The sequence below is a fragment of the Streptomyces sp. NPDC001920 genome (assembly GCF_053594495.1).
Window position 1 is genome coordinate 304,859 of the sequence record NZ_JBSFEP010000008.1, and the last position, 47,961, is coordinate 352,819.

General features: G+C 70.8%; 32 protein-coding genes, 1 rRNA gene and 1 pseudogene (1 of these 34 running past the window's edge). 15 read left to right on the forward strand and 19 right to left on the reverse strand.

Annotated elements, in window-relative coordinates; all coding sequences use genetic code 11:
* Positions 1 to 457 carry the end of a UDP-glucose 4-epimerase GalE gene (gene galE, locus ACWCPI_RS16440; RefSeq protein WP_451038751.1) on the forward strand. Its footprint begins 524 nt before the window's first position, so 457 of the gene's 981 nt are visible here — the last part of the coding sequence; the start codon falls outside the window, past its left edge; its stop codon occupies positions 455 to 457.
* 4 nt (positions 458 to 461) lie between these two features.
* Here galE and ACWCPI_RS16445 read toward each other — a convergent pair whose 3' ends face one another.
* From ACWCPI_RS16445 to ACWCPI_RS16465, 5 genes are all read right to left on the reverse strand, one after another.
* The gene (locus ACWCPI_RS16445) at positions 462 to 4,385 is read right to left on the reverse strand and encodes a CHAT domain-containing protein (protein WP_451038752.1); all 3,924 of its coding nucleotides are present in this window, start codon (positions 4,383 to 4,385) and stop codon (positions 462 to 464) included.
* Positions 4,382 to 5,383 carry a hypothetical protein gene (locus ACWCPI_RS16450; protein ID WP_451038753.1) on the reverse strand — a complete coding sequence of 334 codons (1,002 nt, stop codon included), beginning with the start codon at positions 5,381 to 5,383 and terminating at the stop codon, positions 4,382 to 4,384. Before ACWCPI_RS16450 ends, ACWCPI_RS16445 begins: the two co-directional genes overlap by 4 nt.
* The gene (locus ACWCPI_RS16455) at positions 5,380 to 6,303 is read right to left on the reverse strand and encodes an AAA family ATPase (RefSeq protein WP_451038754.1); all 924 of its coding nucleotides are present in this window, start codon (positions 6,301 to 6,303) and stop codon (positions 5,380 to 5,382) included. The genes ACWCPI_RS16450 and ACWCPI_RS16455 overlap by 4 nt, the downstream gene beginning before the upstream one ends.
* The gene (locus ACWCPI_RS16460) at positions 6,300 to 7,574 is read right to left on the reverse strand and encodes a toll/interleukin-1 receptor domain-containing protein (protein WP_451038755.1); all 1,275 of its coding nucleotides are present in this window, start codon (positions 7,572 to 7,574) and stop codon (positions 6,300 to 6,302) included. Before ACWCPI_RS16460 ends, ACWCPI_RS16455 begins: the two co-directional genes overlap by 4 nt.
* Positions 7,575 to 7,671: 97 nt before the next feature.
* Positions 7,672 to 8,934 carry a hypothetical protein gene (locus ACWCPI_RS16465; RefSeq protein ID WP_451038756.1) on the reverse strand — a complete coding sequence of 421 codons (1,263 nt, stop codon included), beginning with the start codon at positions 8,932 to 8,934 and terminating at the stop codon, positions 7,672 to 7,674.
* A 132-nt stretch (positions 8,935 to 9,066) separates the two neighbouring features.
* On the opposite strand from ACWCPI_RS16465, the pseudogene ACWCPI_RS16470 reads away from it, so the two are divergent.
* Positions 9,067 to 10,004, forward strand: a pseudogene (locus ACWCPI_RS16470) (ADP-ribosylglycohydrolase family protein).
* Between the two features lie 57 nt (positions 10,005 to 10,061).
* On the opposite strand, the gene ACWCPI_RS16475 reads toward ACWCPI_RS16470, so the two are convergent.
* Complete coding sequence (locus ACWCPI_RS16475) at positions 10,062 to 10,700, reverse strand: TetR/AcrR family transcriptional regulator (RefSeq protein WP_451038757.1); 639 nt, start codon at positions 10,698 to 10,700, stop codon at positions 10,062 to 10,064.
* 403 nt (positions 10,701 to 11,103) lie between these two features.
* Here ACWCPI_RS16475 and ACWCPI_RS16480 point away from each other — a divergent pair, with 403 nt between their 5' ends.
* The 4 genes from ACWCPI_RS16480 (at position 11,104) to ACWCPI_RS16495 (ending at position 16,934) form a co-directional block, all read left to right on the forward strand.
* Positions 11,104 to 12,042, forward strand: coding sequence for an ABC transporter permease (locus tag ACWCPI_RS16480; protein ID WP_451038758.1), 939 nt, complete (start codon positions 11,104 to 11,106; stop codon positions 12,040 to 12,042).
* Positions 12,035 to 12,931, forward strand: a complete 897-nt coding sequence (locus tag ACWCPI_RS16485) for an ABC transporter ATP-binding protein (RefSeq protein WP_451038759.1) — start codon at positions 12,035 to 12,037, stop codon at positions 12,929 to 12,931. The genes ACWCPI_RS16480 and ACWCPI_RS16485 overlap by 8 nt, the downstream gene beginning before the upstream one ends.
* A gap of 125 nt (positions 12,932 to 13,056) precedes the next feature.
* On the forward strand, positions 13,057 to 15,276 hold the full coding sequence (locus ACWCPI_RS16490; RefSeq protein ID WP_451038797.1) for a CDP-glycerol glycerophosphotransferase family protein: 2,220 nt from the start codon (positions 13,057 to 13,059) through the stop codon (positions 15,274 to 15,276).
* Entirely contained in the window at positions 15,273 to 16,934 is a 1,662-nt protein-coding gene (locus tag ACWCPI_RS16495) for a glycosyltransferase family 2 protein (RefSeq protein ID WP_451038760.1), read from the forward strand. The genes ACWCPI_RS16490 and ACWCPI_RS16495 overlap by 4 nt, the downstream gene beginning before the upstream one ends.
* A gap of 49 nt (positions 16,935 to 16,983) precedes the next feature.
* Here the strand turns inward: ACWCPI_RS16495 and ACWCPI_RS16500 are convergent, their stop codons facing one another.
* Both ACWCPI_RS16500 and ACWCPI_RS16505 read right to left on the reverse strand, forming a co-directional pair.
* On the reverse strand, positions 16,984 to 18,456 hold the full coding sequence (locus ACWCPI_RS16500) for a hypothetical protein (protein WP_451038798.1): 1,473 nt from the start codon (positions 18,454 to 18,456) through the stop codon (positions 16,984 to 16,986).
* Positions 18,457 to 18,600: 144 nt separating this feature from the next.
* A complete protein-coding gene (locus tag ACWCPI_RS16505) occupies positions 18,601 to 23,538 on the reverse strand; it encodes an NAD-glutamate dehydrogenase (protein ID WP_451038761.1) in 4,938 nt (1,645 codons plus the stop codon).
* A 769-nt stretch (positions 23,539 to 24,307) separates the two neighbouring features.
* Between ACWCPI_RS16505 and ACWCPI_RS16510 the strand changes: the two genes are divergently transcribed.
* On the forward strand, positions 24,308 to 24,874 hold the full coding sequence (locus ACWCPI_RS16510; RefSeq protein WP_388812897.1) for a DJ-1/PfpI family protein: 567 nt from the start codon (positions 24,308 to 24,310) through the stop codon (positions 24,872 to 24,874).
* Between the two features lie 145 nt (positions 24,875 to 25,019).
* On the opposite strand, the gene ACWCPI_RS16515 is transcribed toward ACWCPI_RS16510, so the two are convergent.
* Positions 25,020 to 25,685, reverse strand: a complete 666-nt coding sequence (locus ACWCPI_RS16515) for an HAD family hydrolase (RefSeq protein ID WP_451038762.1) — start codon at positions 25,683 to 25,685, stop codon at positions 25,020 to 25,022.
* 295 nt (positions 25,686 to 25,980) lie between these two features.
* Positions 25,981 to 26,496, reverse strand: a complete 516-nt coding sequence (locus ACWCPI_RS16520) for a DUF6912 family protein (protein WP_451038763.1) — start codon at positions 26,494 to 26,496, stop codon at positions 25,981 to 25,983.
* Positions 26,497 to 26,824: 328 nt separating this feature from the next.
* Here ACWCPI_RS16520 and ACWCPI_RS16525 point away from each other — a divergent pair, with 328 nt between their 5' ends.
* Entirely contained in the window at positions 26,825 to 27,445 is a 621-nt protein-coding gene (locus tag ACWCPI_RS16525; RefSeq protein ID WP_451038764.1) for an Rv3235 family protein, read from the forward strand.
* Positions 27,446 to 27,730: 285 nt separating this feature from the next.
* Here the strand turns inward: ACWCPI_RS16525 and secA are convergent, their stop codons facing one another.
* The gene (secA, locus tag ACWCPI_RS16530) at positions 27,731 to 30,550 is read right to left on the reverse strand and encodes a preprotein translocase subunit SecA (RefSeq protein ID WP_451038765.1); all 2,820 of its coding nucleotides are present in this window, start codon (positions 30,548 to 30,550) and stop codon (positions 27,731 to 27,733) included.
* 288 nt (positions 30,551 to 30,838) lie between these two features.
* Between secA and ACWCPI_RS16535 the strand changes: the two genes are divergently transcribed.
* Positions 30,839 to 31,438: a GNAT family N-acetyltransferase gene (locus ACWCPI_RS16535; protein ID WP_451038766.1), complete on the forward strand. Its 600-nt coding sequence runs from the start codon at positions 30,839 to 30,841 to the stop codon at positions 31,436 to 31,438.
* A gap of 114 nt (positions 31,439 to 31,552) precedes the next feature.
* Positions 31,553 to 32,755, forward strand: a complete 1,203-nt coding sequence (locus ACWCPI_RS16540; protein WP_451038767.1) for a winged helix-turn-helix domain-containing protein — start codon at positions 31,553 to 31,555, stop codon at positions 32,753 to 32,755.
* Positions 32,756 to 32,786: 31 nt separating this feature from the next.
* On the opposite strand, the gene ACWCPI_RS16545 is transcribed toward ACWCPI_RS16540, so the two are convergent.
* The 7 genes from ACWCPI_RS16545 to mtnA all read right to left on the reverse strand — a co-directional run bounded on the left by ACWCPI_RS16545 (position 32,787) and on the right by mtnA (position 41,987).
* Positions 32,787 to 33,533 (reverse strand): response regulator, encoded by a 747-nt coding sequence (locus ACWCPI_RS16545; protein ID WP_451038768.1) that lies wholly within the window; start codon positions 33,531 to 33,533, stop codon positions 32,787 to 32,789.
* A 201-nt stretch (positions 33,534 to 33,734) separates the two neighbouring features.
* Positions 33,735 to 34,427, reverse strand: coding sequence for a ribosome hibernation-promoting factor, HPF/YfiA family (gene hpf, locus ACWCPI_RS16550; RefSeq protein ID WP_388812923.1), 693 nt, complete (start codon positions 34,425 to 34,427; stop codon positions 33,735 to 33,737).
* A 314-nt stretch (positions 34,428 to 34,741) separates the two neighbouring features.
* Positions 34,742 to 35,872: a ComF family protein gene (locus ACWCPI_RS16555; RefSeq protein WP_451038769.1), complete on the reverse strand. Its 1,131-nt coding sequence runs from the start codon at positions 35,870 to 35,872 to the stop codon at positions 34,742 to 34,744.
* Positions 35,873 to 36,081: 209 nt separating this feature from the next.
* The gene (locus tag ACWCPI_RS16560; RefSeq protein ID WP_451038770.1) at positions 36,082 to 37,917 is read right to left on the reverse strand and encodes an LpqB family beta-propeller domain-containing protein; all 1,836 of its coding nucleotides are present in this window, start codon (positions 37,915 to 37,917) and stop codon (positions 36,082 to 36,084) included.
* Positions 37,907 to 39,988 carry an MtrAB system histidine kinase MtrB gene (gene mtrB, locus ACWCPI_RS16565; RefSeq protein WP_451038771.1) on the reverse strand — a complete coding sequence of 694 codons (2,082 nt, stop codon included), beginning with the start codon at positions 39,986 to 39,988 and terminating at the stop codon, positions 37,907 to 37,909. The genes ACWCPI_RS16560 and mtrB overlap by 11 nt, the downstream gene beginning before the upstream one ends.
* Before the next feature lies 1 nt (position 39,989).
* On the reverse strand, positions 39,990 to 40,679 hold the full coding sequence (gene mtrA / locus ACWCPI_RS16570) for a two-component system response regulator MtrA (protein ID WP_187283109.1): 690 nt from the start codon (positions 40,677 to 40,679) through the stop codon (positions 39,990 to 39,992).
* Positions 40,680 to 40,835: 156 nt separating this feature from the next.
* A complete protein-coding gene (gene mtnA / locus ACWCPI_RS16575) occupies positions 40,836 to 41,987 on the reverse strand; it encodes an S-methyl-5-thioribose-1-phosphate isomerase (RefSeq protein WP_451038772.1) in 1,152 nt (383 codons plus the stop codon).
* A 140-nt stretch (positions 41,988 to 42,127) separates the two neighbouring features.
* Here mtnA and ACWCPI_RS16580 point away from each other — a divergent pair, with 140 nt between their 5' ends.
* From ACWCPI_RS16580 to ACWCPI_RS16600, 5 genes are read left to right on the forward strand one after another with little or no spacing between them, the layout of a single operon-like run.
* Entirely contained in the window at positions 42,128 to 43,456 is a 1,329-nt protein-coding gene (locus ACWCPI_RS16580) for a DUF7847 domain-containing protein (RefSeq protein WP_451038773.1), read from the forward strand.
* A 4-nt stretch (positions 43,457 to 43,460) separates the two neighbouring features.
* Positions 43,461 to 44,270, forward strand: coding sequence for a DUF4129 domain-containing protein (locus ACWCPI_RS16585; RefSeq protein ID WP_451038774.1), 810 nt, complete (start codon positions 43,461 to 43,463; stop codon positions 44,268 to 44,270).
* Entirely contained in the window at positions 44,267 to 45,469 is a 1,203-nt protein-coding gene (locus ACWCPI_RS16590; protein ID WP_451038775.1) for a DUF4350 domain-containing protein, read from the forward strand. Before ACWCPI_RS16585 ends, ACWCPI_RS16590 begins: the two co-directional genes overlap by 4 nt.
* The gene (locus ACWCPI_RS16595) at positions 45,469 to 46,458 is read left to right on the forward strand and encodes an AAA family ATPase (protein ID WP_451038776.1); all 990 of its coding nucleotides are present in this window, start codon (positions 45,469 to 45,471) and stop codon (positions 46,456 to 46,458) included. The genes ACWCPI_RS16590 and ACWCPI_RS16595 overlap by 1 nt, the downstream gene beginning before the upstream one ends.
* Positions 46,458 to 47,768 (forward strand): DUF58 domain-containing protein, encoded by a 1,311-nt coding sequence (locus ACWCPI_RS16600; protein WP_451038777.1) that lies wholly within the window; start codon positions 46,458 to 46,460, stop codon positions 47,766 to 47,768. Before ACWCPI_RS16595 ends, ACWCPI_RS16600 begins: the two co-directional genes overlap by 1 nt.
* Before the next feature lie 105 nt (positions 47,769 to 47,873).
* On the opposite strand, the gene rrf is transcribed toward ACWCPI_RS16600, so the two are convergent.
* Positions 47,874 to 47,961: ribosomal RNA gene (rrf, locus tag ACWCPI_RS16605) — 5S ribosomal RNA — on the reverse strand; the annotation flags it as partial.

Sequence of the window (47,961 nt, forward strand, 5' to 3'; positions counted from 1 at the left end):
CACTGCGGAGCTCGCGGACGTCGGCGTCTTCAACCTCATCCCGATGGTCTTCGAGAGGCTGACGGAGAACGCGCCCCCGCGCATCTTCGGCGACGACTACCCGACCCCCGACGGCACGTGCATCCGCGACTACATCCACGTGGTCGACCTGGCCGAGGCCCATGTGGCCGCGGCTCGCGCACTGCAGACCTCCCCCGGCCACGCTCTCACCCTCAACATCGGCCGCGGCGAGGGCGTTTCGGTCCGCGAGATGATCGACCTCATCAACGCCGTCACCGGCTACGACCGCCCCCCGACCATCACCCCGCGCCGCCCCGGCGACCCGGCCCGCGTCGTGGCCTCCGCCGACCGCATCGCCACGGAACTGGGCTGGAAGGCCAAGCACGACATGCAGGACATGATCACGTCGGCGTGGGAGGGGTGGGTGCGGTTGCATCCGGGGGCGGCGCGGACGTAGGCGGTCACGGTCCGATGTGGATCATGGCGGCACGGCTGAACAGAAAGTAGCCGGAGCCGGTCTCGGAGATCCGTCGCAGCGCCTGGTGCAGGGCTCGGGCCGCGCCCTCCGGATGCAGGGTCCCCGTGGAGTCGACGAGGACGTCGTACACGAGATCCGCGATGCGCACGGCTGCGTCGTCGTCGACGCAGCCCAGCACGGCGATCACGTGCTGATATCCCGCGGCGTGGAGGGACAGGCCGAGCGAGGGGGCCCACTCGGCCCGGCCGGTGCCGGGCCCGGCCGTGTCCCAGGCCGACAGATAGGCCAGACCCCGGGCGACGGGATGCGCCACGTCGGGCGTCGCGTCGCGCCGCAGGCGACGGGACATCTTGTCCGCCGCGTTGCCGGGACCCGCGTAGTGGAGATGTGCCTGATCGACGCGTTCGGCCCCGGACAGGACGGAGATGGCTCTCTTCGCACCGCGGCCGATTCGGTGAGGCAGGACCCGCTGGGCCCGTTCTTCCTCCGCGTGCACCCGGGACGGTGAGGGAGACGCAATCAGGGCGAGCAGCCCGGGGGTGGCCCGCACGTCCGAACTGCGGTGCCGGGGGGAACGGGCCTGAGTGAGCGCCAGGGCCCCGGGCGTGTACGAGTGGACCGCGTAATCCATGGCGGATCCGTGCGGCCCCTCCGCCGCGTGCAGCGGCAGCAGCGCGAACGGGCCGCTGGGGCACCACCAGATCCGGGGCAGCACAGCCTCCGGGAGGAACGGCCCAGCGCCGGGCGCCGGCCTGGACGTCAGTCCGAGCGCGGACAGCACCGGGCCCACGACCATGTTCCACAGCTCGTGCAGCAGGGCCGAGGTCTCGGTGAACCGGTGCCGCGCCGACCAGTGGTCGTCGAGCGCCGAACGACGGTAGCGCCGCGCCAGATCGGTGACCGCGTCCAGGTCCGGCAACGGCACGGTCGAGATGCCCTGCTGGGTGACGAGGAGCGCGTCGCAGCGGCGGGCCGTCGCGTTCAGCACGACGAGAGGGCCTTCGGCCGCCGCAGCTGCCATTTCGTCGGCGCGGATGGAGTCCATCGTCGGCTCGAAGCCTGGAGAGACGCGGAGATCGCCGACCATCCGGTTCACCTCGGCCGCCACGACGTCCCGACGGACCAGCACGGGTGACTCCGCCGCTCCGGTCTCCAGACCGAGCAGCGCGAACCACACCTGGAAGTCGTCCGTGAGGGCCGGCAACGTCACGGCCAGCTGAGCCGCCTCGGCCTGGAACGAGCCGAGCCCGGCGGACAGCAGGGCGCTGCGCCGTTCGAGAATGTCCAGTGCCTGCCATGGCTCGCCCAGTTCCATCGCGCAGGCAGCGGCGTCCCGGCTCAGCTCCTCCCATTCCCCGACCAGATCACCGAGTTCGCCACCGGCCAGCAGCAGGAGCGGCGCCAGATCTCGTGAGGCCGCCCTGGCGCTCCGCACGACCTCGTCGAGCAGGTCGAACCTTGTCGCCACCCGTCCGGCGAGCAGCGCGCTCCGTAGCCGCCCCATGGGCGGGACCCCGATGTCGCGGACGAGCTCCTCCTGAGCGGCGAGGACATCTCGCACCACCGGCGCCGACACGGACGCGCCCGCCACGGCGAGACGCTCGATCACCCGCGCTCTTATCAGCACGGCCTCTTCAGGCGGGAGCATCGTCTGCGACGACTCCTCGGGCACCGCGTCCAACACCTCGAGCGCCGAACGGAGATCCTTCCTCGACGTGCGCCGATCGTGCCGTTGCAGCAGCACGGAGGCGAGGGCGACGGCATGGGCCACGCGGACGGCGGGGGGGACGGAAGCGGACGCCGTCTGGGCGGGATCCAGGACGGTGACGGCCTCGTTGAGGTGCTTGACGGCGCCGGTCGCCTGGTACTTCAGGGTCAGTGACTCGGCGAGCTGGGCCCTGGCCAGGTGGGTGTGGGGAAGACCGGGGTGGGCCCTGACCGCGTGCGCGGCTTCGCGGGCCGCCGCGATGGCACGCTCGAGGTCGGCCGGGCGCCGGTCCGCGGCGTAGGTGTCGATGAGGCAGCGGTTCAATGTGGTGAGCGCGGACCGCCGCCACACCGATTGCTCCGGCATTCCGTCCACTGCGTCCGACACCAAGGCCAGGGCCTCGTCCAGGTCGGCCCGGTGCTTGCGCACCCGGTAGCGCAGCCGTAGCGCGCCGGCCAGTTCGACCTGCAGCCGCGCACCTTGGAGCCGGCCTGACGCAGGCACCAGGCGAAGACCCTGCCGAAGCTGCCCCACGGCCCTGTCCAGGACCTCGCCGGCAGGGAAGCGAGCGAGGGACGCGGCGGCCATGACCGCCAGTTGTTCGGCCCCGAGCGATCCACGGTTTCGCTGGACGCGGCCACCTAGCGCCTCTGCCCAGTCGACATGGCGTGCATACCCGGTCATCGCGTAGCGGGCCAGATGAACCCGCGCGGCTGCCAGCTTCACCGAGAGGTCCTCGGAACGCACCGCCCTTTCGGCCAGCTTCTCGGCCTTCGCCAGATGGTTGCCGCGGGCGTCGGCCTCGTGGAGGGCCACGTACGTCAGCAGCAGCTCGCGGAGCAGTCCCTCGCTGTCGCCGCCCCGCGCCGGCCACCGCCTCAGCTGCGGCTCCAGCGCATTCAGGGCCGCGTCGAGGTCGAAGATGTCCCCGGTGTACCCGAACAGTTCCCGATAGGCGGCACCGCAGACGCTCCAGGCTCGGGCCGTCACCGCACCCTCGGCGGACGACCACACCCGGCTGCTGAGGTCGATGGCGCGTTCCAGTGGTCGCCGTCCACCGCGGTGGACACCGAGCAGGTACTGCGCCAGCGCTGCCGCGGCGCCTAGCGCAGGGTACTTCTGAGGGGTGTACCCGCTGCTCAGGGCGTGCTCGGCCAGCCGGATCGCCTCGGCCAGGGCACCGAAGTGGTCCCTGTGGCGGAAGTCGCTCAGGAGACGCTCCAGTTCCTCCGCCACCTCGGCGCCCAGATCCGGCCGGACGCCCGCCTCCGTGATGAGCCGGTACAGCGCCTCGCTCTTCGGTCCTTCCTCCTTTGTGGCAGGCTCCGGCCGCGCCCGCTCGATGACGTACACGTCTCCGGTCCCCGTCCGTACCTCCACCGTCCCCGTGCCCGTCTCGACCCGCACGACGGCCCCGCCTGCGATCCGCACCACCTGCCGCCGCGTATCCGCGAGCACCTCGACGACACGCGGCCGGGTGTCCGGTACGAGGATCGCGAGCGCCCCCTCGCCCTGCACGTCCCCCAGCAGCAGGCCGTCCGCCTGGCGCAGCACTCCCAGCCGCGCCTCGCCCACGGCCCGCGCGATCGGCGTGACGGCGTCGAGGCCGAGGTCGGGCGAGGTACCGGGATCGAGCTGGGGCGCGTACGGGCGGGCGGCGTTGGCCAGACTCCACGCGGCGGACGTCGCGCGGACCTGCTCCGGCAGTCGTTGCCATGCCTCGGCGAACCAACCCGCCAAGCCGATGCGGTTCTCGGCTACGAGGGCGTGCAGGACCCGGTCAAGGTGCCGGCCGACCGTGTCGGTGTCGCCGATCAGACTGTGCCAGGTCACCTGCTCCTCCAGGAACAGGGCGGGGGACAGCTCGCGGTGGAACTCGGCGACGAGGTCGGCGACCTCCCGGAGGCGGGGGTTGGTCTCCAGTTTTCCCACCAGGCCCGCCCGCAGATAGGGCAGGCATTGCGGGAGCAGTGCGATCGCCTCGGGTGTCCGGGCACTCACCCACTCGCAGAACCACAGGTCGGCCTCGGCTCCGACGTCCAGGTGGGGCAGGAGCCGTAGTCGGACCGCGCGGATCAGTTCGGGTTCGATACGCGTGACGAAGCTCAGGGCGGTGGCGAGTTCCAGGGCACCGGGCGGCGGCGGGGGCGGCAGCTCCCCGGGCGCCTCGCCGCCGGGGCACCTCACCGGGTCGGTCATGACGTCCGGACCCCCATGTGCGTCCTGATCCATCCCGTGTTCGTCGTACGGTCCCAGCTCACCAGCGGCAGCAGTCGCGTCATCCAGCGAGGCCACCGATGAGGCGGATACGGGGACAACGCCACGGCGGTGCAGCCGGCCCTGGAGACACGGTCGACGAAGTCCTCCCAGTCCTCGCGGGTGGAGCGGGCGGGGTCGCCCGTCGGGCCGCCCAGGCCGAGGTCGGAAACCAGCAGGACGCGAGTGTCACGGGCGGGGGGCTGATACGGCCGGCGGGTCCAGCGGGCGCCGGGGCCGGTGCCGCGTTGCGGTACGTCGGAGAAGTAGCCCACGTCGACGATTTCGGGTCCGACGACGGACCGGATCCGGGCGACCAGTTCGTCCTGGTCCCGATGGAACGGCTGCATTCCGGCACCGCGGTCGACCAGGACCTGCACGCCGAAGCGCAGTGTCGGCACGGGCCGGCGCGGCAGCCGGGGCACCGGGCGGCCGTGCGCGAGCGCGTCGATCAGCGCGGCTATGTCGACCGGGCCCTCGTCCACCTGGCGGGAGAGCACGGCTTTCAGGACGGCGCTGGTCCAGTGTGGCGTCAACAGGGGGTGATGTGGCAGGCGGGTGGGATCGGCCCCGGGTGGGGCGAGGGGTTCGCCGGGTTCCGCGGGTGCGGCGATCGGCTCGGTCCGCGCCGGCTGGAGCAGGGGCAGGTCGGCGGGCGGTTCCGGTCGGTCCTCACCCGCCGGCGGTGGCTCGGGCGGAAGTTCCTCGTCCGGTGGCGGCGTGGGCTCGGTGGCGCGGTGGAGGTCCGGCTCCCTGTACCTGTCCGTGGTGGCGGGCCGAGCGGACGGCTGCGGCGCCGGTGCCGTGGCCGTGACGGGCGGGGCCGATGGGGCGTCGTATCCCAGCAGCCGGAGCACCTGCGCCTGCTCCTTTACGTCCCGTGCCACGGTGAGGGCACGGACGGCGTCGCCGAGCCAGATCTGCGGACGCACCGCACTCACCCATCCCGCTGACTCGGCTTGGCGAGCGTCAGGTTGCGTACCGTCTGCCAGTTCGGGTGGCCCGGCCGGACGTTCATGACGCGGCAGGCGCGCAGGGCGTCCAGGTACTCGGCTGTGCTGGGCAGCCGGTCACGGCGGGTGTTCTGCTCACTCCTAATCTTCACGAGTTCCTCGGCCAGCATGAACGCGAGTTCCTGCGTCTCCTCGTCCAGGTCCACACCGTCGTGTTCGAGATGGAGGCGGGCGATCCGTACGAGGCTGTCCACGGTCGGCGGCGACAGCTCGAAGGCGATGCAGCGGCGCAGGAACGCCTGCGGGAGCTCTCGTTCGCCGTTGGTGGTGATGACGGTCAACTGCCTGCCCACGCCGGGCTCGCGACACACCGTGGTACCGGTCTCGGCGACCGTGAACTCCTGTGAGCCGAGCGGCACGAGCAGTCCGTTGGGTACGTCCGGGTCGGCCTTGTCGATCTCGTCGATGAGAACGACGGCTCCTTTCGCACGGTGCTCCCGGTGGAACCGCTCCATGGGGTCGTCCCCGTCGAACGGCTTGAGCAGGCCACCGCGGGTGCGGGCCGACTCGGGGGCGAGCGCCCACCACAGCACACCGGGCCGCAGGTAGAGAGCGTCATTGGCGTGCATGCGGTGGGCCTGCGCGTCCGCCAGCCTGCGCACGCTGTCGAACGTCCACAGCAGGTCGGTCGCCTGGGTACGGGAGGTCACCACGTGCTCGTAGTAGCGCAGGCCGTTCTTGCGTGCGACGTACGGCGCCAGCGACGACTTGCCCGAGCCCGGGTCCCCGCTCAGCAGCAGGGGACGGTCGGTGGCCAGCGCGACGTCGATGGCCAGGCGGAGGTCGTCCGGCATGTCGTAGACCCGGCCGTCCCTGGGGTCCGGACCGTGGAAGGGGCGTTCGGTCACGTGTACTCCTGGTTGAAGCCGGCCAGTTGACCGGGAAGTCCGTCGAGCCGCGTCTTACGCGCCAGTTCCGTCGCCTCGAGCGAAGCGGTGAGCAGCGGCTTCGGCACGACCGGGTTCTTGAAGGCCGCCTGGATGTCCTGCTCCTGGATGCCGGTGCCCGTCGTCACCATGACGATCAGCCAGGAGAACGTGCCGTGGAGACGCTCGACCGCTTCGACGAACTCCGTGTCGGGCGGGCCGAGCTTGTCGATCACGAGGTAGTGCAAGCGGTCGAAGAGGTCCTCCGGCAAGTCGTGGTCGTCCTCCGCGAAGCCGAAGAACTCCCGCCGCACAGTTCGCTCCCAGTCACGGACCCGCTCGCCGGTCCGGTCCTCGCCGGTCGGCAGGTCTCCCACCACCTCGGTCTGGTAGCGCCCTGGGTCACCGCAGTTAGCCCGTTGTATGTAGAGCTCTGCCGTGCCCTTCTTGCCGGCGTTGAGGAGAACGGTCATCTCCCGGGGCACACAGCCCGGTTCGGGCAGCACCCCGCGCGCGGCCTCCGCGTCGACCCAGACGCAGGCGAGTTCACGGATCAGTCTGCTCAGGGTCCCGGCCTGCAGGGCAGGGCCCAGGCCGTACACCGCCTTTTCCATGCGCTTGGGGGACGCCACCAGGAACTGGTGGGCCAGGAACAGGCAACCGCCCTGCTGTGCGGTCACCTTGGGCAAGTACGCCTGCGGAAGTCCCAACGCGGTCGCCGCCCGTGCAAGCGCGTCCTTCGGGCGGGCCTGGGACAGATAGGTGTCGAGGCGGTCGAGCCATCCGCTCATCGGGTTCTCCCCCACGGCAGCGTCGGGCAGGTCCGCGAACCGGTCGAGCACCAGCTCGGCGAGGGCCTCCGCATCCTGCACCTCTCCCTTCGCCGTCCGTGCGAACTGAACGGGCCGCAGCTCTTCCAGGCCGGCCATTTTCACGGCACCGGTCGTCAGGTCGCCGAGCAGGACCGGCACGACGAACACGGATGCGTCGAGCGCCCTGCGCCACATGAGGATGTTGACCTCACGCCGTACCCAGTGCGACCCCAGCGCCTTGTCGTTGAGCAGGACGACGGCCGCGTCGCAGCGCGCCAGCCATTCGACTATGTGCGGACGCCACTCGTCGCCGGGCGGGATGTCGTCCTGGTCCACGCGCGGCTGGAAGTTCTTCGTCGTGAGCCGGTCTTGGATCCTCGCCAGGACGGCCGTGGCGAAGGCGTCGCCTCGTGCGCTGTGGCTGATGAAGACCTCTCTCACGCCCCCGATTGTGATCCATCTCCCGCGCCCACGGCATGTGGTCGGGCAAACCCGCTCGCGGGACCGGGTCAGCGAACCGCCGGGCGCGGGGTCGGGATCACAACCCGGCGTCGAACTCCGGTTTGGCGACAACGATCCGCCAGCGCCGCAACTCCTCGGTCAACGCCGTCTCGACACCGACCACGAGAGCGCGGAACGCCGCGCCGGAGTCGGGGCCGGGGGACCCGCCCTGCTCGCCGATCAGCGCGCGCAGGGTGTTCTCGTAGCCGAGCAGTTCCCGCCGGGTCTCGCGGTACGACGAGGCGAGACGCTGGGCGGCGAAGAGGTTCTGCACGGCCAGCACGCTGTTGCACAGGGGCGGCAGGACCGCCGCGAGCAGGGCCACGACCATCGCCGCGGACGAGCGCTCGTCCCTGCCGTGACCCGCGACAAGGAGGGCAGCGTAGGAGAGGGCGACGGCGATGCCCCCCAGAATCCCGCCTTTGGCGATTCTGGTGAGGGACTTCTCGGTGCGCTCGCACTTGTCCGCGGCGAGTTCGAAGTACAGGGCCTGGCGGCGGATCCGGTGGTCCAGATACGTCCGCATCCGCGCGGTCGTGTCGGCGTCGGCGGTGCCCGCACGACGCCAGGCTTCGTCCCTCCAGTGCCGCTCCGCACCGTCGGCGCCCCGGTCGCTGAGCCGGGCGAACTCGTCGAGCTGGGCGGCCCCGGCGTGGGCCAGGAGGTTCAGCCGGGCGTCGCGGACGCGCTCGGCCTGGGGCACCGACAGCCCCAGATAGGGACCTGCCTGTCCGACGACGAGGAACATCTCCCGACGGAAGAGTTCGGTCCGCGTCCGGGTCAGAACCCAGGGCCGGGACGGCTCCTGCTCGGTCCACACCGTCCAGATCATGACGAGGAGCAGGAGGCACTCCGCGCACACGAACCCCAGTCCCAACGCGCTGTCGTGCTTCAAGAAGACGGTCTGCACGGTCAAGCACAGCACGGCGAGCGCGGGCAGTACGGCGAGCCGGATGCCGGTGGCCCGGAACCGTCCCTGCTGGTCGACCGCCCCGCCGCGATCCTCCTGTGCTCCGCCCGCGGGGCGCGGTACGACGACGGGATGGTCGATGGGCCTCAACACCCCGGGCTCGGGCGCCCAGGCGTCCCGCTGCGGGCGGCTGGCGCGACGCCGTCGGCGGTGCGCCCACTCCCGGCCCAGCAGGTAGCCACTGTCCAGCACCACAAGGGTCCAGAGCGCGCCCATCATCGGCGCACCCACGAGCAACGCCGGCTTCGCGGTCAAGACGGTCGCCGTCACCAAACCGCCGAGCACGACGGTGGCGCTGACGACACCTCGCCCCCGCATGGCAGGCAGCATGCCCCGTCTCCTCCCCACCCGCGCAGCCTTTGTCCAGCGCTGACCGGCCCCGATCGGCCCTGGTCGACGCCCAAGTGACGCTATCGGACATCACTCGGTAACGACCCTCTCTTCGCTGCGTAGCCTGATGCCATGAACAGGTCACAGCGCCTCCGGCACGTCCTCGGCGCCGTCATCGGATCCGCGTCGGTGACGCCCTGGGCGCGCCCTTCGAGTTCGGGCCCGAGGGCGCCTTCTCGGAGCGCTTTCCTGAGCCGGGCCAGGGCGGGGAGATGTGCGGGGGCGGCGGCTGGGAGCCGGGCAAGGCGACCGACGACACGCAGATGGCCGTCCTCGTCGGTGAGTCACTGCTGGAGTGCGGAGGGCTCGAACTGCCAGACGTCTTCCGGCGGTTCCAGCGCTGGGCGGCCGCAGATCCCAAGGACATCGGCCTGCAGACGGAGGCCGTGCTGAGCAGCGGTGACGCCTGGGGCATGGCCGCCGCGCTGCACTTCCGGACCAGCCAACGGGCGGCCGGCAACGGGGCGTTGATGCGGGCCGCCACCTCCGCCGTCCACTTCGAGGGCCAGGGCCGCGCCGCCACCATGGACGCCGCCCGGCGGCTCGCGGCCCTCACCCACGGGGACCGAGCTGCCTGGGAAGGCACCGCCGTCTTCCACGAGTCGGTGCGGATCGCGCTGGCGGGCGGCGACCGGCTGGCCGCGCTCCCCGACACCCTCGCCGAGGTCCACCAAGACCACCGGGAGCGCTACGCCGCCGTCGTCGCGCCCGACCGGCACCCCGACGACGCCACGGAGTTCAACGGCGCCGTATGGCCCTGCCTCGGCTCCGCCGTCTGGGCCCTGCGCAGCACGTCCTCGTACGAGGCCGCCGTTCGCGCCGCCGTCGACCTGGGAGGCGACACGGACACCGTGGCCGCGGTGACCGGTGGCCTTGCCGGAGCCGTCTACGGCATCGCCGCCGTCCCGGAGCGGTGGACCGCGGCACTGCACGTCCCCTTGCCGGGGTTCGGTGAGCGGGTGCTGCGGGCGGAGGACCTGGGGGAACTGGCCGGGTGGCTGAGCGCGTGAGCAGAGCCCGTCGTGCGGATCACTCCGGACTCGCGGGCTGACACGCGCGCGGCCGGCTCACAGTGCCTTCAACGCCGCCGTCGTGGCCCTGGCCAGGGCGTCCAGATAGCCCTTGGGCAGCTTGGGGGCGCGAGCCACCACCATCCGCCAGTACAGAGGGCCCGAGATCAGGTCGAGTGCCAGCTCGTCGTCGAAGCCCATGCGTACCTCGCCGCGCCGCTCCGCCTCGATGAGGATCTTGTTGGCCACCCCTTCCTGGCCCTGCTCCAGCGCCTTCTGCAGCGCCTCCGCGATCTCGGGATTACGGGCCGCCTCCGCCTGGAGGTCGGGGATGATCTGGGAGACCACGGGGTGGCGCAGGGCCCGCGAGGTCACCTCGTAGAGCATCCGGAGGTCGCCCTCCAAGGTCCCCGTGTTCGGTGTGGGCAGGCCCATGACCGCGACCGCCGACACCACGTCGAGCACCAGGTGCAGCTTGGAACGCCAGCGCCGGTACACCGCGGTCTTGCCTACGCCCGCACGGCGCGCGATGCCCTCTATCGACATCCGCGCGTAGCCGACCGCCGCCAGTTCCTCGAAGACGGCCGCCCGGATGGCCTCCGTCACGTCCTCACGGAGTACGGCCGCGCCGGCGGGGGGACGGCGGCGCGGACGCGTCTGGGGCTGGTCGGGGTTGGTCGTCATGCGCTCCAGCATAGGGCGTAGCGACGATACGGACCCGTCCTCACGCGACGGTTTCACCCGTACGAGGAGCCCGTCCCGACGAAACGGTCCCGTCCGCGCGGGAGCGTCACGACGAAGCCGTTCCGCCCTCACGCGTACGCCCTGACGGAGCCGTTCCGGCGCCACGCCCCCCGAGTCGCGACGCAACCGTTCCGTCCCTACGAAGCCCCGGAACAACCCGCGCATCGCGACGGCTACGCCCCCGCCCAGACGCCGTCGTCACGACGAAACGGTTGCGTTCCGACGCTCGCACGTCCTACGCTTCCCGTTGCGACGATACGGGCCCGTCCCGACGTAAGAAGACATGAAGAGGCACGTAAGAGCCGCCGCCCCACGGCACCGCCCCGCCCCGCCCCCCGAGACGAAAGCAGCGGATGTGACCCAGGCCCTCCACACACCGCCCCCGCCGCCCCCCACCCCCCTCAAGGCCGCCACCCCACCCGAAGCCGACCTCGCGGCGCTCGCCGCCCGTCACGGCCTCGCGGTCAGCGGCGCCCGCCCCGCGCTGCCGGAGTACGTCCGCCAGCTGTGGGCGCGCCGCCACTTCATCGGCGCGTTCTCCACGGCGAAACTCACGGCCCAGTACAGCCAGGCGAAGCTCGGCCAGATCTGGCAGGTGCTGACGCCGTTGCTGAACGCGGCGGTGTACTACTTCATCTTCGGCGAGCTGATGGGCACGAGCCGTGGCGTGCCGGACTACGTCCCGTTCCTGGTGACGGGAGTGTTCGTCTGGACGTTCACGCAGACCTCGATCATGGCGGGCACCCGCGCGATCTCAGGCAACCTCGGTCTGGTCCGGGCGCTGCACTTCCCCCGGGCCGCACTGCCGATCTCCTTCGCGCTGCAGCAGCTCCAGCAGCTGCTGTTCTCGATGGCGGCGCTGGTGGTGATCCTGCTCTGCTTCGGCATCCCGGTCTCCGCCTCCTGGCTGCTGGCGGTCCCGGCGCTGGTGCTGCAGTCCGTCTTCAACACGGGCGTCGCGATGGTCATGGCCCGGATGGGCGCCAAGACCCCGGACATCGCCCAGTTGATGCCGTTCGTGCTGCGCACGTGGATGTACGCGTCGGGCGTGATGTTCAGCATCAGCCACATGACCAGCAAGCACACGGACTGGCCGTCCTGGGTGACGTCGGTCCTCCAGGCCAACCCCGCCGCCGTGTACATCGACCTGATGCGCTTCGCGCTCATCGACAGCTTCCACGCGGAGCAGCTCCCGACGCACGTGTGGGCGATCGCGACGGGCTGGGCCCTGCTCGCCGGCGTCGGTGGCTTCATCTACTTCTGGAAGGCTGAGGAGACCTACGGCCGTGGCTGACAACACCACCGAGAACACCACCAAGACCCCGACCGTCATCGCCGACCGCGTCGACATCGTCTACCGGGTCAACGGCACGGGCGCCGGCCGCGGCTCCGCGACCGCCGCGCTCAACCGCATCCTGCGTCGCGGGCAGGCCGAGAAGGCGGCCGGTGTGCGCAAGGTGCACGCGGTCAGGAACGTGTCCTTCGTCGCGTACCGCGGCGAGGCCATCGGCCTCATCGGCACCAACGGTTCCGGCAAGTCGACGCTGCTCAAGGCGGTCGCCGGCCTCCTCCCGGTCGAGAACGGCCGTATCTACACCGACGGCCAGCCTTCCCTCCTCGGTGTGAACGCCGCCCTGATGAACGACCTCACCGGCGAGCGCAACGTCCATCTCGGCGGCCTGGCCATGGGCATGTCCCGCGAGCAGATCCGCGAGCGCTACCAGGAGATCGTCGACTTCTCCGGCATCAATGAGAAGGGCGACTTCATCACCCTCCCCATGCGCACCTACTCCTCAGGCATGGCGGCCCGCCTGCGGTTCTCCATCGCGGCCGCCAAGGACCACGACGTCCTGCTGATCGACGAGGCGCTGGCGACGGGTGACCGTTCGTTCCAGAAGCGCTCCGAGGCCCGGATCCGCGAGCTGCGCAAGCACGCGGGCACGGTGTTCCTGGTCAGCCACAACAACAAGTCGATCCGCGACACCTGTGACCGCGTCCTGTGGCTGGAGCGCGGTGAGCTGCGCATGGACGGGCCGACGGACGAGGTCCTGAAGGAGTACGAGGCGTTCACGGGAGACAAGACGGCCAACCCGAAGCCCAAGCCGAAACCGAAGCCCCAGCCCCAGCCCCAGCCCCAGCCCCAGCCCCAGCCCCAGCCCCAAACGACGCCGGTTCCCTCGTGAGGCGCAACTGCGGGTCACCCTTTCACCCCATTGGTGTCACTATGTTCTAGGCCGGGTCCCAACCGGACAGAGCGTCCCCGGCGCGATGACGAGGTGAAGGAGAGGCCGCGATGCCCGACCCCGCGATGCCCGAACTGAGCGTCGTCGTCCACGGGCCGAACACCCAGGACCGCCTGACCGGACTCCTCGCCTCCCTGGCCGCGCACCCGCACACCGGCGTCGAGGTGATCGTGGTGGCGGTCGGTGCCTGGGCCCAGGAGACGGCCCGGGCCTACGCGCCCGAGATGCTGGTGCTGCCGCTGCCGGACGGGACGGACGACGCCGCGGCACGGTCGGCGGGGGCGGCCCGGGCCACCGGCCGCTGGCTGCACTTCGTGCACGCCAAGGACGGCCTGCCGGTCGGCGCCCCGCGCATGGTCGCCGAACGGGTCGCGGACCTGCCCGGCGAGGTGGACGTCCTCCTGTTCGACCACGTCCGCTCCACCTGGGAGACCGCGGCCCTCCCCTCCGACGACGGACCCCGCCTGGCTCGCTCCGGCCGAGCCGCCCACCCCCTCGACGCCCTCGCCCGCACCGCGCTGCGGGTCACCCCGATCCTGGGCAACCGGGCGCTGCGCACCACCTTCTGGCGGGCGCACGAAGCCGAACTCACCACCCCCGACGAGCCCTTCGCGGCCTACGCCGCCCTCCTCCTCGCCGACCACATCGCCGCCCTGAACCAGGTGGCGTACGACAGCCACGAGCTGCGCCCCGAGAGCCTTCCGCCCGTCACCCCCGAGGAGCACCGCGCCCTCGTCGACCGCTATGAAGCGCTCCTCGCCCTCGCCCGCGACCGTGCCCCCGCCACCCCCGCCACCGGCCCCGCTCCCCACACCGTCCTGTACGACGTCATGGTCCGCGACTGCCTGCGCACCTTCGCCCGCACGACCATGCCGGACGCCGCGGCCAGGGAGTTCTTCCGCCGGGCCTCGGAAGCGGCGGTACGGCATCGCCCGCCCGAGTACCGGCGCCCCGCCGGGCCCGAGGGCATCCGCCGTGCCCTCCTGGAGGAGAACGCGTACACCAGGTACCGCGCCTTCCAGGCCGCCAACCGCGCACGCCGCGCCACGAAGGCGGCCGTACGCGCCCGGGGGCGCCAGGTCGGCGCCGCTCTCGGTGACCACCATTACCGCAAGGCGCTGTCCCGCCCGGTCGATCCCGGCCTGGCCGTCTTCGCGGCGTACTGGAACCGCGGAGTGGCCTGCAACCCGGCGGCGATCGCGGCCAAGCTCACCGAACTCGCCCCGCAGATCCACCCGGTGTGGGTGGTGGCACCGGAGAACGCCTCCCTCCTGCCGCCCCACACGGATCATGTGATCCCCGGCACCCGCCGCTACCGCGAGGTCATGGCAACGGCGAAGTACCTGGTCAACAACGTCAACTTCCCGAACGCGATCGTGAAGCGCCCGGACGCGGTCCACCTCCAGACCCACCACGGCACCCCGCTCAAGCGGATGGGCGTGGATCAGATGGAGTTCCCGGCCGCCGCCAAGGGCCTCGACTTCCAGGCCCTCCTCGCCCGGATCGACAGATGGGACTACAGCGTCTCCGCGAACAGCCACTCCACCCGCATGTGGGAACGCGCGTACCCCTCCCGTTTCGTCTCCCTCGACTACGGCTATCCACGCAACGACGTGTTCTACTCGGCCACCGCCGCCGACATCCGCGCCGTCCGGGACCGCCTGGGCATCCCGCCGACGCACCGCGCGATCCTGTACGCCCCCACGCACCGCGACTACGAGGCCGGCTGGACCCCCCGCCTCGATCTCGCCACCCTCGCCGACCAGCTCGGTGAGGACACGGTGCTGCTGATCCGCGGCCACTACTTCTACGACGGCACACCGTCCCCGCTGACCGCGCTGCGCCGCACCGGCCGAGTCATCGACGTCTCCGCCTACGACCCGGTCGAGGACCTGTCCCTGGCCGCGGACGCGCTGGTCACGGACTACTCGTCCATCATGTTCGACTACGCCAACCTCGACCGCCCGATCGTCGTGTACGCCGACGACTGGGAGACCTACCGCTCCACCCGCGGCGTCTACTTCGACCTGATGGCCGAGCCTCCGGGCCAGGTGGCCCGCAGCCAGCGGGAACTGACGGAGATCCTCACCACCGAGGCCTGGCGCGACGAGGGCGCGGCGAAGGCGCGGGCCGCCTTCCGGCGCCGTTTCTGCGAGTTCGACGACGGACACGCCGCCGAGCGGGTCGTACGCCGCGTGTTCCTGGGCGAGAGCGAGGACGCCCTGCCGCCGGTGGTCCCGCTGGAGCGACGTACCCCGGCGCCGAGCCCGAGGGAGGCCGTATGACCGCGGACGTCACGGTGACGGTCATCGTCTACAACGACGCCGAACGCCTGCCCCGGGCCGTGGAGTCGGTGCGCCGGCAGACCCACGCCGCCATCGAGATCATCATCAGCGACGACCACTCGACGGACAAGACGCCTGAGGTGGCACGCGAGTTGGCGTCCCGGGACCCCCGCATCCGCTACCTGCGCCTGCCGGAGAACAGCGGTGGGTGCAGCGCTCCGCGCAACCGGGCCCTGGAGATCGCCGGAGCGCCGTACGTCATGTTCCTGGACAGTGACGACGAACTCGCGGACAACGCCGTGGAACTGCTGCTGGCGGCCCACCGGGACCGGGAGATCGACTTCGCGATGGGCGCGGTGGTGCGGATCCGGGAGGACAGCGGCCGCCGTACGAAGTGGATGCCGCACCTGGTCGCCGAGCGCCGCACGGTGCTGGGCATCGAGTCCGAGCCCCGGCTGCTGTTCGAGCACCTGTCGACGAGCAAGATGTACGCCCGTGCCTTCCTGGACCGCCACGACCTGCGGTTCCCCGAGGGGATCCACTACGAGGACCAGCTGTTCACGACGCAGGCGTACTGTCTGGCCAAGGAGTTCACGATCGTCCCGGAGCCGGTGTACCGCTGGTATGTCGCGCCCCACGCGGCCGTGGAAGCGGCGTCGATCTCCAACCAGCGCCACCGGCTGGACAACGTCCGCGACCGCGTCCACGTCCAGCGCCTCATCGACGACTTCCTCGTCGAGAGCGGGCACGGAGCGCTGCGCGAGGACAAGGACTACAAGTTCCTCAAGCACGACTTCCGGATGTACGCCGGGGACCTGCCGTACCGGGACGACACCTGGCTGACGTCCTTCGCGGACATCGTGACCCCGTACCTCGACACCCTCTCCCCCGCCGCCTACGCCCGACTGCCCCGTACGGAACGGGTGGTCCTGCAGCTGGTGCGCGAACGCCGCTTCTGCGACGCCCGGCTGGCGGCGCGGGGCCTGGGCCGCGCGGTGGCGCCGAGGCAGGTGACACCGGACGGGTACGGGCACACCTTCTGGGGCGACGGCATCCCGGCAACCGACTGGGCTCGCCGTGAACTGGAGCTGTCCGACCTGGAGTTGGACACCCGGCCGTTCCGCAGCGCCCAGTTCCGTCACGAGATCACGGAATTCACCCGCGGCCCCGGCGCCTCGATCGACCTCACGATCCGCACCTACGATCCCGGGCTGCGCCTGCCCGTCGGCCCCCACCGCGCCGGCCTCCTCCTCACGCCGGGACGACGCCGTCTCACGGTCCCCTTCCGTCTGTCCCCGGTCAGCCCCGGCATCTTCGAAGGCCAGGTCCACCTGGACCTGACCTCGGCACCCGTCCCTCACCACGGCTTCGCGGGCGTGCGCCACCCGTTGCTCCGCCTCGAACACCAGGGCCTGCGCCATACGGCCGTGCTCCTGGCTCCCCTGTCCTTCCCGTCGCTGACGACCCGCATCAACTACCACTCGGGCACGGCCCCCCATCGCGTGACCATCGAACCGGAGGGCCGCGGCCCCGGCCGCCTCCAGATCCGCTGGCAGCCCCTGGGCCTGACGGCGAAGGTGCTCCACCCCCTGGCCCGCCGCCTGGCCCGCCCACGGGTGAAGCGGGTGGTGCGCCTGGTGAGGAGCGCCCTTCGCTAGGACCTGCCGTGCGGCCCATGCCGGCCTGATCCGAACGACACGCCCTGCCTCACCGCACCACCTGGTACAGCGCCTGCCCACCCGGCCCGAAGGCCACCACCCGCAACCCCGGATCCCGCACCCCGCCCCGGTCCACGACCCACCGCACCCCGTACGCCTCCACGATCGCCCGCCGCACGCCCTCCGTCGTCCCCGCCGCGAAGTACCGTCGTACGGCGGCCTCCCGCAGCGCCTCGTCCGGCAGGAAGAAGTCGGGATACCCGGGCGCCACGGTGTACGCCCCGTACGCCGGGAGCTGCCGTGCCGGAAACGTCCGCGCCATGACCACGTCCCCGTACTTCACCCACGGCGTGACCCAGTGGTACCCCACCCACGGCTCCCGGTACTTCGCCGCGACCGCCTCCGGCAACGCCCCCCGCGGCACGACGTACCCGACCGTCCCGATCTGCGTCCAGGCCCCCACGGCCAACGCCCCGGCCAGCACCCCGGCCCACGTCTGCCGCCGGGCCCGCCACCCCTCGGCCGCCTCCAACGCGGCGGCGACCTGCGCCGGAATCACCACCGCGGGCAACGCCCGGCCCCACGAGTAGTGCCCGCTCACCCAGCCCAGCGCCACGACCGCCGCCCCCAGCACGAAGAACAGCACCAACGGATCCAGCCGGTCCCGCCACCACCGCAGCGCCAGGGCCGCCACCCCCAGCAGCACCAGCCAGTACCGCGCCACCAGGTCCCGGTACAGCGCCCGATGTACCGACTCCAGGTCGCCGCCCGCCCCGACCAGCGCGAAGAAGTCGTAGTACGGCCACGCCCGCAGGACCACCGCCCCCGCCAGTACGCCCACCGCCGACGCAGCTGCCAGCCGCAGCCGTACCGCCCGTGCGGGCCGCGCGGCGACCACCGTGGCCAGTGCCCCCAGGGTGGCCACCACTCCCGAGAACTGATGGCACAGCAGCACCACCGCCCACAGAGCCCCGAGCCCGACCCACACACCCCACCCGGCCACCGCCCGCACCGCGGCCGCCAGCCAGGCCCAGAGGTGAAAGGCCAGCCCCAGCGCGAAGACACTCGGATACGACACCGTCAACGCCAGCGAGTTCAGCCCGAGGAACCCGCTCCACGCGAACTGCGAGGTCCCCCACAGGAACACCAGGCACAACACGGCCACCGCCGGCGCGCCCCGACGGGCGCTCAGCGTCCGCACGTACCGCCACACCCCGCTGACGAGCAGCGCGAGCCCGACCACCGCGCCGACGCGCAGGACGACGAAGACCGACGCCCCGCTCACCCGGGCCAGGCAACCGAGCACCAGCATCCACGGCGAGTAGTACGGACTCGGTGTGTCCGCGTCGACCAGCGGATTGCCGGGGTCGGCCGGATCGTGCCGCAGGCGCTCCACGGTCGCCGCGTGCATCCCGAGGTCACCGGCCCATGGCAGTCGGACGATCACCAGGAGCAGCAGCAGGACGACCAGGGCCGCGCCGAGCAGCGGAACCACCGTCGTCCTCCGCAGCGCGGCCCGCATCGTGCTCACCCGAGCACTGTAATTCCCGTTTTGTCCTGAACGCGCGAGCGCCCCGAGCTGTCTCCAGCCCGGGGCGCCCTGCTCCGCGTACGGTCTATGAGGAACGCCTACGCGTACTGCCTGCACACTGCCTGCGCATACCGCCTACGAGTGCTGCCGCAGCAGCGTCCGCATCGTCCGCATCGCGACCGACAGGTTGGCCAGGTCGAAGGCCTCCGACCCCTGGATCTCCTCCAGGGTCGTCCGCGCCCGCCCCAGGATCGCCGCGTTCTTCTCCTCCCACGCCTTGAAGCGCTGTTCGGGCGTCGCGCTGCCGTTGCCGGCCGCCAGGACGTCCGAGGTCAGGGCCGCGTGGGCGGCGTAGAGGTCCTCGCGGATGGAGGCACGGGCCATGGACTGCCAGCGGTCGGCGCGGGGCAGCTCGCTGATGCGGTCCATGAGCTGCGTGATGCGCAGCCGGTCGGCGAGGTCGTAGTAGACCTCGGCGACGTCCATCGCGTCCTTGCCCATGCGATCGGCCACCGAGACGATGTCCAGCGTCGGGAAGGCCGAGGAGAAGCCTGCGACCCGGGTGGCCAGCTCGGTGGTGACGCCGGCGCCGGTCAGCTCGTCGTAGATCTGCTGGTACCACTCCAGGTCCGCGCCCTTGAGCAGCTTCGGCAGCTGCGACCAGACCTGCTCGACGCGGTCGGCGAAGAAGTCGACGGTGTCGGCGAGCGCCAGCGGCTGCGGCCGGTTGTTGAGCAGCCAGCGCGTGCCGCGTTCGACGAGGCGGCGGGAGTGCAGCCGGATCCGGGTCTGGACGTCCGCCTCGACCTTGTTGTCGAGCGTCTCCACGCCGTCCCACACGGCCGCCGAGCGGAAGATCGCGCGGGCCGCGGTCTGCGCCCGGACGATCTCCTCCAGCGAGGCGCCGGTCTCCTCGCGCAACCGGTGCAGATACGTCGTACCGCCCGTGTTGACCGTGTCGTTGACCAGCACGGTCGTGGTGATCTCCCGGCGCAGCGGGTGGCTGACGAGGTGCTCCGGGAACTGCTCGCGCAGCGCGGACGGGAAGTACGCGTGCAGCAGCGTGCTCAGGTACGGGTCGTCGGGCAGCGAGGTGTGCAGCAGCTCCTCGGCGACCGTGATCTTCGTGTACGCCATCAGGACGGCCGTCTCCGGCCCGGTCAGGCCGTGGCCGGCGGCGAGGCGTTCGCGGATCTGGCGGTCGGTGGGCAGGAACTCCAGCGCCCGGTCCAGGTGGCCCTCCCTGACCAGGTGCTTCATGAAGCGCTGCTGGGCGTGGAGCATGGCGCCCGACTGTGCGAGCGCGTTGGCGATCGCCGTGTTCTGGGCGTAGTTGTTGCGCAGCACCAGCCGCCCGACCTCATCGGTCATCTCGGCGAGCAGCTTGTTGCGCTGCTTGACGGTCATGTCGCCGTCCGCGACCAGGCCGTTGAGCAGGATCTTGATGTTCACCTCGTGGTCGGAGGTGTCCACGCCCGCGCTGTTGTCGATGGCATCGGTGTTGATCCGGCCGCCGTGCAGCGCGAACTCGATCCGGCCGAGCTGGGTCAGGCCCAGGTTGCCGCCCTCGCCGACGACCTTGACGCGCAGGTCGGCGCCGTCGACCCGGATCGGGTCGTTCGCCTTGTCGCCGACGTCCGCGTGGGACTCGGTCGACGCCTTCACGTACGTACCGATGCCGCCGTTCCACAGCAGGTCCACCGGCGACTGCAGGATCGCCTTCATCAGGTCGGCCGGCGTCATCTTGGTGACCTTGCCCTCGATGCCGAGGGCCTCGCGGATGTGCGCGTTGACCGGGATGGCCTTGGCGCTGCGCGGGAAGACGCCGCCGCCTGCCGACAGCAGCTCGGTGTCGTAGTCCTCCCAGCTGGAGCGCGGCAGCTCGAACAGGCGGCGGCGCTCGGCGTAGGAGGTGGCCGCGTCCGGGTTCGGGTCGATGAAGATGTGCCGGTGGTCGAAGGCGGCGACCAGGCGGATGTGCTCGGAGAGCAGCATGCCGTTGCCGAACACGTCACCGGACATGTCGCCGATGCCGACGACCGTGAAGTCCTCGCTCTGCGTGTCCACGCCCAGCTCGCGGAAGTGCCGCTTGACCGACTCCCAGGCACCGCGGGCGGTGATGCCCATGCCCTTGTGGTCGTAGCCGGCCGAGCCGCCGGAGGCGAAGGCGTCGCCGAGCCAGAAGTTGTACTGCTCGGCGACCCCGTTGGCGATGTCGGAGAAGGTCGCGGTGCCCTTGTCGGCGGCGACGACGAGGTAGGTGTCGTCCTCGTCGTGGCGGACGACGTCCCGCGGCGGGACGACCTCGCCGGCGACCATGTTGTCGGTGATGTCGAGCAGCGCCGAGATGAACGTCTTGTACGAGGCCACGCCCTCGGCCAGCCAGGCGTCCCGGTCCACGCTCGGGTCCGGCAGCTGCTTGGCGACGAAGCCGCCCTTGGCGCCGACCGGCACGATGACGGTGTTCTTCACCATCTGCGCCTTGACCAGGCCGAGGATCTCGGTGCGGAAGTCCTCACGCCGGTCGGACCAGCGCAGTCCTCCGCGCGCGACCTTGCCGAAGCGCAGGTGCACGCCCTCGACACGCGGCGAGTAGACCCAGATCTCGTACGCCGGGCGGGGCGCCGGCAGGTCGGGGATGGCCTGCGGGTCGAACTTCATGGAGACGTACTCGTGCGGCCTGCCGTCGGCCGCCTCCTGGAAGAAGTTCGTGCGCAGGGTCGCCTTGATGACGGTGAGGAAGGACCTGAGGATCCGGTCCTCGTCGAGGCTGGCGACCTGGTCGAGCGCCGCGTCGACCTCTTCCAGCAGGGCGTCCACGATCTCGCGCCCCGCGCGCTGACGGTCGGGCGACATCCGCGCCTCGAACAGGGAGACGAGGAGGCGAGTGGTGTGGACGTTGTTGCGGAGGGTGTCCTCCATGTAGTCCTGCGAGAAGGTGGAGCCCGCCTGCCGCAGGTACTTGGCGTAGGCGCGCAGCACCATGGCCTGCCGCCAGGTCAGCCCGGCGCCCAGCACGAGTGCGTTGAAGCCGTCGTTCTCCGCCCTGCCGGTCCAGGTCGCGGCGAAGGCCTCCGAGAAGCGCTCGCGCGCGTCGTCGCCGAGGTAGTCGCCGGCGCCGCCGGTCGGCTTGGGGATGCGCAGGCCGAAGTCGTAGATCCAGGCGACGCTGCGGTCGGAGCAGCGCAGCTCGTACGGACGCTCGTCGACGACCTCGACGCCGAGCCGGCTGAGGACCGGCAGCACGGCGGACAGGGAGACCGCCGCGCCCTTGCGGTAGATCTTGAACCGGCGCTCCTCGGGGGCGGCGCCGACCGGCTCGTACAGGCTCAGCGAGAAGTTGTTCTCCTCGGTGAGCTGTTCCAGGTGGACGAGGTCGGAGACCGCGGAGCGGGGGCTGTGGTCGGCCTTGTAGCCCTCGGGGAAGGCGTTGTGGTAGCGGCGCAGCAGCTCGGCGGCGCGCTCCTCGCCGAGTTCGGCGTTCAGCGCGTCGGCGAAGCCGTCGGCCCAGGAACGCGCGGCCTCGACGAGGCGGGCCTCGATGCGCTCCTTGTCGGAGTCGGACAGCTGCGGCAGCTCGGTGCCCTGCGGGACGCGGACGACGAAGTGCAGCCGGGAGAGGATCGACTCGGTGTTCCAGGCCGTGAAGTCGACGCTGGTGCCGCCGAGCTCCTCCTTGAGGATGTCGATGATCCGCAGCCGCACGCCGGTGGTGTAGCGGTCGCGGGGGAGGTAGACGAGCGCGGAGTAGTAGCGGCCGTATTCGTCCTGCCGCAGGTAGAGCCGCAGGCGGCGGCGTTCCTGCAGGTACAGGACGGAGGTGGCGATGCGCTGGAGCTCGGGGACCGGGGTCTGGAAGAGCTCGTCGCGCGGGTACGTCTCCAGGATCTGGAGCAGGTCGCGCCCGTCGTGGCTGTGGGGAGAGAACCCGGCGACCTCCAGCACCTCCTCCACCTTGCGCCGGATGACCGGGACGCGCCGGACGGACTCGGTGTAGGCGGCGGACGAGAACAGGCCCAGGAAGCGCCGCTCGCCGATGACCTCGCCGTTCTCGTCGAACTTCTTGACGCCGACGTAGTCGAGGTACGACGGCCGGTGCACGGTCGCCCGGCTGTTCGCCTTGGTGAGGATGAGGAGCTTGTGTTCGCGCGCCTTGGCACGGGCGTCGGCGGGCAGCCGTTCGAAGGAGGGGCTGACCGGGTGATTCTCGTCCTCGGCGTGGTGCGGGTCGGAGCGCAGGATGCCGAGTCCGGTGCCCGGCACGGCGGCCAGCGAGTCGTCGCCGCGCAGTTCGTACTCGCGGTAGCCGAGGAAGGTGAAGTGGTCGTCGGCCAGCCAGCGCAGCAGCTCGCGGGCCTCCTCGATCTCCTGCTCACGCAGATCGGACGTGGGCTCCCGCGGCAGCTCGTCGGCCATGCGCAGGGCCGCGTCGCGCATCTTGCTCCAGTCCTCGACGGCCTCACGGACGTCGGACAGCACGCGCAGCAGGTCGGCGGTGATCTGCTTGAGGTCCGCGCGGTCGGTCTCACGGTCGATCTCGACGTGGATCCAGGACTCGGCGTGCGTGTCGTGCGGCAGATCACCGGCGGGCGGCGCGGGAAGCACCTCGACCAGCTTGCCGGTGAGGTCGCGGCGGACGAAGACCTGCGGGTGGATGACCACATGGATCCCCCGCCCCTGCCGGGTCAGCTCGTTGGTGACGGAGTCCACCAGGAAGGGCATGTCGTCGGTGACGACCTCGACGACCGAGTGGCTGCAGGTCCAGCCGTTCTCCTCCACGGTGGGCGTGTGCACCCGCACGTTGGCCGTGCCCTGCGGGCGGTTCTCGGCCAGACGGTAGTGCGAGAAGGCGGCTCCGAAGATGTCGACCGGGTCGCGGTCGGTGAGGTCCTCCGGTGCGGTGTGCAGGTAGTAGCGCTGGAGGAACGCGAGCACGGTTTCGTGGTCCGGGGTGCCGGGCGTGCTCTCGTCCGTCTTCCCGGTCGGTAGGTACCCCCCGACCGGGCTGTTCTCAGCTACCCGGGCGGCCCTCTCGAGCAGCTCGGCCTTGGCTTCGTCCAGCTTGGTCTGCATTGTCCTCTGGCTCCTGTCGCGCGCCGTTGCGTGACGTTGATGGAAGTGCGGTCTCTTCCTCGCGGACGTGACGCCGCGACGCGGGGTGTCCGGTCTGCTTCGACGCTATGCCGCGAGGGGAGATGAGCGGGGGTATATGAGCCAATCTTGAGCTGCCCACGGGGTGTGACGCCGCTCTCCGCGACGCTGGGGCACAGGCTGTGGATGGCGTCCGGGGAGCCCTTTCGCTCCCCTCCCGCCCGCGAAGACCAGCGACCGCCGCCCGGTCACGGATGTGGTCCGTGCTCTCCGGGCGCAGGGCGGGGGCTCCGGTGCCCCCGCGAACTATCGCGCTGATCACGCCACTAAGGCTATCGCTCCTTACAGGGGCCCCGTCATGAGCCGTATGTGTACAAAACCAGGGGTGGAACTTTGACGTTCTGCACAGGGGCAAAGCGGGCGGTGAGGGCGTAACTGGCGACGTCCGGGCGCCGAGGAGGAGCCTGGGAGGTGGGGCCGAGGCGGGACTCGGCCCGTGGACGGCCCCGAAAGCACGCCGCCCGGCGTGACCTACTGGCCGAAAACAGCGGTAGAACGACCCCACCGGGCAACAGCAGCCCCGAGCTGCCCCCGCCCCCTTGGCAAGACGCCACCCCCGAGGCACGTTGCCCTGAGGCCCGACGAAGACGGAGACCACGACCGAGGAAGGACGGCCAAGAGGCGAACGACGATCCAGAGGCGATCCACGATCAAGAGGCGGACACGGCCAACAAGGAGGAGCGCACCCGACATGACAGCGAAGATCCTCATCATCACCGGTGACGCCGCGGAGTCACTGGAGGTCCTCTACCCCTACCAGCGCCTCCGCGAAGAGGGCTACGACGTCCACATCGCGGCCCCCGCCCGCAAGAAGCTCCAGTTCGTCGTCCACGACTTCGAGCCCGGCTTCGACACGTACACCGAGAAACCCGGGTACACCTGGCCCGCCGACCTCGCCTTCTCGGAGGTCGACCCCGGCGACTACGCCGCCGTCGTCATCCCCGGCGGCCGCGCCCCCGAGTACCTCCGCAACGACCCCGAACTCCGCAAGATCCTCAAGTCGTTCTTCGACGCCGACAAGCCGGTCGCCCAGATCTGCCACGGCCCCTTGCTCACCGCGGCGATCGACGGCCTCCGGGGCCGCCGCGTCACCGCCTACCCCGCGCTGGAACTCGACATGCAGGCCGCGGGGGCCACGTTCCAGGACGCCGAAGCCGTGGTCGACGGCACCCTGGTCTCCTCGCGCGCCTGGCCGGACCACTCCAGCTGGATGCGCGAGTTCCTCACGGTGCTCCGGGCGAAGGCACCGGTGACATGACGTCCACGACGCCGGCGTCCTGATCGGGCCGCCGGCTCGCCCCTCGCGGCACCGCCGGCCTCGCCGCCGGGCATGTCACCGTCGTGCCCGGCCTCGGGGCCGGACCCCGCGTGTCCGCCGGCCCGCCGCCGGGCCGTCCGTGCCGCTACGCCGCCAACCGCTCGGCCTCCGCGACCGCCTCCTCCAGCGTGTCCACCACCGGCACGCCCACCTCCTCAAGGCTCGCCCGGCCGTGCGATCCCCCGGTGTAGAGCACGGCCCGCGCACCCACATGCAGCGCCGCCACCGCGTCGTCGGCGGCGTCCCCGATCACCACCGTGCGAGTGGGATCCACGCTCACCAGCGCCTCGATGTGCCGCACCATGTGCTCGACCTTGCTGCCCCCGGACGGCCCGGTCCGCCCGTCGACCCGTATGAAGTGCTCCTCGATCCCGAACCCCCTTACCAGCGGGACGAGTTCGTCATGCCCGTACATGCTCAGGAGCGACTGGCTGCGCCCCGCCGCCCGCCACGCCACCAGCAGCTCCGCGACACCCTCGGTGAGCCCGCACGTCACCCGGTGCTCGGTGTAGTACCGGTGGAACGTCTCGTCCATGACCGCCCACTCGGCGTCCGTCGGCAGCCGCCCCAGCAGCCGTTCGTAGAACTTCGGCACCGGCACGCAGTAGAGCGTCCGGTACTGCTCGATCGTGATCGGCTGAAGTCCCAGGTCGGCGAAGGCCGCGTTCGTCGCCCCGATGATCGCGTCAATGTCGTGGAACAGCGTGCCGTTCCAGTCCCAGACAATGTGCGCCCCTGCCTGCTTCCCCATGCCAAGAACCGTACCCGGCTCCACTGACAATCAAGAGAACAGCAGGTCACAGGCGACCGGCGGGCTCACGAGACCACTGCCGGGCGTACGGCAGCAGCGGCAGGCACGCGCAAGCTCGGGCAGGTATGGGGCAGCTGTGGCAGGCACACGCAAGCTCGGGCAGGCATACGGCAGAGGTGGCAGGCACACGCAAGCTCGCCTGGCACACGGCAGAGGTGGCAGGCACGCGTCAGCGTCGGCAGGCATACGGCATCGCCGCCAGGCGCACCACACCCCCGGTCGGCTCGGGCCCGCCTCAGTCCAGCGGCCCCACCAGATTCGGGATCTCCTGGGTCGCGAACCACAGCAGCTCGTGGTCGTCAGCCCCGTCCACGACGAACTGGGCGTCGTCGTCCCCGCCGTCCGCCGCCTCCAGCGCCGCGGCCGCCGACGCCACATCCGCCTCCGCGTCATCGGAGTCGACGTGCACGGAGGCCGCCTTCGCCAGCGCCACGCCGCCGTCGATCCGCACCTCGCCCAACGCGGCCGGATCCAACCCGCGGTCCGGATCGGTGACCGCCGCCCCGTCGGGCACGTCGACCGCGACCACGACCCGGCGCCGGACGGCCGTCGCGTCCGCCGCCAGCAGCCGCAGGGAGGCCAGCGCGGCCCGGTTCAGCGCCGCGTACTCCAACTCCTCGATGTCGTCGGAGAGATACCACTCGCGCAACCCGGGCGTGACGGCGTACGCGACGAGCGGCCCGGTCCCCAGCTCGCCCGTCTTGTACGCCTCGGCGAGGCCGGGGAGGGTCAGGGGGACGTAGACGCGCATGGCTGACCGCTTTCGTGTTCGTGTGGCTCCGCAAGGACCCGGAAAGGACGGTTCCGCACCTCCCCGGAGGGCCTTCAGGATACGTGCGGGTGTCCCCTTTCGAGTCCCCACCGCCACCCCCTCCGGCGTCCACCCCGGTCCACGAACTCACCCGGTGCACCCCCGCCGTCACGGCCCTCCGAGCCCCTCGATCACCCGGATAAGTGAAGTTTCCGGCCGCTCGGCCCGGCTCCCGACTTCCTTGCCGACGGCCCCCCGAACCCCGTACAAGATCACCGAACACGAAGTTACCGACCGGTATCAACCGGGCTCGACGAACGGGGACTCCATGAACAAGGTCATGACCAGGGCCGCCCAGCACCGCCCCGGCAACCGCCCACCCAGCCGTCGCGACACCCGCCGCCCCGGCGCCACCCCACCGCGCGGTCCGAGCGGCGGCGCGTCCAAGGCCGCAGCGTCCACCGGAGCGGACCGGGCGGGTACCGGCACCCCGCAAGGCGCGCTCCACGCGCCCCACGCCCGTCCAGCCGTCGCGCAGCGCGTCCCGCAGCCCTCAGCGAGCCGGACCCACGCCGTCCCCTCCAGGGCGCCCCGCGGCCCCCTTCCCCCGCCCCGCCCCACCGATGTCTTCGCCGACCGCCTGCTCCTCGTCCTGAGCGGCCAGCGCCCCGTCCATTCGATGCTCCGCCACACCGCCGGCCGCGCCTACGACGAACTCGCCCGGCTCGCGGAACGCGGCCCCCTGCGCGCCCGCGGCACCCGGCCCGTCGTCCGCGACATCGGCTACTTCGAGCCCCGGCCGGGCGCCATCGAGGCCTTCGCCCGCATCGGCGCCGGGGACCAGCTGCGCGCCATGGCATTCCGCCTGGAGCAGGGCCTGGACCTGCGCTGGCGCTGCACGGCGGTGGAACTGGGCGGTCGCCGCGGGCCCTCCTCGAACGGCGCCTGACACCGCGCCGCGGTCCGCCGCAGCAACCCGCCCGTGGACCGCTGACGCCGCCGGGCGCAGACCGGGCCTGACTGCGCCGACCGACCGCACGGTCGACGGACCGCACCCGCTGATCGCCGCTCACAGGCCTCAGCCCCCAGCCATGGTCCGCAGCCGCGGCCCGCGCAGACCAAAGGCCGGGCCCCCAAACAGGGGACCCGGCCCTCCAGCCACTACCGCAGTGCGCAGGCAACGCCACGCCGTCCGCCTCGACGGCGTCACACGCCCGCGCGGTACTCGCCGGCGCTACTTCTTGCGGCGGCGCCCGCCACGCGACTGCTTGCGGCGCTCCGCACGCGTGAGGCCGTCGGCCTCCGAACGCACCGGCTCGTCGCCGTTGTCGAAGTCGCCCTCGACGATGTCGCCCTCGCCGTCCACCTTGGGGGCGGTGAAGTGCAGCCGGTCCGGACGGCGCGGTGCCTCGAGCCCCTTGGCCCGGATCTCGGGACGCGCGCCCGCCTGCGCCGGCACCGCATCCTTCTTCTCCAGGTCGGCCACCGGCTTGGCGTCCTCGACGGGGACCTCCTCGACCTGCTGCTCGACCTGGACCTCCAGGTTGAACAGGTAGCCGACGGACTCCTCCTTGATGCCCTCCATCATCGCGGTGAACATGTCGAAGCCCTCGCGCTGGTACTCGACCAACGGGTCCTTCTGCGCCATGGCGCGCAGGCCGATGCCCTCCTGGAGGTAGTCCATCTCGTAGAGGTGCTCGCGCCACTTGCGGTCCAGCACCGACAGGACGACCCGGCGCTCCAGCTCACGCATGATCTCGGAGCCGAGCTGCGCCTCACGCTGCGCGTACTGCTCGTGGATGTCGTCCTTGATGGACTCGGCGATGAACTCGGCGGTCAGCCCGGCCCGGTCACCGGCCGCCTCCTCCAGCTCCTCGATGGTGACCTTCACCGGGTAGAGCTGCCTGAAGGCGCCCCACAGCCGGTCCAGGTCCCACTCCTCGGCGAAGCCCTCGGCGGTCTCCGCGCCGACGTAGGCGTCGATCGTGTCGTCCATGAAGTGCTGCACCTGCTCATGCAGGTCCTCGCCCTCCAGGACGCGGCGCCGCTCGCCGTAGATGACCTCACGCTGGCGGTTGAGGACCTCGTCGTACTTCAGAACGTTCTTACGGGTCTCGAAGTTCTGCTGCTCGACCTGCGACTGGGCCGACGCGATCGCGCGCGTCACCATCTTGTTCTCGATCGGCACATCGTCCGGGACGTTCGCCATCGACATCACGCGCTCGACCATCTGGGCCTTGAACAGCCGCATCAGGTCGTCGCCCAGGGAGAGGTAGAAGCGGGACTCACCGGGGTCGCCCTGACGGCCGGAACGACCGCGCAGCTGATTGTCGATACGGCGCGACTCGTGCCGCTCGGTACCGAGCACGTACAGGCCGCCGAGCGACTCGACCTCTTCCTTCTCGGCCTTGACCGCCGCCTCGGCCCGCTCCAGGGCGGCCGGCAGCGCCGCCGCCCACTCCTCGATGTGCTCCTCGGGGTCGAGGCCACGCTGGCGCAGCTCGGCCTCGGCGAGGTCCTCGGGGTTGCCGCCGAGCTTGATGTCCGTACCACGGCCGGCCATGTTGGTGGCCACCGTCACGGCGCCCTTGCGGCCGGCCTGCGCGACGATGGTCGCCTCACGGTCGTGCTGCTTCGCGTTCAGCACCTCGTGCTGGATGCCGCGCTTGCTCAGCTGCTGCGACAGGTACTCCGACTTCTCGACCGACGTCGTGCCGACCAGGATCGGCTGACCCTTCTCGTGCTTCTCGGCGATGTCGTCGACGACCGCGTCGAACTTGGCGACCTCGGTGCGGTAGATCAGGTCCGACTGGTCCTTGCGGATCATCGGCTTGTTGGTCGGGATCGGGACCACGCCGAGCTTGTAGATCTGGTGGAACTCGGCGGCCTCGGTCATCGCCGTACCGGTCATGCCCGAGAGCTTGTCGTAGAGGCGGAAGAAGTTCTGGAGGGTGATCGTGGCGAGCGTCTGGTTCTCGTCCTTGATGTCCACCCCTTCCTTCGCCTCGATCGCCTGGTGCATGCCCTCGTTGTAGCGGCGGCCGGCGAGGATACGGCCGGTGTGCTCGTCGACGATCATGACCTCGCCGTCGATGACGACGTAGTCCTTGTCCTTCTTGAACAGTTCCTTCGCCTTGATGGCGTTGTTCAGGTAGCCGACGAGCGGCGTGTTCACCGACTCGTAGAGGTTGTCGATGCCCAGCCAGTCCTCGACCTTGCCGACACCGGACTCGTGGATGGCGACCGTGCGCTTCTTCTCGTCGACGTCGTAGTCGCCGGTCTCCTCGATGCCCTTGAGGGGGTTGCCGGCCTCACCGCGCTTGAGGCGGGTGACCAGCTTGGCGAAGTCGCCGTACCACTTGGTGGCCTGGTCGGCCGGGCCGGAGATGATCAGCGGCGTACGGGCCTCGTCGACGAGAATGGAGTCCACTTCGTCGACGATGGCGAAGTTGTGGCCGCGCTGGACGAGCTCGTCCTTGGACCAGGCCATGTTGTCGCGGAGGTAGTCGAAGCCGAACTCGTTGTTCGTTCCGTAAGTGATGTCGCAGCTGTACTGCTCACGGCGCTGCGCCGGCGTCATGTTGGCGAGGATGCAGCCGACGGACAGGCCCAGGAACTTGTGGACGCGGCCCATCATCTCGGAGTCGCGCTCGGCCAGGTAGTCGTTGACCGTGATGAGGTGGACGCCGTCGCCGGAAAGGGCGTTCAGATAAGCGGGCAGCGTGCCGACCAGGGTCTTGCCCTCACCGGTCTTCATCTCGGCGACGTAACCGAGGTGAAGGGCGGCGCCACCCATCAGCTGGACGTCGTAGTGCCGCTGTCCGAGAACGCGCTTGGCGGCCTCGCGGACGGTGGCGAAGGCCTCGGGCAGCAGGTCGTCCAGGCTCTCGCCGTCGGCGTAGCGCTGCTTGTACTCATCGGTCAGGGCTCGCAGCTCGGCGTCGGAGAGGTCGACGAAGTCCTCTTCGATGGAGTTGACCTGGTCCGCGATGCGGTGCAGCTTGCGCAGGATCTTGCCTTCGCCTGCACGCATGATCTTCGAGAGGACGGACACGGGGGTTGGTCTCCTTGCCGGTCGGGCCTGGGACGGTCGGTTTCCATTTGACTTGACTGAGCAACGGCCATCGTATGCGAGGACCCTGCCACGTCGGGAGCCTGCCGGGGACGCCGACCGTTCACTGCTTCAAATCTCCCTCGAAGGGGACAACGGCCGGGGGTCGCTGATGGTGCCGCGTTCGGCGAACGAATTGTGCGAAACGCGATCCCCCACTCACTCACCGCACCGCTCGCCCACGTCGTCGAAGGATGGCGCCGTTCCTGGAGCCCCCAGCAGAATCGGCCGATGGAACCCGTCACGCTCACCACCGACCGCCTCCTGATGCGCACGGTCGGCCCGCAGGACACCGACGCGGTGTACGAGGCCGTCCAGGACCCCGACATCCAGCGCTGGACCACGCTCCCCTCGCCCTACCTGTACGAGCACGTCCAGAGCTTCACGCACCACCTGGTTCCCGAGGGCTGGAGTGACGGCTCGATGTTCACCTGGGGCCTCTTCCTTCTCGAAGGGCAGGGCCTGGTCGGCATGCTCAACCTCACGATGCGTTCCCTGAGCGGGGCGGAGATCGGTTTCTGGGGCACGAAGCAACACCGCGGCAACGGCTACATCACCGAGGCCGTCCTCACCGCGTCCCGCTGGGCCTTCGTCCGTCTTGCGATCGACCGCGTGGAATGGCGCGCGGAGGTCGGCAACACCCCGTCCCGGGCAGTGGCGGTCCGCGCCGGCTTCACCCTGGAAGGCACCCTCCGCTCGGCCGTGGTCAACGAGGGCGTACGCCGTGACTGCTGGGTGGGTTCGCTGCTTCCGTCGGACCTGGGCCTCCCGTCCACAGCGCCCTATCTGCCCGCCCGGCTCTCGTCCGGCCGGCCGGGTGCCGAAGCCTGAGCCCGGCGTCGCGACCGCGGCCTCCGACGGGCAAGCGTCCCGCCCGCGCCCCCACGGCTTCCCTGATCCCCAGCTCACTCCCCATTGTCAGTGCCACCGCCTATCGTCCGACCCATGACGACCCCGCGCCCCACGAACGATCTCTCCGCGGACGAAGCCCGCCGCATCGCCCTACGCGCTCAAGGCCTGCTCGGCACACCCGACCGCAAGGGCGGCGTGCGCGGCATACTCCGTCATCTCGGCGCGGTCCAGCTCGACACCATCTCGGTCCTGGCCCGCTCCCACGAGCTCATCCCGTACGCGCGCCTGGGGGCGGTGGGCCGCAAGGCGGTCGAGGACGCCTACTGGACGCCCGCATCCACCGACGGCACTTCGAAGCCGCGGCCGCACGCCTTCGAGTACTGGTCCCACGCGGCCTGCATCCTCCCCGTCGAGGAGTGGCCGCACTTCGCGTTCCGCCGCCGCGCCTACCGCAACCGCCCTCACTGGAACCACCAACTCCCCGACGGCGCCTACGACCAGGTCATCAAGCAGCTCCGCGCCGAGGGCCCCCTGACCGCGACCGAGCTGGGCGGCGCGAAGAGGACCAGCGAGTGGTGGGACTGGTCGGGCTCGAAGGTCGCCGTCGAACGCGCCCTCATGCACGGCGAGGTGGTCTGTGTGGAGCGCCGCGGCTGGAAGCGCGTCTACGACCTCGCCGAGCGGGCCATCCCCGAGGCGCTGCTGCACGACGAGTTGGACGACACCGAGTGCCTGCGCCGCCTGGTCCGCCTGGCCGGTCAGTCCCTCGGTGTCGGCACGCGCGCGGACATCGCCGACTACCACCGGCTCAAGGGCGAGCAGGTGGACGCGGTGATCGCCGACTCCGGCCTGGTCCCGGTCACGGTCGAGGGCTGGGGCAAGCCCGCCTGGGCCGCCCCCGAGGCCTTGGAGACGCTTCCCCGAGGCCGCCACCGTACGACGCTGCTGTCCCCGTTCGACTCACTGATCTGGGAACGGGCACGCACGGAACGGATCTTCGGCTTCACTCACCGCTTGGAGGCCTACGTCCCCAAGCCGAAGCGGGTCTACGGCTACTTCGCGATGCCGGTCCTGGCCGGCGGCCGCCTCGTCGGCCGCGTGGACCCGGCCCGCGAGGGCCGCACGCTGGTGGCCAAGCAGGTGACGCTGGACGGCCCCAAGGCGGTCCCGGCAGTGGCCCAGGCCCTGGTCGAGGCGGCGGGCTGGGTGGACTGCACGGACGTACGTGTGGAGCGGGTCGATGCACCCGAGTTGCGCGAGCCGCTCACCCAGGAACTCACGCGCACCTCGGCCTGACCCGAAGTCCCGGCTGGGCCCGCGAGGGCCCTCAGCGGATTTCGAGGATCTTCTCCCGCATTGCGTAGACCACGGCCTCCATCCTGGAGTGCAGCTGCAGTTTCTCCAGGATGTTGCGGACGTGGTTCTTCACGGTGTTCTCGGAGATGAACAACTCCTTGGCGATATCGCGGTTGTTCATTCCCGTGGCGACGAGCTTGAGGACCTCCAGCTCACGGTCCGTCAGCCGCGGCGCGGGCACGAGCCGACGTTCGTCCGTGCGCTGGATCATCGACTTGAACTCGGTGAGCAGCTTCGACGCCATGGACGGGCTGATCTGCGACTGCCCGTCGGCGACCGCACGGATGGCCGTGGCCACCTCGTCCGTGGAGATCTCCTTGAGGAGATAGCCGGTCGCGCCCGCCTTGATCGCGTCGTAGAGGTCGGCCTCCTCGTCGCTGATCGTGAGCATGATGATCTTCGCGCTGGGGGCCACCTCCTTGATGGAGGTGCAGGCCTCGATCCCGCCCCGCTTCGGCATGCGAACGTCCATCAGGATGATGTCCGGCAACAGGTCGGCGGCCTTGTCGACGGCCTCCGCGCCGTCGCCCGCCTCACCCACGACCTGGATGTCCTCCTCGGCCGCGAGCACGATCTCCAGTCCACGACGGAAGAGGGCGTGGTCGTCGACGACGAGGACTCTGATCGGTTCCTTGCGTGGAGAGCCCTTCTCCGGGCCCATGCCGACGACATCACTGTCGGCATCCTCGTCCCGCATCGGTCCGAAGCTGTCCGCCATCGTTCCTCCCCCTGAAGGCTGTGGCTGGTCCTGTGCCATCGCCAACCCAAGGCACCGGCCCAACGGTTGGGCCGGTGCGGCCATGATTTCATGCCCGGCCGACCCTACGGTGACGAGCGGGGCGCGAAGTGGTCGCACGCCGGTGCCCCTGGGGGCGCACACGCGCTCCAGGGGCACCGACTCCGCTGTCAGCCGGATGGGTCAGCCGCCCAGCGTGCCACCTGCCGCGGTGGGCTGCGCCTGGGTGACCATCGGGTCCGTGCTGAGGTGGATGACGCCGTAGTCGTAGGCGTGCCGCCGGTAGACGACACTCGGTTCCTTGGTCTCGGAGTCGACGAACAGGTAGAAGTCGTGCCCGACCAGTTCCATCTCGTAGAGGGCCTGGTCAAGGGTCATCGGGGAGGCGACATGTGTCTTCTCGCGTACGACGAGGGGGCCTTCACCCTTGACTTCCAGCGAGCCGATCTTCTTGGTGGGAATCCCGTCCGGCTCTTCCTCCTGCACGGTGTGGCCGTTGCCGTTGAGCGTCGCCGCGCCCGGAACGTGGTCGGGGACCTCAGCCGCCGTCAGCCGGCGTGCGCCTCGGCGCGAGAAACGCTTGTCGTGCTGCTTGCGCAGCCGGGCATCCAGCTTCTCCGCCGCGAGGTCGAGCGCCGCGTACGGATCGCTGGCCGCTGCCTCCGCCCGGATCACCGGACCGCGGGAGCGGAGCGTGATCTCCACTCGGTCACTGCGGTCGGCCTGTCGGGGGTTGGGCTCCTTGGACACCTCGACGTCGAGGCTGATCACCTTGGCATCGAGCCTCTGGATCTTCTCCAGCTTCAGCTTCTCGGCCACGTGCTTGCGGAACCGCTCGGGCACCTCGGTCTTGCGGCCCTTGACGACGATGTCCACGCAGAACTCCGTTCCCGGATCGCTCCGCTCCATCGGCGGAGCATCTCCCTTTTGCACCAGGCTCCGGTGATCCCCGGAACCTCGGACTCGGTGACTTCCACCTCCTCCTCCCCCATGGGCAAGATCTCCACCCCATCGCCGCGGGTGTTTGCACAAAACCACGGCGCGGCATTCGGATATGGCGGGGATGGCCTGCGCCTTTCCCTCACAACCGAACATATCTCGCCCGGACGGATGTCGTCACCCTCTACTGCGGCGTACCTCCGTTCAGGTGAATTGACCCTCTCGTAACCTGCAACGATGCAAGTTCGCAGTCAGTTCCGGTTTATTTCGAATGAATCCGGCGGGGCAGCGACCACGGCCGCGCAGATCAGGTGACCGACCCGATCGGCACCCGGGAATCCCGGCATCCCCTGCGTCCGCCGCACCACGTCCTCCGTCGATCCAGGTCTCTGTTCCCCTGTGCTTTCCCGAGTTCCCGCCGAGTACACAGCGGTTGCCCCTTCGACCTGCCCGTCGGACTCCGCGGTCACCCGTCCGTACGCGCCCACCTCCTCCACCGTTCGGCCGCACACGTTCACCTCTCCCGCCGCGCCCTCGTCCGCTGCGCGCCCTGCCCTTCTCCGACGCCGGGCCGGCGGCACCGCCCTGCCGTACGCCACCTCCGCCGCACGGCCGCGCCTGCCCGCCCGTCCGGGGCCGGAGGAACCGGCCCCTTGCGCCAGGCCCGCTCGCACGGCACGCGCCGCCTCCGCAAGCGACGCGCCCGTCGTCATCAGGTCGTCGACGAGCACGACCGGACCTTCCGCGAGCAGCCGGATCCCTCCGGGAGCCACCGTCAGCGCGCCCCTGAGATTGTCCAGCCGCTGACGGGAGTTGAGCCCCGACTGATCGGCCACCGCCCGCCGCTGTCGCAGCACGGCGAGCACACGCGCCGGCGTTCCGGCCCGCCGTAGATCACCCGCTGCCGCGAGTGCGATCCGACGGGCAGGATCGTGCCCACGCGCCCGCACCGCCGCTGGTGCGGACGGAACGGGTACGAGGAGCACAGGAGCACCGGCACTCCCGAATCGCCACGCCTCATCCCCCCGCGTCCGGACGTCCCGGGCCCCTGCAGCCGGCACCGAGGCCCCTCTCCCGCCCGCACAGGCCTCCAGGAGCCCCGCCCGCACGGCTCCCGCCAGAGCCGTCCCGAGCGGCGCCGCCAGCGCCAGCACACCCCGTTCCTTGTGAGCCAATAGCGCCGCCCGTGCCTCGTTCGTGTACCGGGCGGCCGCGTACACGACCGGCAGCCCGCCGGGCTCCGGCACCGGTCGCACCCGGCTCGGTGCGGTCCCGCTCAGGACGGCACGGCACCCTTGGCAGAGCACCGTGCGAGGCATTCCACAGCCTCCGCACTCGGCCGGCAGCACCAGGTCGGTGAAGTCCTGCCACCACCCCCGCATGCCCACCACTGTGCCAAGGCCCGCGACGAGCGACCACCCCTGTGGAAAACCCCCTGTGGAAAACCCCGCCCCACCCCCCCGCCCAGGAATCGAGGACTCCCACCCAGGTAAAAAAGCGGCTGCTTCGGGCAACCGGGTCTCACCCCGGCCAACCGAAACAGCCGCCACAGCCGACGTCCCCGGACCCAGCGGTCCGGGGAGACAGGACCTCAGCCGGGATACACCGGCGCCGTCCCGTCCGTCACCACCTTGCGCCACTGCGTTCCGGACGGCAGTCGTACGATGCCGTCCTCCGAGTACCCGACCAGCGGCAGCCGTGCGTCCTCGGACGCGGTGATCTCCTTCACCCCGCTCAGCGCCGCGGGCGCCGGTCCCTCCGGCGTGGAGCCGTCGACCTGGACGTAGCGCATCGTCTGCAGGCCGCCCTTCTCCCGACCGGCCACCACGAGCCGACTGTCACCGGCCCACGACATCGCGGTGACCTCCTCCAACTCCGGCGTGGCGGAGCGAAGTTCGTGCACCGAGACGGCCGAGCGCCCGCCCGCCTTGTGATCGTCGCCGCGTTCGATCCGGCCGATGAGCAGCGACGACCTGTCGCCCTGCTGCACCACGAGCGCGATCCGCACGCCGTCGGCAGCCACCCGGACGGACTGGATGCTGCCCTCCAGACCGGGCGGCGTCTTCACCGCCAGCGGATCGCCGACGCCCTCCTGCAGCAGCAACAGACGGGGATCGGCAGGGTCGCGGTCAGCCACCCACAGATCGCCCTGGGCGTCCCAGCTGGGCGCGGACAGCCCCTCCTCGGCCTTCTTGCCCGCGCTGGTCAGCTCGGGCTCACCGAGCGGACCGTCCGACACCAGTGCGCCCACGTACAGGTTCCGGCCGTCGAGGCTCACCCCGGCCGCCATGCCCTCGTCACGCGACACCGCCACCGACCGCAGTTCCCTCTCGCCCTCACCGAGAGCACCCGGGACCGGATCGGGCTTCGTGTCGTTGGTGGCGGCAGCCAGCCGTACGAGCCGGTGCTTGTCGTCGAGGAAGTACAGGTACTCGGCACGCCCCACCGACCCGCGCACGGCCACGGCCTCCGCATCGTCGTCGGTGAGCGCGCACAACTGCCGGTCGCCCGACTCGAGCACGATCTCGTCCACCGTGGGGGTGAGGTTGTGCAAGGTGAACAGGAGCTGCGCCGCCATCTCCTTGCACTTGGCCAGCCCGACCCGAGCCGCCTTGTCGTTCAACGGCACGGTCAGCCGGTTCTGGTCGTCCGGTGTCAGCGAGTCGACGCTCAGCGCCGTGCCGGTGGGGAAGCTCGACCGGACCACCGGGTCGAGCCAGCTGGTGGGCCCCCTGAGCAGGGAGCGCACCGTCTGCGTCATGGGATCCACGTTCCTGCGCACATAGACGGGGTCGGCGACGGCGGCCGTGTGCGGAGAGCTGCCGAGCGTGGTGCTCGATGCGAAGTAGTACTTGTCGACCGACATGTAGTTGCGCTGGAAGTCCGACTGGCCCATGACGACACCACGCGGCGGCACGTCGATACGCCACTGCTTGGACTTCTTCTCCCGCACGAGGTGCATCGACTCGTTGTAGGCCCCGCCGGCGGGCGCGTACGACTGCTGCGCGTCCACCGTGGCGACCCTGGTGCCGGTCAGCGTGTACGTGAGGCTGGCGCCGTCCTCGCGGCCCCCCACATGCTCGGCCTCGGCGCCCGGCCCGTCGGCGAGCACCGTCGTGGACCGCTTGGGCTGCCACCTGCGAGCGGCTTCCTCGGTCAGGTACTTACTGGCTGTCTCGTAGTCCGGATCGTCGCTGGTCAGCGCCTCCAGGAAGCCCGACACGATCTCCGATGACGAAGCGTCCTCACGGGGCGGCATGGCGAAGACCCGCACCTGCGTGTCCTGGCGCGGCGTGGACTCGACACCGCGCAGGTCACCGCTGTCCGGCATCGAGGCGCACCCCGCCAGCAATACGGCGCCACAGGCGGCGTACGCCACCGTGCGCCCCGGCCTGCGTCGGGCGCCCCCCTCACGGTCAGCGGCCACGGAATGCCTCCCCCTGGTCGTGCGGCTCCTCGGCGGGCCCGGCTTCCTCGCTCGGTGTGGGTTCCGCCCCGGCCCGGTCGTCGTCCTGTCGTCGCGCTCCCGACGCGGGGCGGGGCACCACGCGCGCGCCGTTGCCGGGCAGCGCCGTGGGATCTGCCTTGGGGGGCGTGGCCGCGCCCAACCGCGCCGCGATCGGATCCCTCGATGACATGGGAGACGCCTGGTCGCCGGAGGGCTGCGTCGGCAGCGTCGCGGCCTTCTCGCCGCCACCGGACGGCAGACCTGCGTCATTGAGTCCGCGGTTGCGGCGCGAGTCCTTGGGTTCGAGCGGTATGGGTGAACCCCGCAGCGGCTCGTCCGCCGTCCGCGGCAGCGTCAGCCGGAACTGCGAACCGCCCCCCGGCTCGCCCCACGCCTGCAACCAGCCGCCGTGCAGCCGGGCGTCCTCCAACGCGATGGACAGGCCCAGGCCCGTACCGCCCGTGGTACGCGCGCGTGCCGGGTCCGCCCGCCAGAAGCGGCTGAAGACACGGGTCGCTTCACCTGGCTTGAGCCCGACGCCGTAGTCGCGCACCGCGACCGCGACGGCCCCGCCGGCGGAGGCGAGCTTGACGACGACGTCCCTGCCCTCGCCGTGTTCCACGGCGTTGACCACGAGGTTGCGCAGCACCCGCTCGACCCGCCGGGCGTCCGCCTCCGCGACGATGGGCTGCTGATCTCCGACGACACGTATCTGTGTCCCCTTGCGCTCCGCGAGCGGCTCGGCCCCGCTGACCACGCGTCGCACGACCTCCCTGAGGTCGATCGGCTCGGCCTCCAGTGCCGCCGCGCCGGCGTCGAAGCGACTGATCTCCAGCAGGTCCGCGAGCAGCGACTCGAACCGGTCCAGCTGGTCGGCAAGCAGCTCCGCCGACCGCGCGGTCACCGGGTCGAAGTCCTCCCGCGCCTCGTGGATGACGTCGGCGGCCATGCGTACGGTCGTCAGCGGCGTCCGCAGTTCGTGCGACACGTCCGACACGAACCGCCGCTGCATCCGCGACAGGTCCTCCAACTGCTGAATCTTCAGCTGAAGGTTCTGCGCCATCTTGTTGAAGGCCTCGCCCAGCCGTGCGATGTCGTCCTCGCCGGTGACCTTCATCCGCTCCTGCAGCCGCCCCGCGGACAGCCGCTCCGCGATTCCGGCCGCCATCCGCACCGGCGTGACGACCTGCCGCACCACGAGCCAGGCGATGGCCCCGAGAAGCACGACGACGAAGAGCCCGGCGGTGGCAAGCGTCCCCTTGACCAGGCTCAGCGACTTCTCCTCCTGGGTGAGCGGGAAGAGGTAGTAGAGCTGGTACGGATCGCTGTTGGGGTCGTTGACCTGTTTACCGATGACCAGAGCCGGCTGGGACTCCTTCTTGGCGCTCGGGTAGTAGACGATGCGCGTGTAGCTCTGGAACGCACTCGTATTGCTGTCGATCCGCTCGCGCAGGTTCTCCGGCACGCTGCTCGTCGGGTTCACACCACCGGAAGCGCGCGGACCGCGCCCGCCGGTGTCACCGCCCGCGGAGGTCGGAAGCGTCACGACGTCGAAGGCACCCTGGCCGCCGCTGGAGAGCGAGGAGACCAGGTCGCTCATCCATTGGATGACGTTCTGGTCGGAAGGCTCGCCCGCCGTCGTGCCGTCGTCCGCAGTGCCGGCCGCCGCCTCGTCGGCCCGCTGCTTGGCCGCCGCGAACCCACCCGCGGCCTGGCTCTGCGAGGCCTTCACCTTGGCGTCCAGCAGGCCGTTGCGCACCTGGCCGATCACGACGAAGCCCAGCAACAGGACGACGCCGAGCGACATCAGCAGGGTCGTGGCTACGACCTTGAGCTGGATGTTGCGCCGCCACAGCCGCATGACGGGCAGGAGCGGCCGACGCACCCAGCGCAGCAGAAGCCGAAGAACGGGGCTGCCCTGGACTCCTCCTTGCAGCAGCCCGCCCTCGAGGAACCGCCCCCAACGGGAGCCCGGCACCCTCCGGCCGACAGGCCGCTCCGGACGGGCCCCGGTCCGACCGGGGGCCGCAGCGGCACTGTCCCGGGACATGTCAGCTCGGCCCTGCCTTGTAACCCACACCACGCACGGTCACCACGATCTCCGGCCGCTCCGGGTCCTTCTCGACCTTGGAGCGCAGCCGCTGCACATGCACATTGACCAGACGCGTGTCGGCCGCGTGCCGGTAGCCCCACACCTGCTCCAGGAGCACCTCACGGGTGAACACCTGCCACGGCTTGCGGGCCAGCGCGACCAGCAGGTCGAACTCCAGCGGCGTCAACGCGATCGACTGCCCGTCCCGCTTCACGGAGTGCCCGGCCACGTCGATGACCAGATCACCGATGGCGAGCTGCTCGGGTGCCGGCTCCTCCGACCTCCGCAGCCGCGCCCGGATACGGGCGACGAGCTCCTTCGGCTTGAACGGCTTCACGATGTAGTCGTCGGCACCGGACTCCAGGCCGACGACCACGTCGACGGTGTCGCTCTTGGCCGTCAGCATCACGATCGGCACCCCGGACTCCGCCCTGATCAGACGGCAGACCTCGATGCCGTCCCGCCCGGGCAGCATCAGGTCCAGCAGCACCAGATCGGGCTTGGCCTCCCGGAATGCGGCCAGCGCCTTGTCGCCGTCGGCTACGAAAGACGGCTCAAAACCTTCACCACGCAGCACAATGCCGAGCATCTCGGCCAGTGCGGTGTCGTCGTCGACGACAAGGACTCGTCCCTTCATAAACGACATCATCCCATTCTCATAACAGTGGCGAAGGCTCAGGTGAGGTAGGTCACCGGCCAGTGACCTTAGTCGTACGCGGTCACCACTGTCTGCCCTCATCCGCATCGCGGTGAGTGACGTGAGAGCGGATGTGCCCGCGTCTGCCCCCGGCCGGTTCCCTCTACCTCACAACGACCGCGGCACCTGCCGCGACCGGGCACACAACTCCGCCAACGCCTCCGGCGTCACGGGCGAAGCGGCCCCCTCCTCGGTGACGATCGCCGTCACCAGCTCGGGCGGCGTCACATCGAACGCGGGGTTGTACGCCTGGGTCCCCAACGGCGCCACCGGTATCCCGCCTCCCACCTCCGCCCCTGCCACCGGCACCTGCGGGGCGAGGAACTCGGTGACCTCGAAGCCCGCGCGCTGCTCGACCTCGATGGACGCCCCGTCCGGCGTCCCCGGATCCACCGTCGTCAGCGGCGCCACCACGATGAACGGCACATGGTGGTAGCGCGCCAGCACCGCCAGCGGGTAGCTCCCCACCTTGTTCGCCACCGAACCGTCGGCCGCGATGCGATCCGCCCCGATCAGCACCGCGTCCACCTCGCCGGCCGCGAACAGGGAGCCCGCCGCGTTGTCCGTGAGCAAGGTGTACGCCATCCCGCTGCGCGCCGCCTCGTACGCCGTCAGCCGCGCCCCCTGCAGCAACGGCCGCGTCTCGTCCACCCACAGCCGCCGCAGCCGCCCGGCCCGGTGCGCCGCCAACGCCACCGCGAACGCCGTGCCCTCCCCGCCCGACACCAGCGCTCCGGTGTTGCAGTGCGTGAGGATACGGTGACCGCCGCCCGGGAGCAGCTCGTCCAGCAGCGTCAACCCGTGCTCGGCCATACGGGCGCTGGCCTCGGCGTCCTCCTGGTGCAAAGCCCGCGCCGCACCCAGCGCCGCCACGGCGGCCTGCCCGACGTCTCCACTGCGCGAGAGCTCGTCCCGGTAAGCGGCCTGGGCCCTGCGCACGCCCACGGCCAGATTCACAGCCGTGGGCCGGGCCCCCGCGAGCGACTCCGCGGCGGCGTCCACATCGAAACCGCGCGCGGCGGCGAGCGCGACGCCGTACGCCCCGGCGATCCCCAGCAGCGGTGCCCCGCGCACGGCGAGCGAACGGATCGCCTCCACGAGCGCGGGCGCGTCCGTACAGACCAGCTCGACCTCCTCAGCCGGCAACCTCGTCTGATCGAGGAGCGCCACAACGGGGCCCTCGGGTGGCTCGTCCCATCGGATCGCCGGAATCTCGGTCGGCCCGCTGTCCTCGCCGGAATGCGCGTACTGATCAGCCATGCGGTCAGTCTGCCCCGTATCCGGCGGACAATTGAAGGTGTGCAGCCCATACCGCGGCCGGTACCTCGACGACCACCCCATGGCACGATGGCTGCCAACCTGCCGCCGCGACCGCGGACGGGCACCGTGAAGGAGCGACGATGAAAGACACTCCGGGCTGGGCCTCGCCCGGATCCGCCCCGTCCGACGGGCAGGAGCCCGGCGCGTCCGGCCCGGCCGAGCCCGAAGACCGTTCCGACTCCGCACAGCAGCCGGGACCGGACCCACAGGACTCCGGCTCGAAGTGGTCCAAGGAGCAGCCGCCGCCCGCCCAGTGGTCCGCCCCGACGGGCCCGCAAGCTCCCGGCCAGGCACCACCGCCTCCACCGCCCGGCCCGGGCTGGGGCGCTCCGCCTCCAGCGAGCCCCGGCGGATACGGCGGCGGCCACCAGGGCTACGGCCCTCCAGGCGGGTACGGCGCGTGGGGAAGCGGCTGGGGCGGTCCTCCGCCCGCCGCCAAGCCCGGTGTGATCCCACTGCGCCCACTCGGCGTCGGTGAGATCCTCGACGGCGCGGTCTCCACCATGCGCACCTACTGGCGCACGGTCCTGGGCATCTCCCTGACCGTCGCCGTCGTGACGCAGATCCTCGTCATCCTGCTCCAGGGCCTCGTCCTGAACGACCTCGCCGGTACCGAGGCGCTCAACGACCCGAGCGCCACCGTCAGCGAACTGGCCCGAGCCACCCGCGACGCCCTGATCAGCTCCACCCTGGTCTTCCTGATCTCGGTGGTCGGCGCCATCGTCGCGACCGCCCTGCTGACGACTGTCACCAGCCGCGCGGTGCTCGGCAAGTCGGTGACGACCGGCGAAGCCTGGCGCGACGCCCGACCTCAGGTGCTGCGGCTCTTCGGCCTGCTCTTCCTGCTGCTGCTCATGACCTTCGGTCTGGTGTCCGTGGGCGCCCTGCCGGGCATCCTCGTGGCCGCCTCGGGCTCCGGCGAAGGAGGCGCGGCCCTCGCCGTGCTGGGCGTTCTCGGCGCCGGCATCGTCGCACTGTGGCTGTGGTTCCGCTTCTCCCTCGCCTCGCCCGCGCTGATGCTGGAGAAGCAGGGCATTCTGAAGTCGCTGAGCCGCTCCGCGAAGCTGGTCCGGGGCTCCTGGTGGCGTGTGTTCGGCATCCAGTTGCTCGCCACGATCATCGCGAACATCGTCGCGGCGATCGTCGTCATCCCCTTCACCTTCCTCGGCGGCGCCGTCAGCGGCGAAGGGGCGACCAGCTTCGTCGAGGGCACCACCGACTTCGGCTGGACATTCCTCATCATCAGCGGCATCGGCTCGGTGATCGGCTCCATGATCACCTTCCCGATCTCGGCCGGTGTCACCGTGCTGCTCTACATCGACCAGCGCATCCGCCGCGAGGCCCTCGACCTCGAACTGGCCCGAGCAGCCGGCGTCCAGGGGTACGGCGCCGACACCGGGGGGAGCTGAACCGGTGTTCTTGGCGGGGGGAATTGCCGGCGCGGCCTCAGCACTACCGGACGCCGCCGCACGCACGGTGCTGCGCGCCCACAGCACCGCGGTGCTGTCGCTGTCGCGGGGCGGCGACACGTCCGTACTGTCGCTGCCGACCCGCTCGGACGACGAGCCGCCGCTCACGATCCCGCGTGATCCCGCGCGGGAAGCGGCCCGGCGCGAGCTGTCCAAGAACATGTACCACGAGAACGAACCCAGCTGGTTCCAACGTGCCTTGGACGCCTTCTGGGAGTGGGTCGAGGACCTGTTCAGCAGCGCCTCGACCGTGACGCCCGGAGGGCCGCTCGGCCTGGTCGTCGTCATCCTGGTCGCCCTCGCGGTCCTGGGCGCCCTGTGGTGGCGCCTCGGCACCCCCCGCCGACAACCCACATCCTCCGCCGCCCTGTTCGACGAGCGCCCCCGCAGCGCCGCCGAACACCGGTCCGCCGCCGAAGCGCACGCTGCCCAGGGCCACTGGAACCAGGCCGTCCAGGAACGCATGCGCGCCATCGTCCGCTCACTGGAGGAACGCGCACTCCTCGACGCCCGCCCCGGCCGCACCGCGGACGAGGCCGCCGCCGAAGCGGGCCGCTCGCTGCCCTCCCACAGAGACCGGCTACGCACAGCCGCCCGGGACTTCGACGACGTGACATACGGCGGGCGGACGGCGACCCAACAGGCGTACCAGCGCATCGCGGAACTCGACGAGGCCCTGGAGAGCACCAAGCCACAGCTCGCGAGCAACGCACCCAGCACAGCCCCCCATACCCGCCACGGAGCCGCCCGATGACCACCGAGGCCACGCTCCCGCCCACCTCGGCCTCGCCCACCACGCGCCAGGTCTGGACCCGTACCCGAGGCATCGCTCTCGCCGTCGTCGTTCTGTTGGCCACGGCCGTCGCGATCGCCACGATTCGCTCCGACACCCGGCACGGCGCCCTCGACCCCCGCTCCGCCGACCCCAACGGAAGCCGCGCGATCGCCGAACTCCTCGCCGACCGGGGCGTGGACACACGCGTCGTCACCACTTTGGACGAGGCACGCTCCGCAGCCGCCCCGGACACCACCCTCCTGGTCGCCGCCCCCGACCTGTTGACGCACCGTCAACAGTCCCGGCTGCGCTCGGCGACCGCCGACGCCGACGGCCGTACCGTCCTCGTCGCCCCCGGCAGCTGGTCCGTCGAACGACTCGCCCCCGGTGTCACCGCCGACCCCGCCACCAGCCTCGAAGACGAGCTCGACCCCGGCTGCTCCCTGCCCGCCGCCCGCCGCGCCGGCACCGCCGACCTGGGCGGCATCCGCTACACCACCACCCACCTCGACGCCGACGAGTGCTACCCCAGCGAGCGCCTGGCCACCCTCCTGCGCGTCCCGGAGACCAGCAGGGGCGGCGACACGGTGGTGCTCGGCGCACCCGACATTCTCGTCAACGACCGCCTCGACGAGCAGGGCAACGCCTCGCTCGCCCTCCAACTCCTCGGTTCCCGCCCCCATCTGGTCTGGTACCTCCCCTCGCTCTCCGACACGACGGCCGCCGACACCGACGACGAACGCGGCTTCTTCGATCTGCTCCCCTCAGGCTGGGTGTGGGGCACCCTGCAGCTCTTCATCGCCGCAGCACTGGCCGCCCTCTGGCGGGCACGCCGACTCGGCCCCCTGGTGCCTGAGAAACTCCCCGTGGCGATCCGCGCCTCCGAAACCGTCGAAGGCCGCGCCCGCCTCTACCGCAAGGCGAACGCCCGTGATCGCGCAGCCGCCGCTCTTCGCTCCACCACCCGCACGCGTCTCGCCCCCCTCGTAGGTGTCCCCGCCTCCCAGGCGCATACGCCCGAGGCCCTTCTCCCCGCCCTGTCCGCCCACCTCCGCAACCCCGAGGACGGACAGCCCCTGCACACACTCCTCTTCGGCCCGCCGCCACACGACGACGCAGCACTCATCTCCCTCGCCGACCGACTCGACGCCCTCGAAAGAGAGGTACGCCGTCCATGATGGACCCGACCACTGACAACGCCGGGAGCACCGGGGATCCGGGCAGCGCCCGCGCCTCCCTGGAGGCCCTGCGCGCCGAGATCGCCAAAGCCGTGGTCGGCCAGGACCCCGCAGTGACCGGCCTCGTCGTAGCCCTCCTCTGCCGCGGACACGTTCTCCTTGAAGGAGTCCCCGGGGTGGCCAAAACGTTGCTCGTCCGCGCCCTCGCATCCGCACTCGAACTCGACACCAAACGCGTCCAGTTCACACCCGACCTCATGCCCAGCGACGTGACCGGCTCCCTGGTCTACGACACCCGCACCGCCGAGTTCTCCTTCCAGCCCGGCCCGGTGTTCACCAATCTCCTCCTCGCCGACGAGATCAACCGGACCCCGCCGAAGACCCAGTCCTCGCTCCTCGAGGCCATGGAGGAACGCCAGGTCACCGTCGACGGGACCCCGCGCCCGCTCCCGGAACCCTTCCTGGTCGCGGCCACCCAGAACCCGGTCGAGTACGAGGGCACCTACCCCCTCCCCGAAGCACAGCTGGACCGTTTCCTCCTCAAACTCACCATCCCCCTGCCTTCACGCCAGGACGAGATCGACGTCCTCACCCGCCACGCGGAGGGCTTCAACCCACGCGACCTGCGCGCCGCCGGCGTACGCCCCGTAGCGGGTCCCGCAGACCTGGAAGCGGCACGCGCGGCCGTGGCCAAGACGACCCTCTCCCCGGAGATCACGGCCTACGTGGTCGACATCTGCCGGGCCACACGCGAATCCCCCTCTCTGACCCTTGGTGTCTCCCCACGTGGCGCCACGGCCCTCCTGGCCACCGCCCGCGCCTGGGCCTGGCTCACCGGCCGCGACTACGTCACCCCTGACGACGTCAAGGCGCTGGCCCTGCCCACCCTCCGCCACCGCGTTCAGCTCCGCCCGGAAGCCGAGATGGAAGGCGTCACCGCCGACTCCGTCATCAACGCGATCCTGTCCCACGTCCCCGTCCCCCGCTGATGGCACTCACCGGACGCGCCGCGCTCGTAGCGGCTCTAGGCTCCCTCCCGGTAGGCATCTGGGATCCCAGCTGGACGGGCATCCTCGCGGTCAACGCCCCGCTGGCCATCGCATGCGCCTGTGACTTCGCACTGGCAGCACCCGTACGACGTCTCGGCCTGGCCCGCTCCGGCGACACCTCCGTACGCCTGGGTGAAACAGCCGACGTGACCCTCACCATCACCAACCCGTCCGGCCGCCCTCTCCGCGCCCAGATCCGCGACGCCTGGCCCCCCAGCAGCTGGCAGCCCGGCACCGAGACGGCCGCCTCGCGTCACCGCGTGACGGTGCCGGCAGGCGAACGCCGCCGCCTCACCACCCGCCTGCGCCCCACCCGCCGAGGCGACCGCCGAGCCGACCGCGTGACCGTCCGCTCATACGGCCCCCTCGGCCTCCTCTCCCGCCAGGGCACCCACTCAGTTCCCTGGACCGTACGCGTCCTGCCCCCTTTCACAAGCCGCAAGCACCTGCCCGCCAAACTGGCCCGCCTGCGCGAGCTCGACGGCCGCACCAGTGTTCTCACACGCGGCGAAGGCACCGAGTTCGACAGCCTGCGCGAGTACGTTCCCGGTGACGACACCCGCTCCATCGACTGGCGCGCTACGGCCCGACAATCCGCGGTCGCCGTCCGCACCTGGCGCCCCGAACGCGACCGCCACATCCTCCTCGTTCTGGATACCGGACGTACCTCAGCAGGACGCGTGGGCGACGCGCCCCGCCTGGACGCCTCCCTGGACGCGGCCCTGCTCCTGGCCGCCCTCGCCTCCCGCGCCGGCGATCGCGTCGACCTCCTCGCATACGACCGCCGCGTACGCGCCCTCGTACAGGGCCGCGCAGCAGGCGATCTCCTCCCCTCCCTGGTCAACGCCATGGCCACGCTCGAACCCGAACTGATCGAAACGGACGCCCGAGGCCTTACGGCCACCGCTCTACGTACGGCGCCGCGCCACAGCCTGATCGTCCTGCTGACAACCCTCGACGCCGCCCCCATCGAAGAAGGCCTGCTGCCGGTCCTGTCGCAACTCACCCAGCGCCACACGGTGCTACTGGCATCGGTGGCCGACCCACACATTGCACGCATGGCAACAGCACGCGGGAACACAGACTCGGTGTACGAGGCCGCAGCCGCCGCCCAGGCCCAGAGTGAACGCCATCGCACGGCAGACCAACTCCGGCGCCACGGCGTAACGGTCGTCGACGCGACCCCGGACGAACTCGCGCCGGCGCTGGCAGACGCGTACCTCGCGCTGAAAACAACCGGACGCCTGTAATCACAAGGTCTCTGAGGAGCCCCCTCAGAGACCCAAATCCGCACGCAGAGCAAACACAGAAAGCCCCCGTGCCGGTATCCCCGGCCGGGGGCTTTCTCAAAATTTGTTCGGCGGTGTCCTACTCTCCCACAGGGTCCCCCCTGCAGTACCATCGGCGCTGTAAGGCTTAGCTTCCGGGTTCGGAATGTAACCG

Coding starts and splice junctions, on each gene's coding strand:
- ACWCPI_RS16445 (WP_451038752.1), bottom strand. CDS start 4,385: ATGACCGACCCGGTGAGGTGCCCCGGCGGCGAGGCGCCCGGGGAGCTG.
- ACWCPI_RS16465 (WP_451038756.1), bottom strand. CDS start 8,934: ATGCTGCCTGCCATGCGGGGGCGAGGTGTCGTCAGCGCCACCGTCGTG.
- ACWCPI_RS16475 (WP_451038757.1), bottom strand. CDS start 10,700: ATGCTGGAGCGCATGACGACCAACCCCGACCAGCCCCAGACGCGTCCG.
- ACWCPI_RS16490 (WP_451038797.1), top strand. CDS start 13,057: ATGCCCGAACTGAGCGTCGTCGTCCACGGGCCGAACACCCAGGACCGC.
- ACWCPI_RS16495 (WP_451038760.1), top strand. CDS start 15,273: ATGACCGCGGACGTCACGGTGACGGTCATCGTCTACAACGACGCCGAA.
- ACWCPI_RS16500 (WP_451038798.1), bottom strand. CDS start 18,456: ATGCGGGCCGCGCTGCGGAGGACGACGGTGGTTCCGCTGCTCGGCGCG.
- ACWCPI_RS16505 (WP_451038761.1), bottom strand. CDS start 23,538: ATGCAGACCAAGCTGGACGAAGCCAAGGCCGAGCTGCTCGAGAGGGCC.
- ACWCPI_RS16510 (WP_388812897.1), top strand. CDS start 24,308: ATGACAGCGAAGATCCTCATCATCACCGGTGACGCCGCGGAGTCACTG.
- ACWCPI_RS16515 (WP_451038762.1), bottom strand. CDS start 25,685: ATGGGGAAGCAGGCAGGGGCGCACATTGTCTGGGACTGGAACGGCACG.
- ACWCPI_RS16520 (WP_451038763.1), bottom strand. CDS start 26,496: ATGCGCGTCTACGTCCCCCTGACCCTCCCCGGCCTCGCCGAGGCGTAC.
- ACWCPI_RS16525 (WP_451038764.1), top strand. CDS start 26,825: ATGAACAAGGTCATGACCAGGGCCGCCCAGCACCGCCCCGGCAACCGC.
- ACWCPI_RS16535 (WP_451038766.1), top strand. CDS start 30,839: ATGGAACCCGTCACGCTCACCACCGACCGCCTCCTGATGCGCACGGTC.
- ACWCPI_RS16540 (WP_451038767.1), top strand. CDS start 31,553: ATGACGACCCCGCGCCCCACGAACGATCTCTCCGCGGACGAAGCCCGC.
- ACWCPI_RS16545 (WP_451038768.1), bottom strand. CDS start 33,533: ATGGCGGACAGCTTCGGACCGATGCGGGACGAGGATGCCGACAGTGAT.
- ACWCPI_RS16555 (WP_451038769.1), bottom strand. CDS start 35,872: ATGCGGGGGTGGTGGCAGGACTTCACCGACCTGGTGCTGCCGGCCGAG.
- mtrB (WP_451038771.1), bottom strand. CDS start 39,988: ATGTCCCGGGACAGTGCCGCTGCGGCCCCCGGTCGGACCGGGGCCCGT.
- mtrA (WP_187283109.1), bottom strand. CDS start 40,679: ATGATGTCGTTTATGAAGGGACGAGTCCTTGTCGTCGACGACGACACC.
- mtnA (WP_451038772.1), bottom strand. CDS start 41,987: ATGGCTGATCAGTACGCGCATTCCGGCGAGGACAGCGGGCCGACCGAG.
- ACWCPI_RS16580 (WP_451038773.1), top strand. CDS start 42,128: ATGAAAGACACTCCGGGCTGGGCCTCGCCCGGATCCGCCCCGTCCGAC.
- ACWCPI_RS16590 (WP_451038775.1), top strand. CDS start 44,267: ATGACCACCGAGGCCACGCTCCCGCCCACCTCGGCCTCGCCCACCACG.
- ACWCPI_RS16595 (WP_451038776.1), top strand. CDS start 45,469: ATGGACCCGACCACTGACAACGCCGGGAGCACCGGGGATCCGGGCAGC.
- ACWCPI_RS16600 (WP_451038777.1), top strand. CDS start 46,458: ATGGCACTCACCGGACGCGCCGCGCTCGTAGCGGCTCTAGGCTCCCTC.